The organism is Paenibacillus sp. W4I10 (assembly GCF_030816325.1).
Lineage (GTDB): Bacteria > Bacillota > Bacilli > Paenibacillales > Paenibacillaceae > Paenibacillus > Paenibacillus amylolyticus_B.
Genome location: NZ_JAUSXX010000001.1, coordinates 3979335 through 4037005, shown reverse-complemented (window position 1 = coordinate 4037005; position 57671 = coordinate 3979335). Strand labels below are relative to the sequence as shown.

Sequence of the window (57671 nt, the reverse complement as noted above, 5' to 3'; positions counted from 1 at the left end):
TTTGATGATAACACATTACATATGACCTATTTGGAATGTAAACCCAGTGTAAGATTAATGTTAAATTTTAGTAATTGTATTGAATGGCATTTCTTTTATGGTAGTATCTGTATGTAACCACAAAACAACCCAAAAAGAGTGAAATTTTCACATGAAAAATCTGCTTAAAAAATCGTTGACTTCACTAGGTATCACCGCAATCTTATTAGGTACGATGTCTTCTGTTTCCTTTGCCTCAATTTCCTGGGATTCTTCTGCTACTTGGTTTGGTTCCGGGGCGAGAGCCAATGTTAGCGCAGTTACTAGACAAGACAATGAACCATACAACTACCAAATATCCGTGTCTGCCAGAACAAATGATGGTTCAAATGGATATAATGTAAAAAATCCTGCTAGATCGACGGATACAGTGTCTATCAATTTTTTAACTGGTGGGGCTGTAAGTAGTGGGACTTCTACTCATGAATGGGTTATGGTCGGAGAAAGTGGGTCCGTATCAAAAACGATCAATTTTAATTAAATATTAGGAATACATAGCGTGAATAAGGCCTAGTCCGCCTTATTCACGTTTTAGTTATTGGAGGCGACTATGCGACAAATCTTAAAAGCTATATTCGTAAGCAAAAAAATATTCACTATAATTTTTATTGGATTCCTTTTAACGACTCTACCCATCTTAATTGCTCTCTCGACCCAAAGCTATTATGAAGAACATTTTTATCACTCAAAGAATGGACACTTTAAAAATTATTATTCTGTCACGCTAACCAACTTTCAGAATGTAGACTTACTTGAGATTCAAGAATTGGCAGAAACTAATTTTAAGGATGCTAGTGTGATTACAGGTGATATAACGGTTACGGAACCAGAGATAGGGCAAATTCAAATCATAGGTCTGCTAAATCCTGAAAATTGGTCACCGCCTTTGATTAGAGGATCTAATATAGTCTCCAATGTAAACAATGAGATTATTGTAGGCAGATTGATATCCGATCATATTGGCACAATTAAAGTATTGGATCATCAGTACATGATCAAAGGAATCGCAGGCAAAGATTTAGGAGATGATTTAATTAATGTTTATAACTTTAAAATGTATGTTTATATGAATGAACTGCCTGATTCTATTAAACAAAACATAATTAAACAAAATGCACTACAACTCATAGTCAGGTCAAATCAAAATCCGGAGACCGAAATCAATCGTTTTATATCCGAGCTTTCACAACAACATTCAGGATTACAAGCGAAGATTGTAGATGAACATGAAAATTATAAAAAAGAAAAAAATGCAAGACAAGGTGTCAACGAGGTACTCAGTTATCCATACAAACTTTTTTTGATCGCCCTGATCAATTGTATTAATGTGAGTTATTTATGGATTTATTCAAAAAGGAAAGAAATTTCTTTAAGAAAAGCTTTAGGAGCGAGTAATTTCAATCTATTTGTTCACATCGTTAGCCAACTCACTATCTGTGCAGTTCTGGCAGGTACCTGTTCGATCTTGATCCAGTGGTTTTTAAGTATACTGAGTCTCAAAATTCTTAATGTGACTAGCTATTACATTAGCGTAAGCTTTAGTCATTTTATTTTCGGAATACTAATTACGCTTGTCATTTCGGTGATAACAGCCATAATCCCATTTTTTCATATGTTGAAAATTGAACCTGCAAAGGCATTAAAGGAGTAGTGCCATGTTTAGAATACGAAGTGCGTTACACTCATTAAAGAGTAGATGGGTTATTTCGATTTTGCTACTTATTCAGTTCACATATGGATTTTCAACCATAACCGGTTCTGTCAATATTTTTTACAATCTATCATATCTAAGCAACCAATCGATTCTGGACTTGAAAAGCACATATTTAGTGGTGCCCGAGCGGATGACAGGAGGACTCCTGAAAGGAAAGTTTAATCAAGACCAAGTAAAAGAAATATACACCAAACTTGATAATGACCCGGATGTGGTTTCCTATGGTACGTACTATGAGGATATTGTTATGCTTGATCTAAATGAAGATAAACTTGACAAGAAAATGGTAGTTGAATTGACGAAAACTAATCTTGGATTTGATATGCCTTCGATTAGTGCAATTGTCTTGGATCAAAATTATTGTCAGCTTTTAGATTTAAAATTGAAACCAGGACAAGGGCTCTCAGATGAAGATTTCAATAAAAATCGCAATGAGAACGTACAAGTACTTGTTGGCTCCTATTTTAAGAAATATTACAAAATCGGCGATGTCATTAATGGTCAGTACACAATTAACGGTTTCTTGCCTGACAGATATATTGTTAACAACAATACATCAAACACTTATCAGAAAGTGGATAAAGTGATGTTGATACCAATGTCTAACGATATTTATAACAACTATGACTCGATGTTTACGAGGTTACATTTAGGTACTGTTTTGAAATTGCGTGAAAATGCGGACATGGAGAACTTGAAGGAAATTATTCGATTACCTGAAAATGATGTACTGTTAAGCTTGAAGAGTTTAGAGAGAGAAGTAAAACAAAATGTTAGGGATAATGCCTATATCGAAATTCCTCAGCTCATTCTAGGAGCATCATTCGTTATTTTTTCTGTAATTGGCATTGTAGTTACCACTATTGTTTCTATTATGATCAGGAAAAGGGAGTTTGGGGTAAAGCTGGCTCTGGGGGAAAGTAAACTTGGGATTCTGGTCCAAATTACTATAGAGAATTCAGTAATTGGCATCACTGGCGTAGCCCTATCCATAGGTCATTTTCTATGGAAATATAGTAGATTATTACAGTTCTCAAGCGAATTCGACTACGCAAGTCCATTAGACTATAAATTAAATAGTCCAATCCTTTTCTTTATTATTCTTGTATTGTTAGTAATCATTGTGATATCAAGCTGTATTGTATATCTATTTATTCGGAAACTAGAGCCTAAATCTATGATTGGAGGTATGGAGTGATGGACCAACTGATCCAGTTAAAAGAGATCAAGAAAATATATCGTCACAAGCATCATGAGACTTTTGCTCTGGATGGTATTAACCTGAATATTCAACGGGGAGAACTAATTGCTATTATGGGACCCTCTGGTTCTGGCAAAAGTACACTTTTAAATATACTAGGGTTGATAGACTCCCCTACAGAGGGGGATTTCTTTTTAAAAGGAAATTCACTTCAAAAAATAAAAAATCATAAAATGCATAAGACTAGAAATCAAACTATCGGATTTGTTTTTCAATTCTTTGCTTTGTTAAAAGATTATTCCGTACTTGATAATGTGGCCTTGCCCCTAACATATAGAAAATTAGCACATAAAGACAGAATTGCCAAAGCTAAAATGTATATTGAAAAAGTTGGTCTAAAGGAACATATAAATAAAAAGCCTGATGAACTCTCAGGCGGACAACAGCAGCGTACTGCAATAGCCAGAGCATTGGTTGGTGGGCCTGAATTAATTTTAGCTGATGAGCCAACGGGTAATCTGGATCAAAAAACCGGCGAAGAGATTATGAACCTATTACAGCAGCTCCATCAAGAAGGAAAAACTGTTATTATTGTGACTCATGATTTAGAAGTCGCTAAAAGATGCAACCGTGTCATAGAAATTATCGATGGAAAAATAAATAAAGATCAGGCCCAGTGAGCAAAAAAGGGACTGACGAAAAAGTTGAGGGGTTAACGGATAAAGTAACCGTTGGCATCGATACTTAGAAGCTCTGGAATCTCCCATGTGTCTTGGCATATGGAGGTTTCAGAGCTTTTTTACATGAGGATCGGAGGATTGGTGGACATCACTTGGCGTTTTTCAATCTATCCGTGGTACGTCTTTCTTCTACATCGTTAGTTAGAGTCTAGATGCGCGGTAGAAGCGAATGCTTTTATGGTGTATTTACCTTGATCATGGATCAAGGTGGTGATGGAGCACTCGGGAATAAGCTGATTCTGCATCGCTACAAAATCGGGATGCCAATCGTTAAGCTCGCGCTCGGTGAAGGTTTGCACCAGAAAATCAGTAATGAGTCCACCATGTGTAATTACAATAATGTTTCGGTTCTCCGGCTCATCATTAGCCAATTCAGTTAGCAGGGAGGCCAGACGTTCACCAGCCTGTTTGGCCGAGTCTCCGACCGGTGGAATGTAATCGGGGTCAGACGTACATCGATCCCACATGGCAATAAATTCTTCGAATGACTGATCCGGGCAATCTCCCCAATTGGCACGTTCGCGCAGGCGAGGATCTTCGGTTATGTGTGCGTGGGTATGGCGGGCAATCATGCTTGCGGTTTCTTGGGAACGTCGAAGTGGGCTGGTCAGGATTTTAGTAATAGGAAAGTCAGCTCTGGCAAAATGAAGTGCTGTGGCTTCGGCTTGTAAAGCCCCTTCGGAAGTGAGGGGGACATCACCGATTCGTCGTTCTTTGAGACCGTGTCTCACCAAATGAAAGGTGGTACTCATGAGTGGAAACCTCCTTAGTTATAGACAGTTTACATAAATGATTAGATTATATACTAATTATATATTTATCTAATTTAATAATGCAATGAGGCTTCTAACCAAGATAGTTTATATCCACCCGACAGAATTGTTACAATGGAGAAAAGTGAGGATTGATCGTTGAAGGACTGGAGGTATGCACATGAGTATCACTGAGCGCTGGACAGGAAGCCTATATCAGGAGGCATTGCGAACAGAGGACTGCGGGCCGCGTTTTTACGCGTACTATTACAAGCAATGGGACAACTACCGTATGTCCTATCACCATCATGATTCCACGGAGATCATGTATATTATTTCGGGAATGTGCCGGGTGGATGTGCAGATGCCGGATGGGAGTTCGGAACAGGCTGTTCTTAAAAAGGGGCAGTTCATTATGCTCGACGCTGGTGTCCCGCACCGTTTGCTGGTGGAAGATGGCGTGCCTTGCCGGATGCTCAATGTGGAGTTTGGATTCTCCGGATCGACAGCCGGTCAGCTGTCCATTCGACAGCTCGTACAGGAAGAGGAAGAAGTCCACACTTTGCTGGCTAATGCCTCGCCATATCTGGTACTGCCTGACCCGGAAGAGGTGTATCACATTATGAAAAGTCTGGTGCTGGAACTCGATCAGCGTGGTCTGTTGGAGCAGGGAAGATCGTCTGTCCCAATAGGCGTTATTCCCAGAGAGGACCGTGCACAACACCGCGAAGCCCGAAATCTGTCATCCCCGGAACAGGGAATGTTGGTGCGTACGTTGTTCATCCAGTTGATCGTCCGTGTGGCACGTCTGCGTGGGGAAATGAACCGGAGTGCGCCAGATCAGAAGGAGCTGTATGTCAAACGAACCATTGAATTCATGCATCACAATATGGATCGCAACATTCAGATGAAGGATATCGCGGCAGCCGTCAATCTGCATCCGGGTTATTTGCATCGCATTTTCCGTCAGCACACGCAGCGTACACCAACCGACTACCTGACGATGCTTCGCATGGAGAAGGCCAAGATGCTGCTTCAGCAGACCAATATCCCGATTTCAGAGATATCCGATTATGTCGGGGTAGGCAGTCGTCAGTATTTTCATATGTTATTCAAAAAATATACAGGTCGTACGCCAGTTGAATTTCGCTCCTCTATGGAACGACATGTCAGTCAGTACCCGCCGGATGAATGAGCCGATTGCAGTTATTTTCGAATACATATCGATTAGTGGATCTGGCACATAAAAGTTAGGATTTTTGACAACAAGATCTTGAACAGGTCATGATTTTGATAACGCTTCCCTATTTGCCGTTGGTACAATGATTTCATGAAGAGAGTCATTAACCGAAGCGAAAGATTCGGATTAGGGGAGGATATAAACATGTCGTTTAAAGTGGCGTTTATCGGGGCAGGAAGTATCGGATTCACACGGGGATTGCTGCGGGATTTGCTGACGGTACCGGAGTTTAACAACATCGAAATTGCGTTCTGCGATATTAACCAACACAATCTGGACATGGTGACTGAGCTGTGTCAGCGGGATATCCGTGAGAATGGATTGAATATTCAGATTCAGCCGACAACGGATCGGAAAGAAGCGTTGAAAGATGCGAAGTATGTACTGTGTACGATTCGTGTTGGGGGACTGGAAGCATTTGCAACCGATGTGGATATTCCACTGAAATATGGGGTTGATCAATGTGTCGGCGACACGTTGTGTGCAGGTGGCATTATGTATGGACAACGCGGAATCGCTGAGATGTTGGATATCTGTAAAGATATTCGTGAGCAGAGCGCACCGGACGTGCTGCTCTTGAACTATTCCAATCCGATGGCGATGCTCACATGGGCCTGCAATAAGTATGGCGGTGTGCGGACGATCGGACTGTGTCATGGGGTACAACATGGTCATCATCAGATTGCTGAAGCTTTTGGTTTGAAAAAGAGTGAAGTGGATATTGTCTGTGCCGGCATCAACCATCAGACTTGGTATATTCAGGCTTCTCATGAAGGTAAAGATCTTACAGGTGATCTGCTCGAAGCTTTTGAGAAACATCCAGAGTACAGCCGTACCGAAAAAGTACGGATCGATATGCTGCGCCGCTTCGGATACTACAGTACGGAATCGAATGGTCACCTGAGTGAATATGTGCCGTGGTACCGCAAACGTCCGGAAGAGATCAACGAATGGATCGACCTGGGCAACTGGATCAATGGAGAGACAGGTGGCTATCTGCGGGTATGTACCGAGGGACGCAACTGGTTCGAGACTGATTTTCCTAACTGGATGAAGGATGAACCGATGCAATTCATTCCGGAAAAACGGGGTGAGGAGCACGGTTCGTACATTATTGAAGGGCTGGAGACGGGACGTGTCTATCGCGGACATTTCAATACCGTTAATAATGGAGTAATCTCGAACCTGCCAGATGATGCGATTATTGAGGCACCGGGATATGTGGATCGCAACGGTATCTCCATGCCGCATGTAGGGGATCTGCCCCTTGGCCCGGCGGCGGTATGTAATGTGAGTATTTCCGTGCAACGTCTTGCGGTTGAAGCCGCAGTGAACGGAGACGACAAATTACTTCGTCAGGCGTTCATGATGGACCCGCTCGTGGGTGCCGTATGTAATCCAAAAGAGATCTGGCAGATGGTCGACGAGATGCTGGTTGCACAGGCCAAGTGGTTGCCACAGTATGGTGATGCTATCACTGCCGCAGAAGCGAGACTCGCTGCTGGTGACTTGATTCCAACGAAGGAATATGAAGGTGCAGCACGTCTTAAGGTGAAAACGGTGGAAGAAATGAAACAGGATCGCGATGCTGCCAACAAAAACGCGGGTGAATCCGATAAAGGGAAAGATAGAGAGAAAGTGCAGCAATAGATAAAAAGGCGTAAGGGCCTCTCCGAAATTGGAGGGGCCCTGTTTGTTTTTATTTTTTTTCGACACCACGGATCACAAAGGCAAAAGAGGTATCACCCAAGGAAACCTGCGAATTTTGAGGGGATGTCCACCGGGCAAAGGCTCCATAATAATGAGTTCCTTTTTCCTGTGACAACTGGAATGAACCTTCTCGCAAAGAGATGGGACGTGCCTTCCCATTCACATATTCAACCAGAGTGAACTCGTCAGGGGGTACATTCGTATCCAGATGAATAGATATATTCTCACCTACCAACACGGAGACAGGTACTTTACCTTCCAGCAGTTCCATATCCCCTGCATAGTCAGCACACATTCCCCAGCAATAACTGCCCTGTATAGCAGGAATAGAGATGCCGCTTTCGCTCTGAATAGTTGGCGTAGGTAGCTTCTGAGGTAAGTTTGGCTCCGGTTCTTGAACCTGTTTTAATCCCATTTTGGCTTCCTTTACATTAGTTTCTGGTGGTGTTGCGGTAATATTTCTAGGGTTACTTGGAGTAGGATTACAGCCGAATAATATCAGCAAAGTTGATAGGCATACCAGTGAAGTCAATGTTCTGATCGTATTTAAGAATTGTATTCTAATCACCTCCCTGATATTTTCCAGACGAAAAACAAGAGAGGAATGTTGCTAATGTTGCTCACTGCGCGTCATATTTACCATGTGATGTATATTACCTTTACAGACATAGTAATATGTCTTATAGTATACACAGGATTGAAGAAAGTCGGTGAAACTCGCAGATGGATGTGCAAGTGATTAACAGTGATCTGATTCGGGGCAATATTGACCCCATCATTCTGAGTGTACTTATACCCGCAGATAACTATGGCTACAGCATTATTAAGGAGATCTATCGTAAGAGCGGAGAGCAGTTTGAATTGAAGGAACCTACGCTTTATTCCAGTTTGAAGAGGCTGGAGAAGAGTGGATATGTGGAGTCCTACTGGGGGGAAGAGACGCAGGGAGGACGACGCAAATATTACCGAATTACATCGCAAGGCCTCGAAGCCTATAGAGAGCAGGTTCATGCTTGGCAAGCAGCCAAGGCACTGATTGATTGCATGATTGTCACTGGAGAAAAAGGAGATGAAGACCTATGAGATTGGATGCTCGCATCACCCGTCATGTGAATCGTTTGTTCGCTCACGCACAAGATACATTAGACAATCGAGAAATTAAAAGAAGAGATTCACAGCAATCTCGTTGCGCGGATTGACGATTATATCTCGCAGGGGATGAGTGAAGAGAAGGCGTTCCAGACCGCCATTCAGTATATAGCTGGTATGGATGAAGTGATGAGTGACCATCGAAGGGTACAACGTGTTCCTTACTGGACAGCGTTGTTGCAGTCTGCTCTGATTTATAGCCTCATAGCCTGGATCATTACCATTCCAATGAGAGTGCTGATGCAAGGCTCCGCCATAAACAATCTGCTTATGATCGTGAGTCTCATTGTTGGTGGCACATATGTATTATATCTGTTGATTAACAAGTCGAACGGTTCTGCAACTTCCGTGAAAACAACGGTTATTCGAATCCCTGCCTTAGTGCAGTGGAATCGCAGAATATGGTGGTTGTGGGCGGCATTAATACTCGTACTATGGGGAACGCAGGCGGCGTTGCGATTTGGAAGCAACATCTGGTTTAATCGACCCATTCAGGTGGATGGACCTTATCAGTTTGCTGTGATGGCCATTGCCTTTGCTATCCCGTTACTGAGCGTTATTATTCCTTTGGTAGTGCATCGTGCGTATCGGATCATTAGCAAATATGAAGTGAGTGATGTGTCATGAGAGGGAAAAATATATGGATTATTGCACTCGTTGTTCTCGGTGTGGTTGGCCTCGCGTTCGTTGAGGGGTTTGTTAATCCGAGGAACGAGGCAAAACAGAATCGATATGAAGCAGAGCAGCAAAATCCGCTGACACATGATTTTGCCGCTTTAGCCAAATATCGCAGTCCCTATATGGGTGATAATTCAAACCTTAGTCATCTGAATCAGGCTTTACCTTTACGTGAAAGATTGAATGGTTACCAACTGTACCCGGAGACGTTCACGGTCCAAGTGAATTATAGCTTGGATACGCGTGAGATGGATGCAGAGGAACTTGAGCGGATACTCGTATATAATGCGGTTGCGAACTTTGTTATGATCGATAATCTGGAGCAGATCGTCTACCAGTTTGAGAATACCAGCCATACCTTACGTCGTGAATCTGCCCAACAATGGACAGGTACGGAATTAAAGGAGCTTCAGAACCCGGAGCTATGGAATTCGACTGTACGCGAGAAGCTGGTAGAACCGGTACAAGTGAAAGAGGCTTTTTCACAGATTGTTGACAATTAAGCTGCATGAAATAGAAGGAAATAGGCGAGAGACTCGACTCTTCTTCCATGCTATGTTATTATAAATCTCTGATAACGTGGTAACGAACTAAAGCGTTTGGGTTTTGGTTATAGACATGGAGGGGTTTGAGAGATGAGAAAAAAAGCGATTCTACTATTATTCATTAGTATATGTGTATTGATTGTGGCGGGTTGTTCCAGTTCCGCAAGCAAAGACGATAACACGATTGTTGTAGGGATTGACGATAAGTTTGCTCCAATGGGCTTCCGGGACGAGCAGAATGAAATTGTTGGTTTCGATATTGATTACGCAAGAGCTGCAGCGGAGAAAATGGGTAAAGAAATCACATTCCAACCAATCGACTGGTCTTCCAAAGAGTCAGAGCTGAACAGTGGCCGGATCGATATGATCTGGAACGGGTACACCATTACGGATGAGCGTAAAGAGAAAGTGCTCTTCACGAAGCCGTATTTGGAAAATAGTCAGGTAGCCATTACCTTGGCAGACTCACCAATTACGAAGCTGGATGAACTCGATGGCAAAAATGTGGGATTACAGGCGCTATCTTCAGCAGCAGATGCATTGGCAGCAAGTCCTTTGAAGGATAAAGTGAAAGCTTCCGAATTCAAGGATAACGTGCTTGCACTGACGGATCTGAAGACAAAACGTCTGGATGCGGTCATCATTGATGAAGTGGTCGCGAGATACTACATGTCCAAGGAAGAGGGAACATTCAAACTGCTGGATGAATCTCTTGCACCGGAACAATATGGAATAGGTATCAAAAAAGGCAATGAAGAGCTTCTGAATCAGCTGCAAAAAGCGCTGGATGAGCTGAATGCAGACGGAACAGCAGCTAAGATCTCCACTCAATGGTTGGGTGAAGACAAGGTTCTGAAATAGGCAGGTTACACACCTGATATATAGTTAGAAACAAAACGGACCCCGTATTCCACGCTGGAGCGATTTATGCTTCGGAGGAATGCGGGGTTAACAGATTAGAGGAGACAAAACAATGAGTTGGGATTATCTATCGACCATTTTAAAACCGATGCTAGAGGGTGCGCAGACCACCATTTTCATGTTCTTGCTCGCGATCGTGTTATCCGTGCCGCTTGGATTTGCGGTCACGCTCGCGATGAGAAGCCAGATTAAACCACTGGCATGGATTGCCCATACGTATGTATATGTGATGCGAGGAACACCGCTACTGCTCCAAATTCTATTCTTTTGCTTCGGTTTACCGTTGCTGCCGGTGATTGGAGAGTATCTGGTGTTTGATCGTTTTGTTGCGGCAGGGATTGCGTTCATCCTGAACTATGCGGCGTACTTCGCTGAAATCTTCAGGGGCGGACTGCTTTCCATTGATAAAGGTCAACATGAGGCAGCGAAGGTACTGGGGTTAACAAAGTGGCAAACGATGACCAAAGTCATTATTCCTCAGATGATTCGTGTAGTATTGCCTGCAACGGCCAATGAGTCCATTACGCTCATCAAGGATACGGCACTGCTCTATGCCGTGGCTGTACCTGAGCTGTTGTATTACGCCCAAGCGGCGGTAAATCGCGATTTGCAGCTGATCCCTTTCTTCGTGGCAGCGGTTATGTATCTACTCATGACACTCGTGCTCACGGTGCTGTTCAAGGCACTGGAGAAGCGGTTTTCATTTGAATAAATTAAATCTGATCAATCAAAGGACTGTCTGCATATGACACATATAATAGAAGTAAATCAGTTGAGAAAATCATTCGGTACACTTGATGTGCTGAAACAGGTATCCTTCAACGTGGAACCAGGCGAAGTAATTGCCGTGATCGGGCCTTCTGGTTCGGGAAAAAGTACGATGCTGCGCAGCCTGATTCATCTGGAGGATATTTCGGGCGGAACAATTCGTATTCAGGATCAGACGTTGGTTGATAATGGTCGTTACGCGGGTGCTGCGGATATTCGCAAGATTACGGATCGCATGGGTATGGTATTCCAGCATTTTAACTTGTTCCCGCATCTGACCGTACAGGCTAATCTGGAACTCGCACCGAAGACTTTGAAAAAAGAAAGTTCAAGCGTCATCAGGCATCGCAGTCTGGAATTGCTCGGCAAAGTAGGGCTGTCGGACAAGGTTGATGCCTATCCAGCCAATCTGTCCGGTGGACAGAAACAGCGTGTTGCCATCGCTCGGGCACTGATGATGCAGCCAGACATTCTCCTGTTCGATGAGCCTACATCGGCACTCGACCCGGAACTGACCGGGGAAGTGCTGCGCGTAATCAAACAACTTGCGCAGGAAAATATGACGATGATGATTGTCACGCATGAGATGGGCTTTGCCCGTGATGTTGCGGATCGTGTGTTCTTCATGGATAACGGGGAGATCGCAGAGGCGGGGCCGCCAGAACAGATCTTTGGCAATCCAAAGCTTGCACGTACCCAGACGTTTTTGCAGCGGGTGAAAGTGGAAGGATAGAAGGCATTCCAAATCTAAGAAATGTCAAAAGAACGCAATCCTATGAGTAATAAGGGATTGCGTTCTTTTTTTGAAAATAATAGCTTATGTCCACAGGTATATATTCCAGATAATCAGTACAAGGGTCAACAAAATATAAGTTGCTACATTCCAATGGGTTCGAATTCTAAATGTCGTATAACTCATGATTCCAAACAAAACGATGCTAAAACATAAAACAGCTACATTATTTTGATAAAAAGCAATAAGTACAAGCATCAAAATCATAAGTATATTCAGTACTTTATCTATTTTCATAAATGTCGATCCTCCTAATATAATCCAGAAAGATATTACTACTATAATAGTATATGTATGTTAGAAGAATTATCTGTTTGGATCATTGTAGTGATAAATGGATTTTAAACTTCATACTCTTGGAGTACACTGTGGAGACTTATACTTCAATTTTTGTGTACAGATGATGAAAATAAAATAAAACTAATAATAATTCATAGTTTACAAATTATGGAGGTGACTATTTCTATTAAACTATTTTAATGAAATTACTTAATAAATAGGGAGGATTTACCTTGGAACATCGCGAGAAGGAGGTGAATCGTTATTATAACGATTCACCTCCACCTTATGTAGTACCAAAAACCAATAGCAAATCGATTGCAGCTCTTGTCTTGGGCATACTGTCCATCATGATTCCATACGTGGGATTATTGATTGGTATTGTTGCTATCATCATTGCCTCCGTATCGCTCAAAGAAATTAAGAACCGCATGGAGCAGGGGAGAGGATTAGCGATTGCCGGCCTTGTCTGTGGAATCATCAGTGTAGCTTTATACTTATTACTGATTGCGCTCGTGCTATTATTTACTTTCGCTATCTCGAGTTCTGATATGTACTCTACATACTAGAAATATGAAGTTAGCAATCTTAAATTGTATCTTAAACTAAAAAAGCAAAGGCGTACTTTAAACTCACACCTCTTGTTGACCAGAAGAGGGTGGGGCTTAGGTACATGCCTTTGCTTTTTAATTTACGAATTTACAGGTGAAGTGCGACTTCACCGCTGACGTTTTCGTTCTCCGACGTGCGATGCATCAGGAAATACGTTAAGGTTCCTCCAAGACCAATCACGGCGAAGATGCACAGAATACCAATCTGATCCCAAGCTACGCCGAACTGTCCGCTCGAGATAACTGCTTTATAACCCGTTACCGAATAGGTCATAGGCAGCCATGGGTTGAATACTTTCAGCCAATTTGGAATTAGTTCGAGCGGGAAGGTGCCCGCGCTGGTGGTGAGCTGGAAGATCAGCATCAGAATCGCGAGGAATCGTCCCGGATTTTCCAACCAAGTCACCAATGCCTGAATGATGTACATGAAGCTTAGGCTGGTCACAAAGCTGAACAAGAGGAACAACGGAACGCTCTGAACTTCCAGACCCAAGCCGTACAATACGAGCCATGAAGCAAGCAGGGATTGTACAGCACTCATGAGCGTGAAAGCCAGCGTTTTGCTCACAAAACGATTCCAGCCACTTGCCTCGCTAACCGTGCTGCCGCGTGTTGGCACAACCAATGTAGCAATCAATGCCCCGACAAACAGCCCGAGTGACAGGAAGTATGGAGAGAATCCTGTACCGTAGTTAGGTACCTCGTTATATTTATGCTCATCGACCTGAACAGGCTCTGCATACATGGTTACCAGCTCATCCGTCTTTTTCACACTACCCGTCTGCTCAGCCGCTTCATTCAACTTGTTGGCAAGTTCGCCAGAGCCGTCGGTTAATTTGAGCGTACCCTCTTTTAACTGACCTGCACCATCATCCAGCTTATGTGAGCCATCTGCAAGGGTTGAGATACCGTCTGTGAGCTGGCTTACACCCGCAACCAGCTTGCCTGCACCCGCATTCAATTGACCTGAACCATCCGCAAGTTTGGCTCCTCCAGACGCTGCTTCGGATAATTTGGAATTGAATTGTTGTAAACCAGTCGCAAGCTTTTCTTGTCCGGCGGATAATTGCGTGGCTCCTTGTACCAGTTGTTGTTCACCCTGTACCAACTGGCTGCTGCCTTGATGCAGTTGCTGTTGTGCAGCGTACAGGTTTTGACTGCCTGCGACCAATTGCTGCCCGCCCTGATAGACCTGCTCGCTACCAGCGGCAACTGCCTGACTTGCTGCCAGGAGCTGCTGCATAGCTGGACTTGCGGCCAGTTCTGGACTCGCTTCGGCTAATTGGGCAAGACCTTGCGCAACCGCTTTGGCACCCTCGCTAACTTTGCCACTGCCCTCAACAGAACTTTGCAGCCCAGCAGTCAGCTTTGCACTTCCTTCCTCAGAAGCTGCCAGTCCTGCATCCAGCTTGGCTGCGCCTTCCTGAGCAGATTGAAGGCCAGCTTGTAACTGTTTGCTGCCTGTTTCGGCCTGGGTTGCTCCATCACCCAGCTTCGTTCCTGCTGCTGCCAATTGGGACAGCCCATTGGACAGGGCGCTTGCGCCAGTATGAAGATTACCGATGCCTTGAGCGAGGGTAGTCGTACCTTCTTGTAACGGAACTATGCCGGTTTCCAGCTTGTCGGTGCCAGCTGCCAGTTTGGACAGGTTCTCTTTTAATGTAGCAGTACCCTCATGCAGCTTGACCGCACCATCATGAATCTGACCTGCGCCATCCCCGGCATCCGCCAAACCGCCTGAGATTTTTTCGACCTGATCCAATAACGTTTCCGTATACGATTCTGTGACTTTGGCGGCGACTTTGGAGCGAATTTGTTTGACCGCCGTGCCGCCAATCTGACCTGCGAGGAAGTTGTATCCTTCATTGGGTTCATAGATCAGGTCTGCCGGCTCGGGGTGCTCATCCATCAGGGTTGTTGCTTTGGTGGAAAAGTCCTCCGGAATCACAATCGTCATATAATACGTGTTGTTTTGCATACCTTGTTCTGCTTGTTCACGAGTCACGAATTGCCAGTCGAAATCATCACTTTTTTTCAATTCATCGACCAAATTCTGACCGACCTCGAGTGATTTGTCATTGTAGACTGCGCCTTGATCCTTGTTGACCACGGCCACAGGTAACTCATTCATTTTGCCATAGGGATCCCAGAATGCGTTCAGGAACAGGCCACTATACAGCACCGGAATGAACAGTACAACGAGAATTGGAATAAATACTTTTGGTTTCTTGAAGGCGGACTTCAGATCCTGCCCAAATACGTGGAATGATTTCATCATGTTCTCTCCCCATCCTTACGCTAATCCGTTTGTTCTATCTCTATTATGTTTTGAAACTATTGGCATGCCTTTCTCTAGGTGGGGGATAAGCCATTCTTGAGAAAGAGGCCCACAAAATCCTTGATCTGATCCTTATGCAGCGTAGGGTGCGCTTTGTTCCAATCCGAGGTTAAGGTGACATACAGCTTCAGCAGGACAAAAGAAACCAGCTTGGGATTGTCCCTGCGAATCTGTTCCAACTCCATGGCACGGCTGACCTGACGCTCCAGATATTCGAGAATGGCTGTCTCCACTTTCTGCAAACCTTCCTTGGCTTGCGGTGTACCGAACTCGTTGACCTCCTGAAAGAGCTTGATCAACAACTCATGTTCCTCCCGGTACTCCAGCAGAGAATCCATGCTCATATGCACGTTATCCAGAAAGGTATTCTCTTCCTTCACCGTCTGCTCTGTAATCTGTCTCATATCCGCAATGATCGAGCGCAGAATCTCGCTGAACAGTTCTTCTTTATTATCGAAAAAAGTATAGATCGTTCCCTTGCCCACATTGGCAAGTCTCGCAACCTGCTCCATCGTTGTGGCCTTGTAGCCAAACAGGGCAAAGGATTTCTCGGCAGAATCCATCACCTGTTGCCTTCGATCTATCGTTTTCATGGCATATACACCTCCTTATATGTTGAAAGGTAATGGGTAAGGTAAATCCTTTAGTGACCGTTTTACTATTATGGTCAGTTGGTCGTTAACAACTGTAGCACTTGAACATAGATATTGGATGTGATCATTGTCATAAGTAGCTCGTACAGGTGTGAAGATGATGCTCACATGAAAATCCTGGTGTGTTACCTTATCGCAATACATAGGCATGTAACAAGCCGGAGGGGGAGTTGGGCCGCACGCCGGGCTTATTTGTATTGGTTAAGTTTCATCCTGCTCGTCAGTAAGATAAATTGCTCTTGCCATAAGCTATAAATAAAGATATATTATTAATTAATTAACTGATCATTTAATTAATTGGGGTTTAGTTTAAAGAGAGGGGAATACATGTGGCAAGACCCATCAATGAAGAAAAAAGACTGGAGCGTCGGAGACGGATTCTAAAAGAAGCTGTTGTCCTGTTCGCAGAAAGTGGATATTCGAATACTACAACGGCGATCATTGCGAAGCGTGTGGGAGTGACTCCCGGAACCATTTTTCAATATTTTCCTAACAAAGAAGCTTTATTCTACGCCGCTGTCCTTGAGCCGCTTGCTGATATTCAGAAGAAATCACTTGCTTCTCTACAACAAGAGGGGACACCGGGTCAATTGATTAAGAATATGGTGGAAGAACAATTCAACCATATCTACTTCTATACCAATGAATTGCGGCTTGCTCAATCTGTTCTAGGACAACGAATAAGGTTCCCTGAACTTACACAGAAAGTACTAGAAAGTATAAAGGTAATGACCGATGAAATCGAAGATGTTTATGCGAAGGGTCAATTAAAGGGTGAATTCAACAAAAGCTTTTCTCCAGCGATGATTTCTCGTGCCTATATCTCTTTTTTAAATGGAGTGGCCTTAACTCTCGGCGAAAGCATTCTTCATCATCCCGAGTGGGAAAATCTGAAAGGCCATGCCTTTTATTTGTTTGCACCCCTATCACCTATAGAAAAACTGGAGGAGTCTGAATGAGTCAAACATCATTACAATCTGATCGGACATTGAACAAGCGTGTGAAGAAACGGAAGATAATGTTTTGGAGCCTGGGAATCGTACTTTTGCTTGTGGTGGCTCTTGTATTTTTTATATCTTACAAAGTAGTAGACACTTTGTTGCACCATCCTAGAGACACGAATGTCAGCTACGAATTGAATATCGATAAAACGCCCTACGAAGAGGTTGAGTTCAAGAGTTTGAAAAATGATAATACGATTAGAGGTACCTTCTTTCCTGCAAATGTTGGTGGTAAATCAAGCGATAAGACGATTATTGTTGTCCATGGGTATACAAGCAATCGTTTAGTCAAAGGGCGAACCCCAAAGTTAGTAGAGCATCTCGTTCCGAAAGGTTACAATGTGTTGGCATTTGATCTCAGCTCACAAGGTAAATCCGATGGTGATTTGATTACACTGGGACTCAATGAAAAATATGATTTGCTGGGAGCAGTAGACTATTTAAAAACCAGAGACCATACGGGTGACAACATTGGCGTGATCGGCTTTTCTATGGGTGCTGCTACTTCTTTGCTGGCCACAAGTGAAAGTGATGACATTCAAGCCGTGATTGCAGATAGTCCATTTCGTAATGCGGGCTTATTTCTAAGAGAGGGCTTACCTTTCTTTTCAGGTTTACCTGCATTTCCATTCAGTTATACATCAACATGGATGGCCAATTGGGTCTTTGATGTTGATCTGGATTCCGTATCTCCTATGGATGCAGTGAAAAAGATGCAAGACAAACCCGTTATGCTCATTCATGGTACTGGGGATCAGCAAATCAGTTATAAAAACACAGAAATGATTTATGAGTCCTTAAAGGACAACCCAGATGCAGAAGTATGGTATCCCAAAAATACGGAGCACATCGATGCGATCAACCACTACCCCACTGAATATTTTCAGAGAGTAGATCGCTTTATGGATGAATATGTAGGGAAATAAAACAAAATTGAATTAACTTTAACAGGGAGCAAGTTGCGAAAAGTAACTGCTCCCTATTCTTATTTTGTTAACGAGTAGAATAGCTGAGCGAAAAAAGCTTGTAACTATGTCTTCGTTGAATCCGTCTAATAGGTTGAGGTGATTGAGAATGATACCATTTAAATATTGGAGCCAGCGATTGAGTATGCTTTTGATGCTAGTCATTATTGTTGGCTGTGGAATATCGAATAAGGGGGAGATAACATCCAAACCCCATGAAACGGTTATGGAAGAAGTTTCAAAGGAATCAACGAAGAGATGCCCGGGAACCATTGAATGGATTGATTTTTTGATGTTCAATGATGTTACCTACTTTCAAAACAACGAAGGGACCAAATTGGTACCTGCAGAGCAAATTGGGGATAGGGTAGGGGAAGTGAGCTCCATGCTGAACGAGCATGTGTGTGCGGATCACGTGACCGAGAATGGTGATGCGGCATATCTTCCAATTGGAACTGTTATATATGAACTCAAAGGTTATAAGTCGCATTATCGCGTGGTAGCGAATAATAAGGTTTACGAAGTAAAAGAAAATCCCAATGCGAAGACGATGGGAGACCTGATGGACATTGAAGACAAAGTGGAAAAAGTCAGCCTTGAAAGCGGAAATGATGGGAGCCCAATTGGTGACTTCCCCCAGGAAGCCGCATCTGAATTCTTGAACGAACTTTTGCCGTTGCGATATGTTGGCTTTGATGAGGTATATAAGAAATTCAAGCATGAGACAGGGATTTTTTTACGTGTGCATCTTCAAGATGGAACATCTTTTCGAATGGTTTACTATCCGAAAGCGAATGCATTCTCAGCAGGTGCTTTTGGAACAGAAAAGTTACAATCGTTAATCGTTTCTCAGAGAAAAGAAATTAAAGCAGCTGCTGGATTATAGTGGAGTGGAGGGTTCAATAATTCAGCTACAATGACAAGAAAAAGATCGATCAGCGCAGAAGAAATACTGTCTGTTAAATGATACCTGGAACCTATCCACCTACCCTGGTAACAACAAAAAGCCAAGGCTTCGAGTTAGTCACTCATGAGCCTTGGTTTTTTACTGTATCGTATTCTTGGTTCGTATGGCTTTTATTCTGCTCGTACTTTAAAGAATGAGATCAGTTCTTGCAGTTGCTCGGATACAACCGAGAGCTCATCGGAGGCACTCACAATGGCTGCCATGGAGGCTTCCTGCTCATCAATTGACTGCTCAATTTGTTTACTACTGCTTGCTGCCTTGCTGACATTGGCAGACAGTTCATCGGCCGTGGCAGACATTTCTTGTGTGCTTGCCGAGATCTCTTCGGTAGAACTGGAGATATCCTGAATCTGGTTTGCAACTTTATTCGTAGCAGTCAGAATATTCTCGAAGAATACGCCAGTCTCTTGGGTAACTTCCAAGCCTTTGGTGACTTCCTTGGAACCCAACTGCATCGCCTCGGAAGATTGCATGATATCCCGTTGAATTTCTTCAATCAACTGTCGAATTTGCTTCGCTGATTCCTGGGATTGCTCTGCCAGGTTACGTACCTCACCTGCAACCACCGCAAAACCTCTTCCTTCTTCACCTGCGCGGGCTGCCTCGATTGAAGCGTTAAGTGCAAGCAAGTTGGTTTGTCCAGCAATCTCCGTAATCACGTTAACAATGTTGCTAATCTGGTTCGAGTTATTTTCCAAAGACTGAATCGAGTTTGACGTATTTTGCACCGCACCCGAGATCAGGCGCATCTGCTCAATGACTTGTTGCATTACCACATTACCTGTGCTGGAGCGCTGCTCCATGCTGAGTGCTTCATCTGCCACATCGGCTGAACTGCTGGCGATCGTCTGCACTACCGTTGACATCTCTGTCATGGCACGTGCGTTCTCAACAGTGGCTTTGTCTTGTGACACCAGTCCAGTAGATATTTCTCGAATATTGGTGCTGATGGATTGAATATTCACATTATTTTTCTCTGAAATGCCCAGTAGTTGTTTGGAAGATTCCGAGAGGTGATGCGAAGTATTCTGTACTTTATAAATGGTTGTATTGAATCGATGGATCATCGCATTAAACTTCTCGTTGATGATACCCAGATCATCTCGCCCGGTATCGATGGTTACGTCCAGATTACCCGTGCTGACTTCTTCGATACCTTTCATCAGATTGCGGATCGGAAGTAACGTTCTTTTCAGCAAAATGAATTGCAACACCATGAACAGGATCAGGAAACCGATCAGGAACATCAAACCGTACGTAAGCAGTTTGTTCAGACCTTTTGGAACGGCACTTGCATCTACATCGAAGTAAAGAGCAGCATACATGGAGCCATCTGCGTTATTAATCGGATAGATCAGAGTAGTCCAAGTTCCGTAGTCATCGGTGTAGAAATCACTGAAGGCCGGCTTTCCGTCCTTTTTCATCTGTTCCAGCACCACAACGTTATTCTCGGGCAGTGGGTACATGGCACCTGCAGGCAGATTGTCTTGCTCGAATGGCTCCAGCAGGTTCGTTGGAATCGCGATGATGGACGTTCCGTTTCCTTGTTCGAGTTCTGAACCAAAAATGTACGCCTGCGCGATGTTTGGATAGAACTCATGGATGGAATCGAGATAAGCCTTCATTTCCTGCTGTACAGGACCGGCGTAGCTTTTTTCACTGGCGGCTTGGGCGACTTTGGCGATGTCCAGATCGTTATACGATTTCTGGGTGATGACAGTGGCTTGGTCGTGCAACTGTTCTACCAGAATGTTCTTTTGCAGCTGGTAAGCCGCGGTAATCAGGATAATACCAATCAAGGTGATGCTACCGAATGAGATCACCAAATTTTTAACAAAGAAAGGCATGGTACTCCAGCGAAGCTTATTAAACAAGATTGTTCACTCCTTTTACAAATATGAAAATGTACTATACCTGGATGGGGGAGGCTATACGCTATGTAATCTAACGAATGTCTAGTGAATCGATATCGTGCACCTTCTATAATTCTGGATTCTGCTGTTGTTACATGACATTCTCTCGTTGGTTCAGGGTACTTCTTGCATTGCTTCAAACTCTACTTCACTTATAGGACCCCCAGGTAAGGTACTTCCTAAAGTATATCGTTATAAAGTCATATAAATGTTAGGTTTATCAGTAAAAATAGTTCTAAGGTATCGGTTCCGTGGGCGTATTTTTCATTTTGTTTCTTTGTTATTACGTTTTATTAATGCAAGGTTCTCTATGTGATCAGGTATGTGGAGGAATGCTCTGGTAACTTCTATACCGTGATGAATGATGAATATGCATAACAATATGCTGATCCATGAGGTCCCCATTCGTATGGGGGCCTTTTAGGTTGCTAACACCTAAAGAAAACACAAGTGAACGAAAAGACAGTCCATTGTTGCCCTTCCGCAGGAACGCTAAGATGAAGTTGTTAAAGCGTTTACATCACGTAATGAAGGGAGCTTAAATCGGATGCCAGAAATTACGATCAGGCTGTATGAAGGCAGGACGGATGAGCAAAAGCAGGAGATAGTGGAGGTGTTCACACGCGAGCTCTCGCGTATTATCGACCGTGAACCGGATTACATTTCCATCGAATTCAATGAAATCCCATGGGACGAGAACGTTCCTGATAACTTGAGAAGCACGCAATCACAGAAGCAGGGAGGGGAGAAGACGTGAAGCCGGCAGATTTCGTGCCACCAAGCCGGGGGGCAACCGGACTTCACTCGTCTGGTCTGGGCGCTCGGCTCGGAGATGCGGGACGTTATCTGTGGCGATACCGGATACTATATCTACTCTCCTTACCGGGTATCCTGTATTTTTTCCTCTTCAAATATGTACCTTTATTCGGTTCAGTCATTGCTTTTCAGAACTACAACATTTTTAAAGGCATCACCGGAAGTGATTGGGTAGGCCTGGAGCACTTCCAGAAGATGTTCAGCCATTATGATTTTTTAAGAATTCTCAATAACACACTTCTGCTTGGACTATATGATCTTGTGATTGCATTCCCGGTACCGATCTTACTGGCGATTCTGCTGAATGAAGTGCGGATGATTGTTTTTAAGCGTTTGCTGCAAACGATTGTATACATGCCTCACTTTCTGTCCTGGGTCGTCATTAGCGGTATCTTCATGGGTATTTTCTCGATGGATGCCGGGGTGGTCAACAAGGCACTTGGATTTCTGGGCATGCAGCCGGTCTACTTCCTTGGAGAAGACTCGTACATTCGTTCCATTCTGATCGGTTCCGGGATCTGGCGCGACTCCGGGTACGGCACAATTATTTTCCTGGCTGCCATTGCGGGCATCAATCCCGATCTGTATGAGGCGGCAGAGGTAGATGGAGCCGGACGTTTGAAGCAAATATGGTCGATTACCCTGCCATCCTTGCTGCCAACGATTATGATTTTGTTGCTGCTGCACATCGGGAAGTTTCTTGATCTGGGTTTTGAGCGTGTGTTTGTATTCCTGAATCCGCTCAATCTGGAATCTGGCGAAATTCTCGATACGTACATCTACAAAGCCGGGCTTCTCTCACAGCAATACAGCTATACAACTGCAATCGGGTTGTTCAAGTCGGTCGTGGGCTTGATGCTTATTCTACTCGGTAACTTTTTCAGCAAAAAAACAACTGGCGAAAGCCTGTATTAGGAGGCGAGATGGATGCGTGCCCCCAGTGTCCGTTACCGTATATTTCGCATTGGAAATCTCGTTTTTCTTACGCTGCTCTCGTTGACGATGATTCTGCCTTTCATTAATGTGCTGGCCCAGTCACTTAGCAGCTCGGAAGCGATCATGGGCGGAAAGGTTAGCTTCTGGCCTGTAGCTTTTACCTGGATCAATTACGAATATGTATTCGGCGATGCTGCCTTCTGGCGGGCCTTTGCGGTATCGGTTGGGGTAACGTTAGTTGGTACGCTGGTCAATCTCGCCGCAACGGCATCACTCGCGTATCCCGTGTCCCGTCCAGAGTACAAGGGTCGCTCTCTTGTTGTCATGTTTGTCCTGGTGACCGTCGTATTCTCGGCGCCGCTCATTCCGAACTTTATTCTGATGAAGGAGCTGCATCTGGTCAACAATCCACTAGTGCTGATTGTGCCAGGAGCGATTAACGCCTTTAACTTTTTCGTCATGCGTTCGTTCTTCTCACAGCTACCGGGTGAATTGATCGATGCCGCCCGCATCGATGGCTGTGGGGAGTTTGGCATCATCTGGCGTATCGTTATTCCATTGTCCAAACCGGCCATGGCATCACTCGGCATTTTCTATGCGGTCGGCCACTGGAATGCGTATTCCACCGCGCTTTATTATCTGAATGATCCGGCCTGGTGGCCGATCCAGGTCACACTCAAGAAGCTGTTTGAGAGTGACGATATTTCCGTCGATCCGGGTTCTGCCGTCTATAGCACCCTTGCACATACATCGCCGGAAGGCATCAAAATGGCGACCATCATCATCGCCACCTTGCCAATCATTATCATATACCCTTTCCTGCAAAAGCATTTTGTAAAAGGAATCATGGTCGGCTCCGTCAAATCTTAACTACAAGCAGCATACAGATCTGACGGAAACGGGGGAATGGCGATGTTCAGAATCTTGATTACGGACGATGAACCGATGATTCGGATGGGTCTGGCGAAGATGATTGAGCAAGCAGGTCTGTTCGATTGTGAGATCCGGCAGGCGGCGCATGGGGAAGAAGCCCTTCAGGTGGTGAAGGACTTTCGGCCACACATCCTGTTTACGGATATTCGCATGCCAACGATGGATGGCATTGAGTTGTGTCGACGTTTATCCGAGCAAGGCAGTACGATGCGTATTATTGTAGTCTCCGGTTATTCGGACTTTGAATATGCAAGAGCCTGTATGGATTATGGGGTAAAGCGATATTTGCTCAAACCTGTAGGACGACAGGAGCTTCATGAACTGCTGCTCAAATTGCTGGCGTCAGAAGAGGATAAACCTACGGTATCCCTTGTACCCGTGAGGGAGCTGAATGATTGGGCCATGCGTCTGGAAGAGGCTATATGGGAGTTAAGGCAATCCGATGTGACGGAGCTGCTCGCAGCATGGTCGAATCGTTATCCGGCATATGCCCTGATGCCTGAGCAGACAGCAGAGCTTTTTCAGGAATTGCTGGAATTGATTGTGGCCCGCATGAACGCCCGTGGCAACGGAACGATGAGTACGTCTAGTGAGATAATTGTAAGCGCTTCCTCAAAGGAGTGCTTCGAGGCTCTGGGCAACGAAATCCAGACGTTGATGAATAGGATAAAGGAAAAGCGCAGTGGCAAGCGCAAGCATCCGGTGGAAGAAGCAAAGGCTTATCTGGAGCAGCATTTGCGCCGGGAAGTATCACTGGACGAGATTGCTGCCAAGTTGGGCCTTAACCCGTCCTACTTCAGCCAACTGTTTAAACAGACCACTGGTCAGACCTTTATCCAATACCGGATACGTAGCAAAATGGAACTGGCCAAACGCATGCTGGAACAGCCGGGCAACCGGATTACGGATATATCCTACGAAGTGGGGTATGCGGATCATCCCCATTTTACCAAGACATTCAAGAAAATTACCGGACTGACCCCGTCCGAATACCGCAGTAAGTTGGGCATTGAATGATGAAGCGCAGCCTGTCGATCCGCCTGTTCTTTCATTTTGCCATCGTAATTACGTTGTCCCTGTCTGCCATTGGCTTGTTTACCTATACCTATGCCTCAACTGAGATGAACGATCAGCTGGCGGACAACATCGCCCAAACGATGCGTAATACGGCGTACCAGACCGATCTGTATTTGCAGAATTATGATCGTGCAACCTACTCCATCCTCTCGAATGGAAGTGTGAAGCACTTCCTCGATATGAATTCGGAGGATAGTTATGCCTATTACGATTATAGCCGCCAGATTAAAAGGAACGTGTTCCCGCCTGTTTTTATGTTATATCCACAGATCAAGTTCCTGTATGTTATCGGGGAGAACGGGCGGGTTGTCATCGATGACAACCAGAATTCAGCGGGCATACCCGATATCGATGCTGCACAGCAGTATAAGGAGTTGCTCGCTGCAACCCCTGCGAATGGCGAATCGACGTTGCTCACCCGCAGTATTCGCAGTGGACAGAGTTCGAATGTCATTACGATTGCACGCCGGATCAGGGGAATGTCCTCCTATACACCAAACGGAGTGCTGGCGATGGAAGTGAATGTGCTTGAGCTTGACAACATCTGGGGAGAACTCGATCTCAGTCAAGGGGGATATCAGTATGTGATGGATCAGAACGGAAATGTCATCTACCTTCCTGAGGTCGAGGAGGCGCAAACCGTGATGTCATCCAGCACCGTGGACAGACTTATGCATATGGAGGCAGGGTCACTGGAACAGAACACGGATGGCACCAAACGGCTGTTTATATCGGAACTGTCTGCCTATTCGGGCTGGCGCTTTGTTGCTTCCGTGCCGCTGTCAGAGCTTCAAAGGCCGATTGCAACGATTCGTTCAGCTACATTATGGGTTGGTGCAGGAACCTTGCTCGCAGCGCTTGTTGTGGCCTACCGGATCGGAGCATCTCAAGTGGAACCCATTCGGGTGCTGATGAACGGAATGAGACAGACGGAGAAGGGAATCTGGAACAAGGTGGAGATGAAGGAAAGGCGCGATGAGATCGGAGTGCTGATCCGCAGCTATAATCTGATGGTCAGCCGTTTGTCGGACATGATTGAGAGTGTATATGAGTCGGAGTTGCGCCGCCAGAAGTCGGAAATTGAGCTACAGCAGGAAGCGTTGGAACGACACCGTGCGGAATTTCAGGCGCTCCAGTTGCAGATCAATCCACATTTTCTCTACAACACATTGGAGACAATCAAATGTTATGCCGTCGTACAGGATTCCGAAGAAATTACGCAGATGGTGGAATCGATGGCTCATATGCTCCGTTATTCCATTCAGACCAATCTGGAGGAGATTACGGTTGCCAATGAGCTGAAGCATGTGCTGGCCTACCTTTCCATCATGAACCATCGCATGGATCGGGAGCTTGAAGTTGAGGTCATCATTGCACCGGATCTGTTGTTGGAAAAAATGGTTCGTCTCACCCTCCAGCCTCTGGTGGAAAATGTGCTGCAACATGCGTTTCCACAGGGCATGGAACCGGGTCATTTTATCCGCATCGATGCTCGGCGTCTGCAAGATCGATTTCTTGTCATCGTCCAGGATAATGGCATGGGCATGAGCAATGCACGTCTGGAGAAGCTGCGTCGCCGTCTGGAACTGAACCGTCTGGCAGGTGAAGACACCGATGATGTTTATCATCGCGGGGGGATCGGACTTATGAATGTACATCGCCGGATTCAGCTCGTATTTGGAGAAACGTACGGCTTGATGATGGAGAGCGAGGTAGGCGTGGGAACGACTATTACAATGGCGCTTCCGGCGGACCAGCACAGCAAGCGGATTTAATGTGTTTGAAACCAATAACAGGGAGGAAGATCAAACATGAATATCAATTTACAGAACAAAATTGCATTGGTAACAGGTTCCAGTGGTGGAATTGGCGCTGCTATTGCCGGAGCGTTGGCTCGTTGCGGGGCGAAGGTTGCTGTGAATGGTCTGCATAACATGGAGCGGGCTGAAGAGGTTGTAGCTGCGATCCGGGATGCTGGTGGTGAAGCGGCGGCATTTCAGGCAGATGTGACGGATACGGATGCGATCAGAGCGATGGTTGAAGAGATTACACTCCGTTTCGGCGGTCCAATTGACCTGTTGGTTAACAACGCGGGACATCTGGTGGAGCGAAGCCCCATTGAAACGATGAGTGAGGAGCTGTACAACCGAATTATGGATGTCAATCTGAAGAGCACCGTCTTTGTCTCCAAAGCAGTCATTCCTGGCATGAAGGCAGCTGGAGGCGGGCGAATTATCAATCTGACCTCCGTAGCGGCTCATAATGGGGGCGGGCCGGGTGCAGCTATATACGCAGCATCTAAGGCGGCCGTCATTGCGTTAACCAAAGGACTCGCCAAAGAGCTGGCCCCTGGGGGGATTACGGTCAATGCCCTTTCACCGGGCTTCATCGGACAGACGGCGTTCCATGCTACATTCACCTCAGCAGAAGGTCGGTCTTCTGCGGTAAACAGCATCCCGCTTGGACGGGAAGGAACTCCCGATGATGTCGCAGGAGCGGCGTTGTACCTGTGTTCCGACCTGGGTTCTTTTATAACCGGAGAGACGCTTGAAATCAATGGCGGCATGTATATGCGTTGATGTTACAACATTGCGATAAGGAGGGGACAAAACAATGGAAGTGAAGCGAAAGCTTGCAGAAAGATCGTTGTACCAACCCATCAGCGGGCCGTTCCATGTGGACTACGCTCCTGACGAGCATACCTTTCTGGCAGAGAACCCGCCAAGGTTTACCTGGATGGCGGCACAGCAGGAGGATGAGAATGCCTATCTGCTGCAAGTGTCGGCGAGCCCTTCTTTTCAGGAAGAAGAGACGATGACCTTTGCGCCGCTTCCGTATAACTTTTTCACGCCAGACCGGGTGTTTGAACCAGGGGATTATTATTGGCGATATGCGTTGCTTGTAGATCATCTAGTGCAGCAAAGAAGCGAAGCCGAAGCGGACGTCTTACAGGGGAAGCAAGGGACTGAAGTCGAAGGGTATGCCTCGCAAGGGAAGCAAGGGGAAATGTCGGCTTGGAGTGAGGTGCGGCGGTTCACTGTACCAGTGGGATTACCCGAGACACCGCTACCCTCCCGGGCACAGCGATACGTTTCCACAGACACGTCTCACCCACGGCTGTGGCTTGGTGAGCGTGGACTGAATGCACTTGCCGATGGTGTTGCGTCCGATGCTACATACTGCGGCTGGGATGCGTTTATGGCAAATTCCGTGGAGCCGTGGGCAAACCGTGAGCCCATTCGTGAACCGCAGCCTTATCCGGAGAACAAACGTGTCGCCGTACTCTGGAGGCAAATGTACATTGACTGTCAGGAAGTGTTATATGCGATTCGTCATCTGAGTATCGCTGGACGGGTGCTTCGAGACGAACGGCTGCTTGAAGCGGCGAAAACCTGGCTGTTGCATGTGGCAGCTTGGGATACGGAGGGAACAACCTCCCGCGATTATAATGACGAGGCGGCCTTTCGGGTTGCCGCTGCGCTTGCTTGGGGTTATGACTGGTTGCATGATGAGTTGAACAGTGAAGAGCAGGAAGTGGTAAGGCGCAGTTTGCTGCGGCGGACAGAACAGGTAGCCCAGCATGTGATGGTCCGCTCGAAGATTCATCATGTGCCCTATGACAGCCATGCGGTGCGTTCATTGTCCTCAGTACTTGTGCCCTGCTGTATGGCCTTGTTGCATGAGGAGCAGCAGGCTGCAGAGTGGCTAGATTATGCAATCGATTATTATGCCTGTCTGTATTCCCCTTGGGGTGGCAGTGATGGGGGATGGGCCGAAGGCCCGATGTATTGGACAACAGGCATGGCCTATGTGACCGAAGCGATGAATTTGCTGCGAAACTATGCGGGTATCGACTTTTTCCGTCGACCATTCTTCCAGCGTACCGGGGATTTTCCGTTCTACGTCTACCCGCCCGATGCACGGCGCGCCAGCTTTGGGGACCAGTCTACGCTGGGTGACCCGGTAAACTTGAAAACAGGTTATCTTGTGCGCCAACTGGCTGGGGTTACAGGCAATCGCTGGTACCAGTGGTATTTTGAGCGTGTACGCCAATCCGATCCGGGGACAGAGGGTGCTTTTTATAACTACGGTTGGTGGGACTTCCACTTTGACGAATTAGTATACCGCCACGATTATCCGCAGGTGGAGGAAGAGTCGCCTGTGGACATCGAGCCGCTGAAGTGGTTCCGTGATGTGGGGTGGGTAGCCATGCATCACCGGATGGACGATCCGGATGAGCATATGATGCTTCTGCTCAAGTCGAGCCGTTATGGCTCCATCAGTCACAGTCATGCTGATCAGAACAGCTTTACTCTGCATGCATTCGGTGAGCCGCTCGCGGCGGATACGGGCTATTATATCGCGCACGGAAGTTCCTTTCACCGGGAATGGCGCAGGCAGACACGCTCCAAAAACAATCTGCTGATTGGCGGAGCAGGGCAGTATGCCGAGAACAACAAGGTGCTGAATATGGCCGCAACCGGACAGATCGAAGAGGCCTATTGGCGGGATGGCGATGGTTATGTACGCGCGGTAGCGACTGATGCCTATGCCAGCACCGTACCCCATGTGAAGCGTGTTGTACGGGAGATTCATTATCTGCAATCATCCTATTTCGTCATTGTGGACCACATTGACCTGGAGAAACCGGACAGCGTCCAATGGCTGTTCCATGCACTGTACCCGCTGCAGCTGAAAGGGCAGAGCTTCCGCCTGAATGGTACTAAGGCGGGGCTTGAGGGAACATTTGTATATGCTTCCTCCGGTGAGCTGGCGCTGAGCCAGACGGATCAATTTGCAGAGGTGGACCCCTCAGAGTACGAAGGGCTGGATAGGCATTATCATCTGAGCGCGGAAACCCGGCCTGCCACAAGTCATACAATTGTTACGCTGCTTGTACCATATAAGATCGAGGAGCCGAAGTATGTCCCCTATTTCATCGATGATCAGGATCACGGTATCCATCTCTATTTTACCGACAACGGTGTAACAAAGAAGATCGAGGTATCCAAGACGTACTAATAAGTGATGACCTAAAGAAAACGCAATCTCATCTAAAACATCCCCATTGTTGCAGGCGGTGGGGATGTTTTATCATCTTAATGAAAGCGCTTCACCTACAAGTGATACCTAAACCTAAATCAGGATGAAAAGAGGGGTAGCATGAAAAAGTGGATGGTCACAGGCATGGCGCTATTGCTGGCGGCAACCTTCATGGCGGGATGCAGCAAGGGAAGCGGGGCGGAATCCGGTGAGAATGGGGGAGACGGCAAGACAAGGTTCTCCATGTCACTGCGAACGCTGGCGTATACGTATGTGGAGAAGTCACCGGACATCAACCAGGATAAATGGGTTAAAAAGCTAGAGGAACTGACCAATAGTGATCTGAAAATCGTGCTTGTGCCTCATAAGGAATATGAGCAGAAAATGGTCCAGATGTTTGCCACCAACGATATTCCTGATGTGGTGCAGGGTGATGGCGGCGTCAACGGCAAGGAGATGGCCGGTTCGGTCGAAGCCGGAGTATTCCAGCCGCTGGATGAGCTGTTGCAGCAGTATGGGCAAGATTTGCTGAAAGCCGTGCCGAAGGAAGCATGGGACCAGGTCACCCATGACGGCCAGATCTATGCCATCCCCGAATATTTATCCAATCCATCCCGCCGGGCAACCTGGATTCGTAAGGATCTGCTGGATCAAACGGGATTGCCTGTGCCCACCACGGTGGATGAAACATTGGAAGTTCTGCGTGCCTTTAAAAAGCTTGGCGTGGAGAATCCATATATGGGGCGTGAAGATTTCAAATATGCAGATACCTTCTTTGGTGCCTATGATGTGCAACAGTTCCTCTCCATGATGGAGCAGCAGGGTGACCAGATTGTACCTAAGTTCATGGATAACGAGAATATGCAGCAAGCCCTGACGGTCTATAAGACGATGTACGAGGAAGGGCTAATTAACAAAGAGTTCGCGACCATCAATTCGACGGTATTCAAAAATACGATTCTCTCCGGTAAGGCGGGCATGTGGTCCATGAACGCCAACGAACTGATTCAATGGGAGAAGCAGATTAAAGCGTCGGTTCCCGATGCCAAAATCGAAATTATCCCTTCGCCTGTTGGCCCGGACGGTAAAGGTGGTTACTATCTGTACGGTCCGGTGACACGTGCCTACTTTATCAATAAGGATGCGGCTGATCCGGCTTCCATTATCCGTTTCTTCAACTGGATGGTGTCTGACGAAGCGGAGAAATTCTTCACGTACGGCACGGAAGGAGAGACCTATACAGAGGATAATGGTGTGATTGCATATACAGCTCCGACAGACTCTGCTGGCGTGGACGAGGAGCGTTACCGTCAATCCTTCTTATGGTTTGTACAGGACACAACATACAACAAAGGCTCCCTATCCCTGACTGAAGAAGGCAGAAAGTTGATGAATATTTATGATACGGTTTTAGCCAAAGAAGGTCGGGATGGCATCAACTTTGATCCGCGGTTGGAGGCCTTTGTACAGAATCCGGAGATTGCTCCCAATTCGGATACACCCCCTCAGGTATTGCTTACTCACATGATCAAGATGGTTTATGGTAAGGAGCCGATCTCCGATTGGCCGAAGGTAGTTGAGGAATGGAAATCCAAAGGTGGCGATCAGGCCATTGAGGAAGCCACTCAGAAATTCAAGGACGGGGAAGGCATATCTTTGCCGCGTCGCTAGAATTGTGCGGTATAAGCAATGATTACCACGAACAATAGGATGTCCTGCTCACCGTGCGGAAGAAACAAGTCAACAAGAAGCAGCAGCTCTGGAGAACGGACAGATCGCAAAGGTATAACGTCAGAAGATTGGACTACCGTGCGGAGGGGATACAAGTGAATAAATTGTTCAAAACGTGGAAAAAGCGCGTTGTCCTTGTTGCCATGTCTATGATTCTCATTAACGGCACCATCGTTCCCGTGCATGAAGTTCGGGCGATGGAAGATGCTGTTCCTAGCTCTATTCTCAAACCTACACAGGAAGAAAGAGAAAATCTCTCGGAACCGGAGGGCCCGGAGTTGGAGATATACGCGGAAAACTTTGATGACCCGGATAATTTTGGCTCTACAGGCGGAATTGCATTGAGAGCTCCTTGGCTCCAGGAAGGGGGAGGAGGAAGCAAGGCCAAGACGTCATCTTCCACAACTGCTCCCTCGCTGCCCAATATGATCAAGATGGACGGAACCGATGCGCTTGCACTGCCTCTAAACTTGACTGGGTACGGAAATATTCGGCTGAGCTACTACACGCGTGCTTCCTCCTATATAAGTGGAAGTGTGATTATTGAATGGTCGAAGGATGGTGGTACATCCTGGGCAATGCTGGAGACATTTGAACTTCCCCCGGGCACCCCGGACCTGAAGAACAAGGAAGGCAATACGCTAAAAAGCTGGACGCTGGGTTCGGAAGCGAACAATAACAGCAAGGTTAAAATTCGATTTCGGACAGGAGACGCCATGCAGGCCAACATGTATATCGACAATGTTGCCATTTACGGTCAAGCCATTCCCGGCATAACGCCTGCCCCATCCCCAGTGCCGCCTGGAGAAGGGGATACTGAATTTACGCCACCCCAAGGAGTGACTTTATACGAGGATGTGGAGATCGGCATGGCTGGTGGGCGGGCGATGTATTCATCCATTGCCGTTCCCGAGACAGCGGCAGCTGAACCGATGCCAGTCATGGTTTATATCCATGGAGGTGGATGGAATCACGGGGACCGGAAGCAGGCACTGAACTCCATATGCAACTATGTACTCAAACGCGGTTACATCGGTGTGTCTCTGGACTACCGACTGACGCCTGAGGCACCTTTCCCTGCCCAGATTCAGGATGTGAAGCTTGCTATTCGATACCTGCGAGCTCATGCGGCGCAGTACAATCTGGACCCAAGCCGTATTGGTGTCTGGGGATCATCGGCGGGCGGACATCTGGCTGCATTGCTCGGTACAACAGGGGACATGGTCGCTGGTGACACTGTAGAGCTCGATACAGGGGTGACGGTAGATGTACCTGATCTGGAAGGTTCCGGCGGATGGCCTGAGTATTCCGACAAAGTGCAGGCGGTCGCCGACTGGTATGGACCCGCTGATTTTACGACGACATTTGCCAATAACTATAGCTCGGTCACGGCTCTGCTTGGCGGGCACCGTGCATTCGATGTACCGGAACAGGCCAGACTTGCCATGCCGGGCACCTATGCTTCACCGGATGATCCACCATTCTGGATTCGGCACGGTGATGCTGACGCCACCATTCCTTATACCGACAGTGTTACTTTGGCGGGACAGCTTCAATCTGCGGGTGTGCCGATTGTGGATATGAAAGTCGTACCTGGCCAGGGCCATGGATTTACAGGGACGGCTTCCGAGACTGCGAACGCAGAGGCATGGGCCTTCCTGGATGAACATGTGAAGAACCGGATCGTTACGGAGACAATAATTTTCAAAAGCAATCCTGAAGACACTTCGCCTGGAGATGAAGAAGTGGATGAAGAAAAACCGTTGATTGAAAAGGTCATCGCCAGTAAGCTGCCAAGCGACGATGCGGCGATTGACAGCAGCAAGCCTGACTTGAATTTCAATCAGTCTACAGGTTCCAGCACCGGATTACTAAGCATTTCTTCCACTTCAACGACCCAAAAATATGTGTACTTCAAATTTGATATGTCCGGAAATGAGCCGGAAGGAGATCGGTATCGATTGCGGATTGCGGCCAAGAAAGGCACATCAAATGTTGATACCAAGTTGTCTCTGTACGGTTTGAATGAAACAGACTGGAGCGAATCTTCGTTAACCTGGTCGAATGCTCCGGTCCAAAGTCTGAGCGAAGGTTCGCTGCTGGGCACATTCCAGGTTACGGCAGATCGGAATGGAAGCCCAGCCGTCTATGAAGTGGATGTAACCGATATGGTGAAGAGTCGTCCAGATGCGGGGCAGGTTGCGTTTTTGCTTGCGGATGCGGAATCAACGGGTGTTTCCGTGAACGTATACACCAAGGAAGCGAACGGAACGAGTAATCCGCGTCCACAGTTATCTGTCATTGCTTTGATTGAAGAGGGCAGTGACACGCAGTCACCCGAATGGGAGCAGGGAGCCGAGCTGGAGATTCGCAACTGGGGAACGGATTTTGCGGAACTGAGATGGCCTGCTGCCAGTGACGATACGGCTGTATCTGCCTACCGGATTTATCGGGATGGAGTTCTGCTGAGCGAACAAGGTAAGCAGTCATTCCGGGACAGCGGACTTGCAGCGGAAACACCATATACATTTCAAGTGAGGGCGATTGACGAAGCGGGCAACATCAGCAGTGCATTATCAACCGAAATGACAACCCTTGGCGTTCCAGTATCGTCCCTGCCTGTGGCTTCTGTCACGGCAAGTGGTAGTGACGGCAACCTGGCGGCCAATACCCTCGACAATAACAGTTATACACGCTGGTCTGTTGCAGGAGAGGGGCAATGGATCACGTATGATCTGGGTCAGGTTCAGCAAGTGGGCTATGTTGGGATTGGTTTTTACAAAGGGGATGTCCGAAAGACATCTTTTGAGATGGAATCGTCTGTTGACGGTGAGCAGTGGACCCAGATATTTAACGGCGAAAGCAGTGGGGATACAACCGAAATGCAGGCATTTGATATCCCAGACACTTCTGTACGTTATGTACGGATCACCGGGCATGGCAATTCCGATGCAAGTATTTACACAAGTCTGACCGATGTGCATCTGTATGCCCCTTTTGCAAGGGGAGGGACACCTGTGGCTCTGATTCCATACGTCGTGCCACAACCACCTGAAGGGACGATGCCCTTTATCGCTCCAGGTCTGACGGAAACAGATGGCACACCACATGCTGTCCATGCTCCACATGCCGTGACCGGACGTACAATTGATGTACGGGATTATGGAGCAGATCCTGCCAACAACACGAGTGATGACCGACCAGCAATACAGGCCGCCATTGATGAGGCTAACGTGGGTGATGAAGTGTTTTTACCCAATGGAGTGTACAATTTGTTATCCGGGCCGGATGGAGCCACCAATTTGATGCTCAAATCCGGGGTGAATCTGAGAGGGGAGAGCCGTGAAGGAACCGTGCTCCAGACATCGCTGGATCAGGTGACGGGCAGTGCCGTTCTGAAGGCATCAGCTCAGCATAGCATTCTCGTATCCAACATGACCCTAACTTCATCCTGGTCCGGCAGCTACACGACTGATCATCAATCCAATAATCCCTCCGCAGGGGGGCCGGATAGTCTGATTCATATTGCCAATTATGGCGAGGTACCATCGTATGACATTACGATTGACGGCGTAATTGTGGAAAAGTTCAAACGAATGGCTATCCGAATTGAGCACAGCCGCGATGTTGTTGTGAAGCATGCAACCTTCCGCAATGCAACAGATCTGGGCCCTGGAGGTTCAGGTTACGGAATTTCGATTCAGGGAACGGCCAAGACCGATCGACTCGGCTTTGACAATGATACGTTATGGAATGTGGTGGAGGACAGTACATTTGAAGGTCCTTATCTCAGACATGGAGCACTGATTCAGTTTGTGGCTCACAATAACGTGTTACGCGGCAATGCATTTAACGGAACAAAGTTGGACGCCATCGACCTTCATGGTGAACTGGAGTATTTGAATGAAATCTCCGGCAATGTCATTACGGACGTATTGACAGGCGCAGGGATTGGGCTCGGCAATACCGGGGGGGCGGCGCCCAGTAACCACAGCAAGTCTGGCAAAGGGAACTACATTCATGACAACACAATTACGAACAGTCGAATCGGTATTTCGGTAACCATGGGTACCCCCGATACCCTAATTGAGGATAATCTCATCGAGAATACCACTATGATTGCAGAGGCAGTAGGGATCAAAGTGTTGAACGGACCGGGCACGGTGATTCGTGGCAATGTGATTCGTAACAATACTGCCAGTGGATACTGGGGCGTACGGCTTGAGCGCGACAAAGGCGATGCTGGAGCTGGCAATATCGGCGAAGGGAACCCCGAGAATGTATTGATTGAAAATAACCAAATCGAAGGTAACACAAACGGAATCGGACTGTTTGCCGGAGTTGGCATTCTGCTAAAGGCTAACATTCTAAACAATGTAGATGAGGATTACTACAAAGCAGAAGGTGTGACCGTTACCGAGTTATAAAGAATCAGAATAAGTAGCCTGGCAGGTATCCAGCCTGAGGGGCTACTTTTTTTAATCATTGATTTAAGATTCACTAAAGGTTCGTCCTCTACCATGGTTACATAAGCCTCAGTTGCTTAACAGGAACCAAGAAGGAGGATTCATCATTTGAATATTCTATTACGAAAAGTTGCAGTAACGGCATTGTCCGTGACTATGGTAACGTCATCTTTTGGCCTGATGGCTGGTCCAAATGCGGCATTTGCCGCAGAGAGCACAGCGACAACCGTGAGTGCAGGCTTAACGCAGGCTTATGAATCGTTGTTCCAGACGGACAACGTGATTGATGTGAATGTAACGATTGATGATGCAGACTGGAAGAGTATGCTCGAAAGCCCGCTGGATAAGGATTATAAGAAGGTAAGTGTGGAAGTGGACGGCAACAAGCTGGATAACGTTGGTTTCTCGACCAAGGGGAACCTGACCCTGAAAGCCGTAGCCTCGATGGAGGATTCGGATCGATACAGCTTCAGACTGAAGTTCGACAAATACGATAAAACACAAACCTTGCTCGGACTGGACAAAATGGTGCTGAATAACAACTATGCTGATCCATCCTACATGCGTGAAATTCTGCACTATGAAGCGCTTCGAAGTATCGGCATGGATGTGCCGATGACAAACTACGTCAATTTGTATGTTAATGGCGAACTGGTAGGTTTCTACACCGGGGTTGAAGCCGTAGATGACAGTTACTTGGAACGCAATTACGGTGAGGATTACGAAGAAGGCGTGCTCTATGATACGGATGAGAAGAGTTATCTTCAATATGTAGAGGGCAGTGACTACAGTACACTCACCAAAGACTTGGGTACGGATAAGGACAAAGCCAAACTAAAAACCTTCATCCAAACGCTGAACGAGATGCCAGAAGGCGAAAAGGGTGATATCGAGAGTGTGCTGGACGTGGATTCGGCGCTTCAATATATTGCAGGCAACATGGTTTTTGGCAACTATGACAGTTATAACGGCGACAAAGGACACAACTACATGCTCTACAGTGATGCCGCTGGCAAGTTCACCGTTGTTCCTTGGGACTTCAACATGTCCTTCAACGGGTACTCGGGTGGAGGTGGACGTGGCACAACAACCGGCTCAACCACGACAAACACCAACGCAACAAACGTATCTGTGGACGAGCCCGTACTGGGCATTAACATGGAAAATGTACCGATGATTAATAACCTGCTTGCTGTGCCGGAGTATAAGGAAAAATATTTGAGCTACGTCAATGAACTGACAGACTATATGGAAGGCATTCAGGATCGTATTACTGGCCTTGCCGATGAGATTCGTCCTTATGTGGAAGCAGATCCCACGAAATTTTATACGACAGAACAGTTCGAATCCAACATCGCTTATTCTGCAAATGCAGACTCGGCAGGTGGTATGGGCGGTACACCACCAGCAGGATTTGAAGGCTTGACCCCACCTGAAGGCATGGAAGGTATGACGCCGCCTGAAGGTTTCGAAGGAATGACACCTCCAGATGGAACAACACCTCCAACTCAGCCGGGTGCCAAAACTGGAAATGATGCAACAGATCCAACAACGAATACAGGAAATACTCAGACACGCCCTGGTGGTAACTTTGGCGGCGGTGGGGGCGGAGGCATGGGCTCCATGGCAGCCGGATCACAGACGACATTTGCACTGAACCGTCTTGCGAATCTGCAAGAGCAACTGGGACGTGAAGTGACACCTTTGCCGGAGACTGTGGAAGAGACAGGATCCAATACTTCATCCGGAGCAACGGACAAAACCATTTCCGTAACACTCGATGGTAAATCGATTACATTCCCGGACCAGGACCCGCTAGAGCAAAGTGGAAGAGTGATGGTACCTGTGAATGCAATCCTCGAAGCACTTGGTGCAGAAGTGACTTGGGACAAAACGGCGAAGACGGTAACGGCTGTTCTGCATGATCAGACCCTTGTGCTCAAGATCGGAAGCAGCACAGCAACGGTAAATGGAGAGATAATTGAAATTGATGCACCCGCGATCATTCAAAACAGTCGCACACTCGTGCCCGTTCGTTTCATCTCTGAAGGACTGGGATTGACCGTGGCTTGGGATCAAATCGCTGCACAGGTAAGTCTTAGCTCCCAATAAAAACGATCTTCTGCCTGGCTGTCATTCTGCCGCTAAGAAGCAAGAAAAAGGGATTCGATAACTCATCGAATCCCTTGGTGTATTCTAATCGCTGTTCTTCGTACTTAAGTTCTAATCGAATTATTCTTTCTCTATTGATAACGTTAAAACGTTGTTATAAGTATTTACTCTTTTTGGTAATCTCTGTATCGTTGATAGAATTACACCGCATACAATGAGGATGGAACCCCCAACTTGAACGAAGGTGACGGGAGTACCAAGCACGAAGAATCCAACCAACATAGCGACAAATGGTTGAAGATTGAGAAATATGGATGCTTTGGCGGCACCAACTTTTTGAATCTGATTGTTCCAGATGACTGCACATAAACCCTGGATGAGTAAAGCAGAACCAATTGTGAGCGCCCACCATATCAAGGAATGAGAACTTTGTTCATGGGGTTGCCATACAGCCACCGGGAACACGAGCATACAGCCGAGCAGCGTTGAATAGGCAGTTGCTTCGAGTGCGTCCATTCTTTGGGTGAGTTTTCTCATCAGGATGGTAGAACCGGAGAACGCAAGCAATGGAACACAGAGGAGATGGCAAGGCGGTATGCGGAAAGATGCATGGCAGGAAATTCCTGTAGCACAAGGGAGCCGAATACGAAGTTGCTTCCATATAGAGTCGCACAAAGTAAGAGAAGTAGATAAGTTCGCAAGCCGATGCGCCTTCTTTCAAAAGTTTGACTAATCCAATAGTAGTTTTATTGGTTAAGTGGACGCTTGATGGCAACCAGTTCGATCTCAATCTCCGCGCCGCGTGGCAGCTTGGCTACCTGTACAGTGGTTCTTGCAGGATGATGGTTACCGAAATAATTGCTATACATATCATTCATTTCACCGAAGTGATCCAGGTTTGTCATAAAGACAGATGTTTTCACAACGTCTTCCAGGGTTAAGCCAGCTTCTGATAACACGTTCTGAAGATTCGTCAGGATCTGGCCGGTCTGTGCAACAATGCCTTCCTGTAATTTGCCCTCAGCATTGATCGGAAGTATTCCGGAAGTGTACAACGTATGATCAGTCATAATTGCTTGCGAATAAGGACCGATTGCTGCCGGCGCCTGTGTGGATGTAATAACCGTGTGATTCATGGACTATTTTCCTCCTTTAAGGTATAGATAGGTTGTTTATCTGTAAAGTGTAATGAAGAACCCGCGGCAATAAGCTGCGGGTCTCAGATCGGTTTGAAAACCGCTAACTGCGTGTTATTGACCCGCTGGTGCGTAGTTCTCATCCAGAAATGCTTGAACAGCCTGGAATGCTTGAACTCTATTTTTCTCGAGCAGTACCATATGAGTACCTTCACCAATCTCTACCCAACGGCGATAAGCAGCTCCGGTTAAGGAGGTAAAGAAATTTTGTGCCAAATCTAACGGTACATCAATATCCCACTCTGCATGAATGAGGAGTACAGGTACAGTGATATCTTTAGGTTCATAGAAGGCTTTGCCCACTGTCCAATATTCACGGATGTCCAAAATCGGTCCGTTGGTAGCGCGAATATGCTCCGGGTGTTCAGTTTTGTTAATAGGATCAGTAGCCAGAGTGGCTTCAACCCATTTTTCGAACCAACCCTCAGGGAGCAGGCTATCGCGTTTCCCTTCAGGAGCAGCACTTAACCAGCGTTCCTTCGTAGTACCTGCCGGAACAAGGCGGTAAGAGCCAAGCGGCCCGCCGGTATCGATAGGAATAGGTTTGTTGCTTAGCCACTGAGGAGCGATAAGGGTGAGTTTGTTCACTTTGTTGTTATTACGGCTTGTATATGCACCGGCGACTGTCCCACCCCAAGACATCCCAAGGATATTGACCTTCGACAGATTGCGATGTTGCAGGACAAAATCTACAGCTGAGCCAAAATCGCGAACTCCGGTTTCAGTACGGACAAGCGGAGGGTTCTGATCGGCTGGTTGTTCCATTTCCGGCGGTCTTGTGGACCCGCCATAACCACGAACATCTACGGCGTAGACGTCATAGCCATGACTTGCGAGGTAGTCTAGGAAAGTAAACCCGTCTAGCTCTACATCGTACAGGCTGCCAATGGGATACGTCGCACCATGGACCATGACGATTGTCTTCTCATTTGAGAACTCCTTCATAGATGCAGGACGTTTATTAAGGACGGATAGTTCAATTCCAGGCGTATCACTGGCTATCATAAAATTCTCAGATACGAGGGAGATCGATTTGTTGAATGTATGATTAGACATTATAGGTTTCGCCTCTCTTTGATGAAATATATTTTATATAAAGCGCCAGTTGAAGCCGTCTTCACTTCGGGTGACATAGCCGGCAGAACTCTCTGGAAAATGTGTGCTGAAATAAATAATGGGACGATCGGCGATGTATTCTAAAGCCCAGCGCCGTGAGGTCCGAGCCTGATCAGCAAATTCACAGTACATCGAATTCCAGTCTGGTCTTAAGACCTGTAATGGATGATGCATGATATCGGCGCCGAACAAAGCTTCTTCGCCACCGGACGAGAGACGTATGGACATTTGCCCAATACTGTGACCTGGAGTCGGAATGAATGTAAATATGTCTAGAAACTTCCCGCCTTCTGGACCGATGGTCTCTGTCATGCCTGCCTCAATTATAGGAAGTATACTCTCTTCGTAAACATTGAAGTTTACTTCATTTACTTTGTTATGGCTTGCTTCGCTGGAGTAATATTCTTGTTCTGTAAGCGGAAATACGTACTTTGCATTCGGGAATGTCGGTATCCATTTGCCGTCAATCAGTCTCGTATTCCAACCGACATGATCTACATGCAAATGAGTAAGTAACACGTAATTAACTTCTTCCGGAGTAACACCAGCCTCTTGAAGCCGTTCCAGATAAGGCAACTGCAGATTAGAAAGATCCGGATTCAGTGGCAGGTTCTTGTCGTTTCCTGTAGCAGTATCAATAAGAATAGTATGATCAGGCGTTTTCACGACCCAGGTTCCAATACTCACGATCAGTTGTGAGTTTTCGTCAATTAAGCCCTCTGGTAAGGAGTGATGGTTCTCTTTCAGAAATGAAGGGTCCCATGTACCAGGGAAATAAATCTCTGGTGGGACGCCGCTGATTACCATCTCCGTGACTCGGGTAATCGTAGTGTCGCCTACAGTATAAGTCTTAGGCAGCTTAGTCATATGGCTCATCGCCTTCCTTAGAAATTTCGCTGGAAATGAAATGCTATATATAAAAGAATTATGTGTAAATGTCCCGGGATCATATTTGCACATCAACCTTACTAAAATCTTAGTCCAATAATGCTGTTAAATCAACGTTTTTGCACCGAAACTGAACCTTAGCAAGAAAGCTTGATATTGCTCAATATTTTAATTATGATCGAAATATAAATTTCGCTGACAGCGAAAAAAATAACTGCACAGGAGAAACGAAGAATGAACTCTATAGGCGAGGTAATCAGAAATACCCGCAAAAAACAGAAATTAACCCTAAAAGATGTGGCAAAAGCAGGTTCCATCTCCTTATCTTTTCTCAGCGAAATCGAAAGAAACAAAGCGAATCCATCCATCAGCGTACTAAAACGGATTGCGAATGCGTTGAATGTAAATTTTACCGATCTATTTGGAGAAAAAGAGCAAAGTATTGTTGTGAGAAAAAAGGAACGTAAACCGCTGGTCCATTCTGAAGGCTCTCGTATTACATGGTATTCCCTTAGCGAGGGAGGCAGAAACAAGATGGGCCCCATATTGGGGGTGCTTGAAGAAGGAGCGACTTCTGGAAATATCGGGGTAGGACATAGCGAAGGCGAGGAGTTTCTGTATGTGCAGACAGGGTGCTTGGAGTTTGTACTAGGGAATGACAGATATACGTTAGATGAGGGAGACAGTATTTACTTTGATGCAAAGACACCACATAGCTATAAAAATGCATGGAAAGGAGAGACTGTGGTCATTGCCGTATCAACGCCTCCAACTTTTTGATTTCATGTCCCACGCCTACCGATAAAGGGTCACGTCTTTTCCGTGCAGGGAAGAGGTGTGGCTCTTTCTGTTTGGTTTAATATTCCATTGTTCACTGTTATTGAATTTTGGACATTCGTCTTGTTTAATCATTCACCAGAATTTCCAGACAGGAGGACTTTCTTACATGATTACGGAGAATGCGTAAAGTATTTGATTTTAATATGCGATTTTTGTGATAAAAATCACTGCGTCATTATAAATTATGTGATTACTACTACCGATAAGACTATAGTGATATTCGAAACGGAATCGAAATTGGCTTGGATATCCCCACAATTACATAGGGAAAAGGGTGGCTCACACACATGCGAAGCATGAGCATCGGTACCAAAATCAGTTTGATCGTTATCAGTATATTTATCGTCTTCTCTTCAGCCGTGGCGGTAAGTGTAATTCTGGAGATGAGACAGGGAATTACGACATTTGCTACAGAGAAGGCGAAGCGAGATCTGGAGATGGCGAATCATATCATCACATATAAGTATCCAGGAGATTGGGCCATCAAAGAAGGTCAATTATTCAAGGGAGATACTGCATTGGAAGGCAACTTCGAACTGGTGGATGAGATTGGACAAGCATCCGGGGACACGGTGACGATCTTCCGAGGTGACGAACGTGTTGCAACAAATGTTATGGTGGATGGGAAGCGTGCTGTTGGCACGAAGGTATCAGAAGAGGTCGCCCAGACCGTTTTGCAGCAAGGGGAAAAATATTTTGGTGAAGCCGTGGTTGTGGGTCAGAAATATCAAACGGCCTATGAACCCATTAAAAACGCATCCGGAGAGATTATCGGAATTTTCTATGTTGGTGCTTCTCAATCATTAATTGATGTGATTATCTCCTCGTTCCTCAAAACATTCCTGATCGTATTCCTGCTTGCAATGTTGGTCGCAATTACCCTGATCCTGTTGTATGTTCGCAGGGTGAGAGCAAGAATCGAACGGGTATCTGTGGCGATTAAACGTGCGGGGACGGGCGATTTCACACAGCCGGTTGTGGACGACGTTCAAGACGAAATCGGCATGCTGGGCACGGGATACAATGAGATGAGAAGTAATCTGCAGATGATCATTCAGGGTGGACTTCAAGCTGCGGAGAAAGCAGAGCATTCGACTGGATTGCTGCTCAAGATTGCGGATCAGACGGCTAATGAATCGGGTCAGATCGCATCTTCTGTTGAACAAGTTGCACAGGGAGCGGAGCGTCAGACGATCAGCACGGAAGAAAATCTGCAGGCGATGGAAGAAGTGGCTATAGGCGTACAACGCATGGCAGATAAAGCTTCCAGCATTTCCGAGTCGGCACTGTATTCACGTAAACAGGCAGAAACCGGAGGTGAAGCGGTGCAACGTACCGTTCAGCAGATGTCTACAATTGAATCCTCTGTTACCAGAACGGATGAAGTCATTCGTCTACTGGAAGGGAAGTCGGCACAGATTAGCCAGATGGTATCCACCATTCATGAGATTGCGAATCAGACGAATCTGCTCGCCCTCAATGCATCCATTGAAGCGGCAAGAGCCGGGGAACATGGACGGGGATTCGCTGTAGTATCTACCGAGGTGCGTAAACTAGCTGAACAAGCTGGTGATTCTTCAGATCGTATTGAACAACTGGTCGAAGCCATGGAACAAGATATGAAGCAATCCCTTTCGGCGATGTCGAGAGTGAAAGACGACGTGCAGGAAGGGCTGCGCTTGACCCGGGAAACAGAACAAAACTTTAGTCTGATCCGGGATACGAACCTTTATATGGCCACCGAGATTGAAGACATGGCGGCAACGAGTGAGGAGATGTCCGCAGGTGTGGAGCAGATTGTGGCTTCCGTACATGAGATCGCTCGCCATGCACAGACGGCCAGTACCCATTCACAACAGGCGGCGGGTTCAGTGCACGAACAGCTTAAGTCGGTAGAGCAGATCAAAGCATCAGCGGCTATCTTGTCCGATGTGTCCTCAGAGCTACAGACCTCACTTAGTCCTTTTAAGATTTAATATCTGTTACAATAGGGAAAAGGAGGGACTGCACTATGGCTCCTGATAAAACAAAACTTTTCCCAAATGAGAATATCCGTACGGTATGTTACATTCAAAACCTGCCGCCACGTTCCAACGTGAACATTGGTGATTATACGTATTATAGCGATAACACGAATCCGCCAGAGCAATTCTATGACCGGATACAACATCATTATGACTTTATTGGTGATCGCCTGGTTATTGGCAAGTTCTGTGCAATTGCGGAAGGTGTGACATTCATTATGAATGGCGCGAATCATCGGATGGAGGGCATGACGACGTATCCTTTTAACATTTTCGGTGGAGGATGGGAGCGTGTGACACCTACACTTGAGCAGCTTCCATATAAGGGTGACACGATACTGGGGAATGATGTATGGCTTGGACAGAATGTGACGATCATGCCTGGTATCACGATTGGAGACGGGGCAATCATTGCCTCCAATTCAACCGTGGTGAAGGACATTGAACCCTATACGATTGTTGGTGGTAATCCAGCCAAGACTGTTAAAAAGCGTTTTGACGAAGAAACGATTGCTCTGTTACTGGAATTGAAGTGGTGGGATCAGGATGAGGAATGGCTGGATACGCATTTGGAACGTCTTGTCTCTACATATGATCTACAAATCTTGCGCGAACTTCTGAACAGCAAATAGGATGGTTGTCCATTGTGCATAAAAGACAAAAAAGCTGGTTCCTGACGGAGCCGGCTTCCCAAGCAAATCAGGCCCTGGACCGTTTTGAGCGGATCAGGGCCTCTTGTTGTCCAAGATGAAATGTTAATTTAGCGGGTGGGTGGTCGTAGGTTGCAATCAGACTGTACTGATGGGGGCTTTAAATGAGTATGAGCTTCTGCATGATCCGAGTTTGTCTGTTTGCCAGAATAAAAGTTAATGATATCATCAACGGTAGTAAACACGACATTTAAATCCATATTATCATTGTGTGTTTGAATAAAAACCTCTTTTCAATGGGTTGTTACGTTGTTTAGTTTAAAGCTTCTTTCATGCTTAAACCTGCTGTGAATACAGGAACTTTACCTGCAGGCAGTTGAATTTCTTTGCCTGTTCTCCGACTTCTTCCCGTTCTTGCCTCACGCTTCTGTACTTCGAATTTCCCAAATCCAACGACTTGAACTTCTTTACCTTCTTTGAGAGCTTCGAGAATTGAATCCAGTACAACGGTTACAGCTTTTTCAGCATTCTTCTTGGAAAAACCGCCAGCCTTGGCTACTTCTGTGATCAATTGTTCTTTATCCATGGGGAATACCTCGCTTTCATTCTTGGGATGTGGAAACTTTGCTGTGACACATATGAGTAAATAAAAAGCTGCCTTATTAATAAGGCAGCTTTCATATAATTAAAGTTTAGTAACGTTCTCAGCTTGTGGTCCACGGTTACCTTGAGTTACTTCAAATTGAACGCGTTGACCTTCGTCCAAAGATTTGTAACCTTCACCTTGAATTGCACTGAAATGAACGAATACGTCTGTTCCTTCTTCAGTTTCGATAAAGCCGAATCCTTTATCCGCGTTGAACCATTTCACTGTACCTGTTTGCATGTGATTCCTCCAAAAAATAAGTTTTTAGCCGATCATTATGACGAGTATTATTGAAAAATTGACACTCACCTGGTGCATTTAAACCACAGACTTGATGTCCGCTAATGTATCGATTAATATTATAATACCATGTCCGCTAATATAAGTCAAGATTTGGAGGTATTTTCTAATGAATCAGTCATCAGGGGTTTCGGTGCAGCGGGAAACGACGATAGAGGAATTCATACATATGCTTGCCATTGAGGGAGAATTGCATCCCAAAACCGTGAAGGAATATGCAAGCGATCTGAAGCACTTTATCGAATGGTACAAGGAAAGCACCATGCTTAGCGAAGAAATGACATTGCGAATCGAAGACGTGGATACATCCACTTTAGTCAACTATCGCGAAGATGCTCACAAAGTTATGTTATTGAAACCAGCCACCATTAACCGGAGGTTGATTACGCTGAAGCGTTTTTTCAAATGGGCTGTCGCGGAATCCAGGCTCAGTCAGGACCCTTCCAAACCACTAAAATTCATTCCGGAAGACAAAGTAAGTCCACGTCGAATGACATTCGAAGAAGAGCAGGCATTCCTCGCTGCAGTGGAATATGGTAATTCCCTTCGTGATCAGACCATCCTGACCCTTATGTTTCACACGGGCTTGCGAACGATGGAGGTATGCAACCTCAAGCCTCATGATATCGAACTTGGTAGACGGAATGGTCATCTGACAGTGAGAGCCGATAAACGCAACGTGCAACGTAAGATCCCTTTGAATATACAGTGTGTTGTCATGTTGAATCAGTACTTATCTGATCTCGCTACCGATCCTGCTTACCTTTTTCCTTCAGAGAAGACAAACGATCGTTTAACGGAGAGAGCATTGCGCCACCTGATTAAAAAAGTAATGATAACAGCAGGGCTGGAAGGACTGAGTTCACACGACCTGCGTCATCGTTTTGGCTACGCCATGGCTGAGCATACGCCACTGCACCGTTTGGCCGAGATAATGGGACACACCAACCCAGATACAACAATGATTTATTTTAAAGCATTAAGTACGAATCATCGTAAAGAACAAGAATAAAGTCTGAATTATAGTCAGAATCAAAACACCTCTTATTAGAAGTACTTCGAAATTTTCCGTGTTTGTATTACTTTAACCTACCTTTAGCATTCATATACGATCCTTCACATTTCACTTAGGCACTGCCCGACAGGGTTGCCTTACCTCTATTAAAGAAAGCGATTACATATCCCTGATAATATTGTATATTATGATGGCAACCTCGGGACTGATCAACATGAGCCCTTAGCATTTGGCATAATTTCGGTGAGCAATAAGAAATCCAATGATTCACAATGTCACATATATATTAGTTGTTAGAGCATACGGCCTGTCATAAAAAGGAGGAATCCAAACATGTACCGGGTACTGCTGGTGGATGATGAAGAAGATGTGCGTGAAGGACTTGTTGTAGAGGTCGATTGGGAAGCGCTCGATCTGCGGATTGTCGGTTTGGCTGAGAATGGGCGGGAAGCATTGGAGATGGCGGAGCGGGTGGAGCCGGATATTGTGGTGACCGATATCAGCATGCCCTTCATGAATGGTCTGGAACTCGCCCAAAGATTGAGGAAGCGAAATCCACTTGTGAAGGTGGTCATTTTGACTGGATATGATGAATTTGATTATGCGAGGCAAGCTATCTCGTTAAGTGTGGATGAATATCTGTTGAAGCCGTTCTCGGCAGGGCATCTCACCGAACTGCTCACAAGATTACGCGCCCAGATGGCGGCTGAAGTGGCTGAGCGTGAAGATGTACAGCAGCTGCGTGAGCACTATCATACCAGCTTGCCTTTATTACAGGCAGATCTGATGGCGACCTTGCTCCATCGGCAGAAATCCTCCACATATATTCATAGTAAAGCCAAACAATGCGGATTGGATCTGACAGGAGAACGCTATGGGGTGTCCGTATTGACACTGCACATGGATGGAGATATACAAAAGGAGAAACCTGAGGGAGGATTAAACGAGCCTCCAAACCGACATAACAAAACAACATCCGAGGTATCGGATCAGTCTGAGATATTTGTTCCCGGAGGTTCCTTGCGTCAATCTGAGGATGCTGAGCTGAAACGCTTTGCTGCACTTAATATTGCGGCAGAAGTTTGGGCGGAGCATGGGGCTGGTCATGCCTTTATGCATCAGGAGACGATTGTCCTGCTCTATGTGGATCGCTCGGGCGGTACAGATGGAGCGAAGCGGCAACAGAAGGCATTGGAAAATGTGATGCGCAGTATCAACCACTATTTACGTATCCCGGCTACGGTGGGATCTGGTCAGATTGTCGATACACTCGCGGATGTGAATCATGCCTATGAAGATGCCCTGCTGGCACTGGATTATCGGCTTGTGCCCGGGACGGATTCAATCATATACATCGCGGACGTAGAGAGACAGACGGCGGGCAAGCTGCGGTTCGACGAATTGAAGCAGCAGACGCTGACACGATGCCTGAAGGCAGGTACACAAGCAGAGCTGGAGGAAGCACTGGCGATCATTTTCGGGGAAATTACAGTGGAACACGGGCGAAGTGATATTCAGCTCTATTTAATTGAAGTATTAACAACAGTATGGAAGGCAGCACAGGCATCAGGGGAGGAGATGGAAGACATCTTTGGTGCAGGGTTCCAGTTGTATGCGGATTTGTTCCGACTGCCGGGTCTTACTGAGGCACAGAAGAAGGTACAGGAGGTCTGTCTACTCGTACAACATCGCATTGCCAGCGGACGGCAGCATGTATATAAGGATATTGTCGAGCAGGCGTTGGTCTTCACGAAAGAGTATTATGCCGACCCTGACCTGTCCATTCAGAAGGTGTGCGGACATCTGCATATCAGCTCCGGTTATTTTTGTGGCATTTTCAAAAAAGAAGTGCAACTTACCTTCCTGCAGTACCTGATGCAGATCCGAATGGAGGCAGCCCGTGAACTGCTTCGCTCGACAGAGCTGAAGTCATTTGAGATTGCGGAGCAGGTTGGCTTTGCCGAACCGAACTACTTCAGTTTTTGTTTCAAAAAACATATTGGTGTCTCGCCGAAAGAATATCGTAAACAGGCTTCCCAGGCAGCAAGTGAAGGTTTGATTCGATGAAGTTCTTGTCCAGATGGGTGAAGTCCATGGGAAATCAATTACGCTCCCGGCTGCGTTCGTCCAGAGTCAGCAGTATCCGGTTTATTATTACGTGGTCTTTCTCCGTCTTCATCGTTCTGGTACTGACTATCATGGCGATGCTTCTGCATGACAAGTTCACGCAGGCTGCCGAGCGAAGTGCGGAATTGACGACGAGACAGATTGTGGATCAGGTCAGTTATAACCTGGAGGATTACGTCCGCAGTATGTCTCATCTGTACCGTGCCATTGAGGAGCACATGCTGCGTGACGGGAAATGGGAAGGGGAACTGGTGGACAAACAGCTTGACACACTGCTCAGCAGTCGTGAAGATATCATCTCGATTACTCTGCTTGATTCCACGGGGAAACTGCTCAAGAACCGACCTACAGCCGAATTAAAAACCAGCGCCCATGTGACACAGCAAGGGTGGTTTCAGTCTGCACTCCGTGTGCCAGATCACCTGAGTTTCTCGTTACCTCATATTCAGAACATGTACACAGGCCCATATAAATGGGTCGTTTCCATGAGCAAAGGCATAACGATACGGCAAAATGGTCGGGATCGGCAGGTTATCCTGCTGGTCGATATCAATTTCAAACAGATGGATGAACTGAGCCGTCGGGTCAGTCTGGGGCAACGGGGATATGTCTATATCATCGATGAGAGTGCGGGCAATATCGTGTACCATCCGCAGCAGCAATTGATGTATATGGGACTCAAAAGCGAGAATATCGAACAGGCTTTGGTGGCTTCCGGCAGTTACGAAGATGAAGCAGATGGACAGAAAAGGCTGAATACTGTTAAGTCAGTCGCTAACATCGGGTGGAAAATCGTCGGTGTTGCTTATCTGGATGAGATTATGACAACGCGTCAGGAAGTGAACGGATATCTCATTCGTGTACTGGTCGTTGTACTGGTACTGGTCATCCTTGTATCCCTGTTCCTATCCTCCAGTCTGACTCGTCCGATCCGGCGAATGGAACGCAAGATGAAGGCGGTGGAGCGCGGGGATTTCAACGTGGAGTTACCTATTGAAGGCCCGCTGGAGGTGGAACGACTATCCCGTCGCTTCAACCTGATGGTCAATAAAATTCGCACCTTGATGGATGAGATCATTCATGAACAGGAACAGAAGCGGCGTCTGGAGCTGGAAGCTTTGCAGGCCCAGATTAATCCGCATTTTTTGTACAATACGCTGAATTCCGTGGTGCGCATGGTAGGCATGAGTCGCAATGAAGAAGTGATTACGATGATTACATCACTCTCGCGCCTGTTTCGCATTAGTCTTAGTCAAGGTAAAACGATTATCACGATCAGGGAAGAGCTGGAGCATGCGCAGCATTATTTGACGATTCAGCAGATGAGGTTCAAGCGCAAATTCAACTTTACCATCAATGCAGATGAGACGCTCCTGGAATGCCTTACATTAAAGCTGGTGCTTCAACCCCTGATTGAGAACGCCATTGTTCATGGCATCGAGTACCACATGGACGAAGGAAGTATTGAGGTCGATGTTTATTGTGAGGACAACAAGCTGGTGTTTCGCATTACAGATAATGGGGTCGGCATGACGGAAGAACAGATGTCGGGATTACTAAGTGGTCGTCCTGTGGTCAAAAGCGGTGCAGGCTCCGGCGTAGCGGTACGCAACGTCCATGACCGAATTCGGCTCTATTATGGGGAGGGTTACGGACTTGAATTTGCAAGTGAGTTGGAAGAAGGTACCACGGTCTGGATTCGGATTCCCATTCAATCGCAGCAGAAGGAGGGCGAGCCTGATGACAGACAAACAAGTGAATAGGAACGATGACCATAGAGTTAAAGAATTGAATATTCGTACGTTTTGGAAAAAGGTTGCTGCGAACTTCTCTGGAATTCGGAAAAGTCGTTTAGTAACCCTGACAGCTGCAAGCTGCTGTCTGCTCATATGCAGCGCCTGTGGCTTATCGAGTCCCGATGCTACGGCATCACCGCCACGTATCGCGCTGATTACGCCAGCTGGGACAGGGGAACTTGCGGAAGCCATCCGGCTTGGCGCCGAAGCGGCTGCCAAAGAGAGTGGAGCCGAACTGATTACCGTGGAAGCATACCCTTCCGATGGTCATGTGTACACGCCTACCATTTTGGATTCTGCTGAAAATCAGATGCAGGTCAAACGGGCAAATATCAACAGCCAAACGTTGTCTCGCAGTGCGCGAGAGCGGGCTCAAGTGGAGGCCGCCGCATCGGCTCTGAAGCAGGGGGCATCAGCTCTATTGGTTGATCCCCTAAGTGAGAAGGCACTTAGTGACATCATTCAGGAGGCACAGACAACAAATTCCGATGGAACCATTGTTCCTGTCATTGTGCTTAACGATGAATTCCCCGTGAAAGGCATCACCAGTTTCATCTCGATGGATAATGTTGAGGCGGGAAGACAGGCCGGCCAGGCTATGGCGGAGCTTCTGGAAGGGAAAGGGCATGTTGCCTTATTGGGCCCCGATCCTCTAAATTCTGGTCTGATTCAGAGAGAGCAGGGAGTTATGGAAGCCTTGGTACAGTATCCTGATATTCAAGTGGAACCCAAATCGATATGTAATACACGGGATGGATGTTGGCAGACTGCGAAGCAATTGCTGGACCAGCAGAAGGTGGATGGCTTCATTACTCTTCAGGAACCTGCTTCTCTGGGGGCAGCCGATGAACTGAATCGACGCAAATCGGCGGACAAGGTAAGGATTGTTGGATTTGGCAGTGAACAACAGCAACTGGAGCAATTGCAGGAAGGGGTCTTTAATCATCTCATCGTCCAGAATGGATACAGTGCAGGTTATCTGGGATTGAATCAAGCCATTGCACGGCTGAACAATCAACAGGTCCAAGCGAGAGTGTTACTTGAGACCAAGCTGGTTAGTACAGACAATATGTTCTGGATGGATAACCAGAAGCTGTTGTTTCCTTTTGTACAATGAACGAGTGCCGGGACGAATGCTGAATGAAGAAATTACGGTGTTTGTTAACTTGAGGAAGATTTCGATAGAACAGGTGAAGATATTGTATTCGAATTTAATGTAAACCCTTTCATAATAAAGACATCGGTGAAGCCGAATGAACTTGGGGGAGGTCATTAGGATATGAAGAAAACATGGATGACACTGTTGATTACGGCATGTATGGTTGTGGCTGCGGGGTGTAGTAGCGGCGGAGACAGTGCAGGTGGAAGTACGGGAACAGATACAGGAGGCCAGACAGCAGCCGGGACGGAAACGCCAAAGATTGGTGTTGCCATCTACAAATTTGACGATACATTCATGACGGGAGTACGTAATGCAATGACCGCAGCAGCGGAAGGTGTTGCGACTCTGGATATTGTGGATAGCCAGAATGCACAGCCAACCCAGAACGAGAAGGTCGATCTGTTTGTGTCCAAGAAATACAATGCCATGGCCGTGAATCCAGTGGACCGGACGGCAGCAGGTGTCATCATTGACAAGGCCAAGGCAGCGAACATTCCGGTGGTATTCCTTAACCGTGAGCCCGTGGCTGAAGATATGAACAAGTGGGATAAAGTGTACTACGTAGGAGCAAAAGCGGAGGAGTCCGGTACGATCTCTGGACAGCTGATTGTAGATTACTGGAAAGCACATCCGGAAGCAGACAAAAACGGCGATGGCAAACTGCAATACGTCATGCTGAAAGGGGAACCGGGTCACCAGGATGCAGAGCTTCGGACCAAATATTCGGTTCAGGCGATCCAGGATGCCGGTATCGAAGTGGAAGCACTGGCGGAAGACACGGCGATGTGGGACCGCGTGAAGGGTCAGGAGAAAATGCAAGCTTTCCTGGCATCCCACGGCGACAAGATTGAAGCCGTTCTTGCAAACAATGATGACATGGCCTTAGGGGCCATTGAGGCATTGAAAGCAGCCGGATACTTCAAGGATGGCAAATCGATGCCGGTTGTAGGTGTGGATGCAACAGCTCCAGCCATTCAGGCTCTACAGGATGGCACAATGCTGGGCACGGTGCTCAATGATGCCAAGAATCAGGGTGCAGCCACGGTAGCACTGGCTTCCGTACTTGCCAAAGGTGAGACACCAACGAAGGAAAATACCAAATACGATATTACCGATGGTAAATACGTCTGGATTGCATACAAAAAGATTACCAAAGACAACATTGCCGACGCCCAATAACAACACGAGACAGGGACGTCCGACATTCGGGTAACGTCCCTTTTTTGCCGGTCATATGGAAGGGAGGAACCAAGATGGAGTCACCTTACCTGCTGGAGATGAATGGAGTTTCGAAAGCATTTCCAGGTGTGCAGGCACTAAGTCAGGTCACATTGAAACTGAAGCCGGGGACGGTTCACGCCTTGATGGGAGAGAATGGAGCGGGCAAATCCACACTTATGAAATGTCTGTTCGGGATGTATCATCCGGATGAAGGAACGATACGCATCGAAGGAAAGGATGTGGATATTCCGAATTCCAAAGCGGCACTTCAGCAAGGCATATCCATGATTCATCAGGAGCTGAATCCAGTCCCGCATCGTCCGGTGATGGAGAATATTTGGCTGGGTCGATTTCCAATGAAGGGAATACTGGTGGACGAGAAACGGATGTATACCGATACACTGGCTCTGTTCAAGGACCTGAATCTGGATATTGATCCGAAGGCTCAAGCGGGAACATTGTCTGTCTCCAAGATTCAATCGATGGAAATCGCCAAGGCAGTCTCGTTCAATTCCAAAGTCATCGTCATGGATGAGCCAACTTCTTCCCTGACAGGCAAGGAAGTGGATCAGCTCTTCGCCATTATTAATGAACTACGCAGTCGGGGTGTGTCCATAATCTACATTTCCCACAAGATGGAGGAGATCCTGACGATCTCGGATGAAGTGACAATCATGCGTGATGGCTTCGTTGTCGGGACTTGGGATGCTGCGGATTTAACGACCGATCTGATTATTACACGCATGGTGGGCCGTGATCTGGATGAACGTTTCCCGGAACGGACCAACGTACCCGGTGAAGTGATATTAAAGGCCGAGGGTCTGACATCCAACCAGTCTAAATCGTTTTGTGATGTATCCTTTGAGCTGCGAAAAGGTGAAGTGCTCGGCATTGGCGGGTTGGTTGGAGCACAGCGGACAGAACTGATGGAGTCCTTGTTTGGACTGCGCGGACTCGCTTCAGGTACGATTTCGATTCATGGGCGCAAGGTGAAGATTAACTCCCCCGCAGCAGCGAAGCGTCATAATATCGCGTTGCTCACGGAAGAACGAAGGGTTACAGGGATATTCCCCGTGTTGTCGGTGTATGAGAATACGATCATTGCCAGTCTGGGGCGCTACCAAAATCGCATGGGCTTGCTGGATGAGAAAAAGGGACGGGAAGAAGCACGGGAACAGACGCAGAAGTTCAGAACCAAAACGCCTTCAGTTAACACGCTGATTCGAAACCTATCGGGCGGTAATCAACAGAAAGTTCTGCTGGCCCGCTGGTTGCTGACCGATCCGGAGATTCTGTTGCTGGATGAACCGACACGTGGAATCGATGTAGGGGCCAAGTTCGAGATTTACACCATTATTACGGAACTGGCTCGTCAGGGCAAAAGCATTATTATGATTAGTTCGGAGATGCCTGAACTGCTTGGTATGTCGGATCGCATTATGGTGATGAGCGAAGGGCGTCTAACCGGAATCGTGGACGGAGCCGAGGCAACAGAGCAGGATATTATGAGGCTGGCCGCACAGCAGCGGATGGCTTAGTCAGGAGGGAAACAGATGAACACACAGATGATCAATCAAGTGAAAAATTATGTAACACAACGAGCCATCTTTATCGTATTGATTCTGCTCATCATTGGTATAGCTATTGCCGATCCGAATTTTCTGGCCTTCTCTACACTGCGGGACATCTTACAGCAATCCTCCACACGGGCCATTATTGCACTCGGTGCAGCCTTTATCCTCGTCACGGGTGGGGTCGATCTGTCTGCGGGAAGGGTGGTTGGTCTGACGGCTGTTGTATCGGCATCGATGCTGCAAATTGATGAGTATGCGAACCGCTTCTTCCCCGATCTGCCCCATTTGCCGGTGTTGTTGCCGATTCTGGTTGGAATCACCGCAGGTCTATTCGTGGGTTTGGTCAATGGACTGATTGTCGCCAAATTACATGTGCCCCCTTTTATCGCAACGCTGGGTACAATGGTTGCCGTGTATGGACTGAACTCCATCTATTTTGATACGGAACCCAACCAGTCACAGCCGATCGGAGGATTAAGACCCGATTTTACCGTCATTGGCTCTGGATACATTGATCTGGGCGGGGGTTATTCCATCCCGTATATTGTCCTTATCGCTATTGCGGTGGCTTTAATCTGCTGGGTGATCTTTAACAAAACACGTCTCGGCAAAAATATGTATGCGATCGGCGGTAACATTCAGGCAGCACATGTATCCGGGATTCATGTGGCCCGCAACCTGGTTGCCCTGTATGCCATTGCGGGTGCATTATATGGCCTGGGTGGTGTGCTTGAGGCAGCCCGAACAGGTGGAGCAACAAACAATTACGGTAATATGTATGAGCTGGATGCGATTGCCGCATGTGTGGTAGGTGGCGTATCAACGGCGGGTGGTATTGGAACGGTACCTGGAGTTATGGCGGGTGTACTGATCTTCGGGGTCATTAATTATGGTCTGACGTTTATCGGTGTGAGTCCGTACTGGCAATTGATTATCAAAGGATTAATCATCGTTGCTGCGGTGGCTTTTGACATCCGTAAGTATATGGCGAAAAAATAAGATGAGCCTCAAGAGGTTACACCAGTCACTCCGATGACAGAACAACCTTCCGATCGCTGTTATCCCCGGATTTTTTGATTCCCTTCTAAAGAAGTGAAAATCCGGGGATAAGCGTATGCTTCCGATGTAGCTTTCTCCTAGAAAGCTTTAGGCGAACGCTCTCGCTTCTTCAGAATGGTTCTGTCCTCTACGATATCGTGTAAAAATTTCATTCATCTTATATGGAAAAAGCAGCAAAGAAGCCAGCCCTCGGGATATATAGAGAGCTGGCTTTAATTGTTTAACCATTGACCATCCAATCGATAACGGGGATAACTGGTCCAATGATGCATAAGAGCAACATGAATCCGGCGACGTTATAAGATACACTCGTACCGAAATGCGCACGATATTTTTTGGCAATCAAGAAGGCTGGAATCCAGAAGAGGGCTGCTACTACAAATGGAATGTGAAGTCCTTGAGTTCCATTGCTATAAATAGGTATGTTTATTAAGTTTAAAAGATAATGACTGATCATAAAATTTGCTTTGCCCCATGGAAAGTTAAAGGCAAGGCCCATCGTCAGTACAAGCAGAGATAGCGTTCCGAAGCCCAGTGGTTTTCGTTGTGTTGTCATGTGATATCCTCCATAACCAAGAATTTATCCTAAATTAATCCATTAATGTATTGTACCACAATAATGATATGCGAAGAGGAATTGTTTCACTTTTGTTGATTACAATTACATCATATGTCCTATTGCCTTCGAAAATTATACATTCATGTGAATTTGACCAGCCTCCATTAATCGACAACATCAGCTAATCATAATCGATATAATACATGTACATAAGTTGTTTGATGTGAGTTTTATGTCAAAGGGGGCGAGGCTATTTGCTAAGTTACACGATGAAAATGGTAATTTTCCCACTGGGCTGTTTGCTTGTCATTCTGTCCTCTTATGTTCTAAGGCTTACCCCTCATTTGGCAATCATGTTGCTTTCGGGGACTTTATTGGTAGCAAGTATTTATGGGGAGAGAAGATATCCTGTACTGCGAAAGTTCCAATGGATTTTTCTCGGAATATTCCATTATTTCAGTGAGCTGAACTGGTGCAACATGTTGTATTATATGCTCATCCTTTCTATGATCGAGGGCAAACAGCGTGTAGCGCAGACCTTGCCCATTTCACTGCTGTTTATGCTGGAATATACGGTAATTCGCCTTTCCTATGTGCCTATAGATGCATACGCATTGCTGGTTTCGTTATTTGACCTGTTAACCTCGGTTGTTATCATTTTTTTGTATCATACCTTAATCAACAGTGAGGTCGAGAAGCGCAGGCTTCGGGAAAAAAATCGGTTCCTGACCCTGCATGATCCGCTTACCGGACTGTTGAATTACGAAGGTTACATGGAGGTGTTACATAAGACAGTAGAAGAACAACGGTCTTTTTTGCTTGTCCTTTTGAACGTCAATAACTTTAGCGGCTTTAAAAAAGAAGATCCCTGGTGTTCCGTGATCACGGGTACAGGCCAGATGATCAGCAATCATTTCACCGAGGCCTATGGCATATCCCGGTATGCAGGAGACCGATTTGCAGTTGTTTTGCCGGAGATACAGGATGTGGAAGAACGAATGTCGTCATTGCTATCCGTGCAGCTTCAAGGACTCCAGGTAAGCTACAGTATCTCTTTATACCCGGAAATGTCGGATTCGTTGCAGCACTTTATGACGGTAGCCGAGGATAGACTGCTTCAACAACAGCGCAGCAAATGGCTGAAAAATGAAGAAGAAGTATTTCGTTCCGAAAGGCTAAGGGCTGTAGGTGAACTGGCCGCGGGTATGGCTCACGAAATTCGGAACCCGCTTACCGCAATTCGGGGATTCCTGCAGCTGTCACGTGGACAAGCGTTTAATATTGCGCCATGGTATGAAGTGATTATGGGCGAGGTGACCAGAGTAACCGATCTGACGGCTGAATTTTTGCAGTTTTCCAAACCACATGCCAATCATATGAAGCCAGAACAATTGGGGCACTGCCTTG

At 46.6% G+C, this 57671-nt stretch carries 49 protein-coding genes (1 of these 49 only partly in view); 37 read left to right on the top strand and 12 right to left on the bottom strand.

What is annotated here, in order from left to right; translation table 11 throughout:
* The first annotated feature begins 151 nt into the window (after window positions 1-151).
* From QF049_RS18220 to QF049_RS18205, 4 genes are all read left to right on the top strand, one after another.
* A complete protein-coding gene (locus QF049_RS18220; protein WP_307539456.1) occupies window positions 152-520 on the top strand; it encodes a hypothetical protein in 369 nt (122 codons plus the stop codon).
* Between the two features lie 69 nt (window positions 521-589).
* The gene (locus QF049_RS18215) at window positions 590-1690 is read left to right on the top strand and encodes an ABC transporter permease (protein ID WP_307539453.1); all 1101 of its coding nucleotides are present in this window, start codon (window positions 590-592) and stop codon (window positions 1688-1690) included.
* Between the two features lie 193 nt (window positions 1691-1883).
* Window positions 1884-2951, top strand: coding sequence for an FtsX-like permease family protein (locus QF049_RS18210; RefSeq protein WP_307539452.1), 1068 nt, complete (start codon window positions 1884-1886; stop codon window positions 2949-2951).
* Entirely contained in the window at window positions 2951-3634 is a 684-nt protein-coding gene (locus tag QF049_RS18205; protein WP_124117227.1) for an ABC transporter ATP-binding protein, read from the top strand. Before QF049_RS18210 ends, QF049_RS18205 begins: the two co-directional genes overlap by 1 nt.
* A gap of 197 nt (window positions 3635-3831) precedes the next feature.
* Here QF049_RS18205 and QF049_RS18200 read toward each other — a convergent pair whose 3' ends face one another.
* Window positions 3832-4446: a histidine phosphatase family protein gene (locus QF049_RS18200; RefSeq protein WP_307539449.1), complete on the bottom strand. Its 615-nt coding sequence runs from the start codon at window positions 4444-4446 to the stop codon at window positions 3832-3834.
* A gap of 181 nt (window positions 4447-4627) precedes the next feature.
* Here QF049_RS18200 and QF049_RS18195 point away from each other — a divergent pair, with 181 nt between their 5' ends.
* Window positions 4628-5641, top strand: a complete 1014-nt coding sequence (locus QF049_RS18195; RefSeq protein WP_307539447.1) for an AraC family transcriptional regulator — start codon at window positions 4628-4630, stop codon at window positions 5639-5641.
* 189 nt (window positions 5642-5830) lie between these two features.
* Window positions 5831-7336, top strand: a complete 1506-nt coding sequence (gene melA / locus QF049_RS18190; protein ID WP_307539445.1) for an alpha-glucosidase/alpha-galactosidase — start codon at window positions 5831-5833, stop codon at window positions 7334-7336.
* 49 nt (window positions 7337-7385) lie between these two features.
* Here melA and QF049_RS18185 read toward each other — a convergent pair whose 3' ends face one another.
* Complete coding sequence (locus tag QF049_RS18185; protein ID WP_307539443.1) at window positions 7386-7811, bottom strand: hypothetical protein; 426 nt, start codon at window positions 7809-7811, stop codon at window positions 7386-7388.
* A 308-nt stretch (window positions 7812-8119) separates the two neighbouring features.
* On the opposite strand from QF049_RS18185, the gene QF049_RS18180 reads away from it, so the two are divergent.
* The 7 genes from QF049_RS18180 (at window position 8120) to QF049_RS18150 (ending at window position 13098) form a co-directional block, all read left to right on the top strand.
* On the top strand, window positions 8120-8479 hold the full coding sequence (locus tag QF049_RS18180) for a PadR family transcriptional regulator (RefSeq protein ID WP_307539442.1): 360 nt from the start codon (window positions 8120-8122) through the stop codon (window positions 8477-8479).
* Between the two features lie 66 nt (window positions 8480-8545).
* Window positions 8546-9172 carry a permease prefix domain 1-containing protein gene (locus tag QF049_RS18175; RefSeq protein ID WP_307543316.1) on the top strand — a complete coding sequence of 209 codons (627 nt, stop codon included), beginning with the start codon at window positions 8546-8548 and terminating at the stop codon, window positions 9170-9172.
* Entirely contained in the window at window positions 9169-9726 is a 558-nt protein-coding gene (locus QF049_RS18170) for a DUF4825 domain-containing protein (RefSeq protein ID WP_307539441.1), read from the top strand. Before QF049_RS18175 ends, QF049_RS18170 begins: the two co-directional genes overlap by 4 nt.
* A gap of 132 nt (window positions 9727-9858) precedes the next feature.
* Window positions 9859-10629 carry an amino acid ABC transporter substrate-binding protein gene (locus QF049_RS18165; protein WP_036672520.1) on the top strand — a complete coding sequence of 257 codons (771 nt, stop codon included), beginning with the start codon at window positions 9859-9861 and terminating at the stop codon, window positions 10627-10629.
* A 112-nt stretch (window positions 10630-10741) separates the two neighbouring features.
* Complete coding sequence (locus tag QF049_RS18160) at window positions 10742-11401, top strand: amino acid ABC transporter permease (RefSeq protein ID WP_105600918.1); 660 nt, start codon at window positions 10742-10744, stop codon at window positions 11399-11401.
* Window positions 11402-11434: 33 nt separating this feature from the next.
* Window positions 11435-12190: an amino acid ABC transporter ATP-binding protein gene (locus tag QF049_RS18155; RefSeq protein ID WP_307539438.1), complete on the top strand. Its 756-nt coding sequence runs from the start codon at window positions 11435-11437 to the stop codon at window positions 12188-12190.
* A 572-nt stretch (window positions 12191-12762) separates the two neighbouring features.
* Complete coding sequence (locus QF049_RS18150; protein ID WP_307539436.1) at window positions 12763-13098, top strand: DUF4190 domain-containing protein; 336 nt, start codon at window positions 12763-12765, stop codon at window positions 13096-13098.
* Between the two features lie 130 nt (window positions 13099-13228).
* Here QF049_RS18150 and QF049_RS18145 read toward each other — a convergent pair whose 3' ends face one another.
* Both QF049_RS18145 and QF049_RS18140 read right to left on the bottom strand, forming a co-directional pair.
* Window positions 13229-15415, bottom strand: coding sequence for a YhgE/Pip domain-containing protein (locus QF049_RS18145; protein ID WP_307543315.1), 2187 nt, complete (start codon window positions 15413-15415; stop codon window positions 13229-13231).
* A gap of 77 nt (window positions 15416-15492) precedes the next feature.
* Entirely contained in the window at window positions 15493-16071 is a 579-nt protein-coding gene (locus QF049_RS18140; RefSeq protein WP_307539434.1) for a TetR/AcrR family transcriptional regulator, read from the bottom strand.
* A 389-nt stretch (window positions 16072-16460) separates the two neighbouring features.
* Between QF049_RS18140 and QF049_RS18135 the strand changes: the two genes are divergently transcribed.
* From QF049_RS18135 to QF049_RS18125, 3 genes are all read left to right on the top strand, one after another.
* Window positions 16461-17090 carry a TetR/AcrR family transcriptional regulator gene (locus tag QF049_RS18135; RefSeq protein ID WP_307539432.1) on the top strand — a complete coding sequence of 210 codons (630 nt, stop codon included), beginning with the start codon at window positions 16461-16463 and terminating at the stop codon, window positions 17088-17090.
* Complete coding sequence (locus QF049_RS18130; protein WP_307539430.1) at window positions 17087-18058, top strand: alpha/beta hydrolase; 972 nt, start codon at window positions 17087-17089, stop codon at window positions 18056-18058. The genes QF049_RS18135 and QF049_RS18130 overlap by 4 nt, the downstream gene beginning before the upstream one ends.
* A gap of 148 nt (window positions 18059-18206) precedes the next feature.
* On the top strand, window positions 18207-18983 hold the full coding sequence (locus QF049_RS18125; protein WP_307539428.1) for a hypothetical protein: 777 nt from the start codon (window positions 18207-18209) through the stop codon (window positions 18981-18983).
* A gap of 191 nt (window positions 18984-19174) precedes the next feature.
* On the opposite strand, the gene QF049_RS18120 is transcribed toward QF049_RS18125, so the two are convergent.
* Window positions 19175-20911, bottom strand: coding sequence for a methyl-accepting chemotaxis protein (locus QF049_RS18120; protein ID WP_307543312.1), 1737 nt, complete (start codon window positions 20909-20911; stop codon window positions 19175-19177).
* A gap of 613 nt (window positions 20912-21524) precedes the next feature.
* On the opposite strand from QF049_RS18120, the gene QF049_RS18115 reads away from it, so the two are divergent.
* The 10 genes from QF049_RS18115 to QF049_RS18070 all read left to right on the top strand — a co-directional run bounded on the left by QF049_RS18115 (window position 21525) and on the right by QF049_RS18070 (window position 38091).
* The gene (locus QF049_RS18115) at window positions 21525-21734 is read left to right on the top strand and encodes a tautomerase family protein (protein ID WP_076213555.1); all 210 of its coding nucleotides are present in this window, start codon (window positions 21525-21527) and stop codon (window positions 21732-21734) included.
* Between the two features lie 56 nt (window positions 21735-21790).
* The gene (locus tag QF049_RS18110; protein ID WP_076213628.1) at window positions 21791-22708 is read left to right on the top strand and encodes an ABC transporter permease; all 918 of its coding nucleotides are present in this window, start codon (window positions 21791-21793) and stop codon (window positions 22706-22708) included.
* Between the two features lie 12 nt (window positions 22709-22720).
* Entirely contained in the window at window positions 22721-23599 is an 879-nt protein-coding gene (locus tag QF049_RS18105) for a carbohydrate ABC transporter permease (protein ID WP_307539425.1), read from the top strand.
* Window positions 23600-23641: 42 nt separating this feature from the next.
* Entirely contained in the window at window positions 23642-24679 is a 1038-nt protein-coding gene (locus QF049_RS18100) for a response regulator transcription factor (RefSeq protein WP_307539423.1), read from the top strand.
* Window positions 24676-26514, top strand: a complete 1839-nt coding sequence (locus tag QF049_RS18095; RefSeq protein ID WP_307539421.1) for a cache domain-containing sensor histidine kinase — start codon at window positions 24676-24678, stop codon at window positions 26512-26514. The genes QF049_RS18100 and QF049_RS18095 overlap by 4 nt, the downstream gene beginning before the upstream one ends.
* A gap of 36 nt (window positions 26515-26550) precedes the next feature.
* Window positions 26551-27318 carry an SDR family NAD(P)-dependent oxidoreductase gene (locus QF049_RS18090; protein ID WP_307539418.1) on the top strand — a complete coding sequence of 256 codons (768 nt, stop codon included), beginning with the start codon at window positions 26551-26553 and terminating at the stop codon, window positions 27316-27318.
* A gap of 34 nt (window positions 27319-27352) precedes the next feature.
* The gene (locus tag QF049_RS18085; protein ID WP_307539416.1) at window positions 27353-29761 is read left to right on the top strand and encodes a DUF4962 domain-containing protein; all 2409 of its coding nucleotides are present in this window, start codon (window positions 27353-27355) and stop codon (window positions 29759-29761) included.
* A gap of 141 nt (window positions 29762-29902) precedes the next feature.
* Window positions 29903-31453 (top strand): extracellular solute-binding protein, encoded by a 1551-nt coding sequence (locus QF049_RS18080; protein ID WP_307539413.1) that lies wholly within the window; start codon window positions 29903-29905, stop codon window positions 31451-31453.
* A gap of 53 nt (window positions 31454-31506) precedes the next feature.
* The gene (locus QF049_RS18075; RefSeq protein ID WP_307539411.1) at window positions 31507-35940 is read left to right on the top strand and encodes an alpha/beta hydrolase fold domain-containing protein; all 4434 of its coding nucleotides are present in this window, start codon (window positions 31507-31509) and stop codon (window positions 35938-35940) included.
* A gap of 147 nt (window positions 35941-36087) precedes the next feature.
* Window positions 36088-38091 (top strand): CotH kinase family protein, encoded by a 2004-nt coding sequence (locus QF049_RS18070; protein WP_307539409.1) that lies wholly within the window; start codon window positions 36088-36090, stop codon window positions 38089-38091.
* 120 nt (window positions 38092-38211) lie between these two features.
* Here QF049_RS18070 and QF049_RS18065 read toward each other — a convergent pair whose 3' ends face one another.
* The 4 genes from QF049_RS18065 to QF049_RS18050 all read right to left on the bottom strand — a co-directional run bounded on the left by QF049_RS18065 (window position 38212) and on the right by QF049_RS18050 (window position 41270).
* The gene (locus tag QF049_RS18065; protein WP_307539407.1) at window positions 38212-38628 is read right to left on the bottom strand and encodes a DMT family transporter; all 417 of its coding nucleotides are present in this window, start codon (window positions 38626-38628) and stop codon (window positions 38212-38214) included.
* Between the two features lie 209 nt (window positions 38629-38837).
* Window positions 38838-39227, bottom strand: a complete 390-nt coding sequence (locus QF049_RS18060) for a Rid family detoxifying hydrolase (RefSeq protein ID WP_307539405.1) — start codon at window positions 39225-39227, stop codon at window positions 38838-38840.
* Between the two features lie 114 nt (window positions 39228-39341).
* The gene (locus QF049_RS18055; protein WP_307539402.1) at window positions 39342-40343 is read right to left on the bottom strand and encodes an alpha/beta hydrolase; all 1002 of its coding nucleotides are present in this window, start codon (window positions 40341-40343) and stop codon (window positions 39342-39344) included.
* Between the two features lie 33 nt (window positions 40344-40376).
* Window positions 40377-41270 (bottom strand): MBL fold metallo-hydrolase, encoded by an 894-nt coding sequence (locus tag QF049_RS18050; protein ID WP_307539400.1) that lies wholly within the window; start codon window positions 41268-41270, stop codon window positions 40377-40379.
* A gap of 255 nt (window positions 41271-41525) precedes the next feature.
* Here QF049_RS18050 and QF049_RS18045 point away from each other — a divergent pair, with 255 nt between their 5' ends.
* The 3 genes from QF049_RS18045 to QF049_RS18035 all read left to right on the top strand — a co-directional run bounded on the left by QF049_RS18045 (window position 41526) and on the right by QF049_RS18035 (window position 44787).
* Window positions 41526-42071 carry a helix-turn-helix domain-containing protein gene (locus tag QF049_RS18045; RefSeq protein WP_307539398.1) on the top strand — a complete coding sequence of 182 codons (546 nt, stop codon included), beginning with the start codon at window positions 41526-41528 and terminating at the stop codon, window positions 42069-42071.
* A gap of 347 nt (window positions 42072-42418) precedes the next feature.
* On the top strand, window positions 42419-44107 hold the full coding sequence (locus tag QF049_RS18040; RefSeq protein WP_307539396.1) for a methyl-accepting chemotaxis protein: 1689 nt from the start codon (window positions 42419-42421) through the stop codon (window positions 44105-44107).
* 35 nt (window positions 44108-44142) lie between these two features.
* Window positions 44143-44787 carry a Vat family streptogramin A O-acetyltransferase gene (locus tag QF049_RS18035; protein WP_307539394.1) on the top strand — a complete coding sequence of 215 codons (645 nt, stop codon included), beginning with the start codon at window positions 44143-44145 and terminating at the stop codon, window positions 44785-44787.
* Window positions 44788-45118: 331 nt separating this feature from the next.
* On the opposite strand, the gene QF049_RS18030 is transcribed toward QF049_RS18035, so the two are convergent.
* Window positions 45119-45391, bottom strand: coding sequence for an HU family DNA-binding protein (locus tag QF049_RS18030; RefSeq protein ID WP_124117202.1), 273 nt, complete (start codon window positions 45389-45391; stop codon window positions 45119-45121).
* 99 nt (window positions 45392-45490) lie between these two features.
* The gene (locus QF049_RS18025; RefSeq protein ID WP_017690333.1) at window positions 45491-45691 is read right to left on the bottom strand and encodes a cold-shock protein; all 201 of its coding nucleotides are present in this window, start codon (window positions 45689-45691) and stop codon (window positions 45491-45493) included.
* 169 nt (window positions 45692-45860) lie between these two features.
* Here QF049_RS18025 and QF049_RS18020 point away from each other — a divergent pair, with 169 nt between their 5' ends.
* From QF049_RS18020 to mglC, 7 genes are all read left to right on the top strand, one after another.
* Window positions 45861-46763, top strand: a complete 903-nt coding sequence (locus tag QF049_RS18020) for a tyrosine-type recombinase/integrase (protein ID WP_307539390.1) — start codon at window positions 45861-45863, stop codon at window positions 46761-46763.
* Window positions 46764-47099: 336 nt separating this feature from the next.
* Window positions 47100-48833 carry a response regulator gene (locus QF049_RS18015; RefSeq protein WP_307539388.1) on the top strand — a complete coding sequence of 578 codons (1734 nt, stop codon included), beginning with the start codon at window positions 47100-47102 and terminating at the stop codon, window positions 48831-48833.
* A 26-nt stretch (window positions 48834-48859) separates the two neighbouring features.
* Window positions 48860-50656, top strand: a complete 1797-nt coding sequence (locus tag QF049_RS18010; RefSeq protein ID WP_307543309.1) for a cache domain-containing sensor histidine kinase — start codon at window positions 48860-48862, stop codon at window positions 50654-50656.
* Complete coding sequence (locus QF049_RS18005) at window positions 50634-51806, top strand: substrate-binding domain-containing protein (RefSeq protein WP_307539386.1); 1173 nt, start codon at window positions 50634-50636, stop codon at window positions 51804-51806. Before QF049_RS18010 ends, QF049_RS18005 begins: the two co-directional genes overlap by 23 nt.
* Window positions 51807-51968: 162 nt before the next feature.
* Window positions 51969-53030 (top strand): galactose ABC transporter substrate-binding protein, encoded by a 1062-nt coding sequence (locus QF049_RS18000; protein ID WP_036606548.1) that lies wholly within the window; start codon window positions 51969-51971, stop codon window positions 53028-53030.
* A 74-nt stretch (window positions 53031-53104) separates the two neighbouring features.
* Window positions 53105-54610 (top strand): sugar ABC transporter ATP-binding protein, encoded by a 1506-nt coding sequence (locus QF049_RS17995; protein ID WP_307539384.1) that lies wholly within the window; start codon window positions 53105-53107, stop codon window positions 54608-54610.
* 15 nt (window positions 54611-54625) lie between these two features.
* Complete coding sequence (gene mglC / locus QF049_RS17990; protein WP_076214373.1) at window positions 54626-55645, top strand: galactose/methyl galactoside ABC transporter permease MglC; 1020 nt, start codon at window positions 54626-54628, stop codon at window positions 55643-55645.
* A 280-nt stretch (window positions 55646-55925) separates the two neighbouring features.
* On the opposite strand, the gene QF049_RS17985 is transcribed toward mglC, so the two are convergent.
* Window positions 55926-56261 (bottom strand): hypothetical protein, encoded by a 336-nt coding sequence (locus tag QF049_RS17985; RefSeq protein WP_091034259.1) that lies wholly within the window; start codon window positions 56259-56261, stop codon window positions 55926-55928.
* Between the two features lie 272 nt (window positions 56262-56533).
* Here QF049_RS17985 and QF049_RS17980 point away from each other — a divergent pair, with 272 nt between their 5' ends.
* Window positions 56534-57671, top strand: the 5' portion of a protein-coding gene (locus QF049_RS17980; protein ID WP_307539380.1) for an ATP-binding protein. The gene runs 413 nt beyond the window's last position; only the first 1138 of its 1551 coding nucleotides appear in the window; it begins with the start codon at window positions 56534-56536; its stop codon lies beyond the right edge, outside the window.

Coding starts and splice junctions, on each gene's coding strand:
- QF049_RS18220 (WP_307539456.1), top strand. CDS start 152: ATGAAAAATCTGCTTAAAAAATCGTTGACTTCACTAGGTATCACCGCA.
- QF049_RS18215 (WP_307539453.1), top strand. CDS start 590: ATGCGACAAATCTTAAAAGCTATATTCGTAAGCAAAAAAATATTCACT.
- QF049_RS18210 (WP_307539452.1), top strand. CDS start 1,884: ATGACAGGAGGACTCCTGAAAGGAAAGTTTAATCAAGACCAAGTAAAA.
- QF049_RS18205 (WP_124117227.1), top strand. CDS start 2,951: ATGGACCAACTGATCCAGTTAAAAGAGATCAAGAAAATATATCGTCAC.
- QF049_RS18200 (WP_307539449.1), bottom strand. CDS start 4,446: ATGAGTACCACCTTTCATTTGGTGAGACACGGTCTCAAAGAACGACGA.
- QF049_RS18195 (WP_307539447.1), top strand. CDS start 4,628: ATGAGTATCACTGAGCGCTGGACAGGAAGCCTATATCAGGAGGCATTG.
- melA (WP_307539445.1), top strand. CDS start 5,831: ATGTCGTTTAAAGTGGCGTTTATCGGGGCAGGAAGTATCGGATTCACA.
- QF049_RS18185 (WP_307539443.1), bottom strand. CDS start 7,811: ATGGGATTAAAACAGGTTCAAGAACCGGAGCCAAACTTACCTCAGAAG.
- QF049_RS18180 (WP_307539442.1), top strand. CDS start 8,120: ATGGATGTGCAAGTGATTAACAGTGATCTGATTCGGGGCAATATTGAC.
- QF049_RS18170 (WP_307539441.1), top strand. CDS start 9,169: ATGAGAGGGAAAAATATATGGATTATTGCACTCGTTGTTCTCGGTGTG.
- QF049_RS18165 (WP_036672520.1), top strand. CDS start 9,859: ATGAGAAAAAAAGCGATTCTACTATTATTCATTAGTATATGTGTATTG.
- QF049_RS18160 (WP_105600918.1), top strand. CDS start 10,742: ATGAGTTGGGATTATCTATCGACCATTTTAAAACCGATGCTAGAGGGT.
- QF049_RS18155 (WP_307539438.1), top strand. CDS start 11,435: ATGACACATATAATAGAAGTAAATCAGTTGAGAAAATCATTCGGTACA.
- QF049_RS18145 (WP_307543315.1), bottom strand. CDS start 15,415: ATGAAATCATTCCACGTATTTGGGCAGGATCTGAAGTCCGCCTTCAAG.
- QF049_RS18140 (WP_307539434.1), bottom strand. CDS start 16,071: ATGAAAACGATAGATCGAAGGCAACAGGTGATGGATTCTGCCGAGAAA.
- QF049_RS18130 (WP_307539430.1), top strand. CDS start 17,087: ATGAGTCAAACATCATTACAATCTGATCGGACATTGAACAAGCGTGTG.
- QF049_RS18125 (WP_307539428.1), top strand. CDS start 18,207: ATGATACCATTTAAATATTGGAGCCAGCGATTGAGTATGCTTTTGATG.
- QF049_RS18120 (WP_307543312.1), bottom strand. CDS start 20,911: ATGCCTTTCTTTGTTAAAAATTTGGTGATCTCATTCGGTAGCATCACC.
- QF049_RS18115 (WP_076213555.1), top strand. CDS start 21,525: ATGCCAGAAATTACGATCAGGCTGTATGAAGGCAGGACGGATGAGCAA.
- QF049_RS18105 (WP_307539425.1), top strand. CDS start 22,721: ATGCGTGCCCCCAGTGTCCGTTACCGTATATTTCGCATTGGAAATCTC.
- QF049_RS18100 (WP_307539423.1), top strand. CDS start 23,642: ATGTTCAGAATCTTGATTACGGACGATGAACCGATGATTCGGATGGGT.
- QF049_RS18095 (WP_307539421.1), top strand. CDS start 24,676: ATGATGAAGCGCAGCCTGTCGATCCGCCTGTTCTTTCATTTTGCCATC.
- QF049_RS18090 (WP_307539418.1), top strand. CDS start 26,551: ATGAATATCAATTTACAGAACAAAATTGCATTGGTAACAGGTTCCAGT.
- QF049_RS18085 (WP_307539416.1), top strand. CDS start 27,353: ATGGAAGTGAAGCGAAAGCTTGCAGAAAGATCGTTGTACCAACCCATC.
- QF049_RS18080 (WP_307539413.1), top strand. CDS start 29,903: ATGAAAAAGTGGATGGTCACAGGCATGGCGCTATTGCTGGCGGCAACC.
- QF049_RS18065 (WP_307539407.1), bottom strand. CDS start 38,628: ATGAGAAAACTCACCCAAAGAATGGACGCACTCGAAGCAACTGCCTAT.
- QF049_RS18060 (WP_307539405.1), bottom strand. CDS start 39,227: ATGAATCACACGGTTATTACATCCACACAGGCGCCGGCAGCAATCGGT.
- QF049_RS18055 (WP_307539402.1), bottom strand. CDS start 40,343: ATGTCTAATCATACATTCAACAAATCGATCTCCCTCGTATCTGAGAAT.
- QF049_RS18050 (WP_307539400.1), bottom strand. CDS start 41,270: ATGACTAAGCTGCCTAAGACTTATACTGTAGGCGACACTACGATTACC.
- QF049_RS18045 (WP_307539398.1), top strand. CDS start 41,526: ATGAACTCTATAGGCGAGGTAATCAGAAATACCCGCAAAAAACAGAAA.
- QF049_RS18040 (WP_307539396.1), top strand. CDS start 42,419: ATGCGAAGCATGAGCATCGGTACCAAAATCAGTTTGATCGTTATCAGT.
- QF049_RS18035 (WP_307539394.1), top strand. CDS start 44,143: ATGGCTCCTGATAAAACAAAACTTTTCCCAAATGAGAATATCCGTACG.
- QF049_RS18030 (WP_124117202.1), bottom strand. CDS start 45,391: ATGGATAAAGAACAATTGATCACAGAAGTAGCCAAGGCTGGCGGTTTT.
- QF049_RS18025 (WP_017690333.1), bottom strand. CDS start 45,691: ATGCAAACAGGTACAGTGAAATGGTTCAACGCGGATAAAGGATTCGGC.
- QF049_RS18020 (WP_307539390.1), top strand. CDS start 45,861: ATGAATCAGTCATCAGGGGTTTCGGTGCAGCGGGAAACGACGATAGAG.
- QF049_RS18015 (WP_307539388.1), top strand. CDS start 47,100: ATGTACCGGGTACTGCTGGTGGATGATGAAGAAGATGTGCGTGAAGGA.
- QF049_RS18010 (WP_307543309.1), top strand. CDS start 48,860: ATGGGAAATCAATTACGCTCCCGGCTGCGTTCGTCCAGAGTCAGCAGT.
- QF049_RS18005 (WP_307539386.1), top strand. CDS start 50,634: ATGACAGACAAACAAGTGAATAGGAACGATGACCATAGAGTTAAAGAA.
- QF049_RS18000 (WP_036606548.1), top strand. CDS start 51,969: ATGAAGAAAACATGGATGACACTGTTGATTACGGCATGTATGGTTGTG.
- QF049_RS17995 (WP_307539384.1), top strand. CDS start 53,105: ATGGAGTCACCTTACCTGCTGGAGATGAATGGAGTTTCGAAAGCATTT.
- mglC (WP_076214373.1), top strand. CDS start 54,626: ATGAACACACAGATGATCAATCAAGTGAAAAATTATGTAACACAACGA.
- QF049_RS17985 (WP_091034259.1), bottom strand. CDS start 56,261: ATGACAACACAACGAAAACCACTGGGCTTCGGAACGCTATCTCTGCTT.